This is a genomic window from Nocardioides sp. SR21 (genome assembly GCF_022761125.1).
In the GTDB taxonomy this organism is placed as follows: domain Bacteria; phylum Actinomycetota; class Actinomycetes; order Propionibacteriales; family Nocardioidaceae; genus Nocardioides.
On record NZ_JAKWJR010000011.1, the window covers coordinates 113,224 to 169,650 of the forward strand.

The window sequence follows — 56,427 nt, forward strand, 5'->3', positions numbered from 1 at the left end:
CGGCACGACGGTGCACAGCGGCGACGAGGTCTCGTTCGTCGTCTCGCAGGGACCCGAGCTGATCGAGGTGCCATCGGTGCGCGCGCAGGGCGTCGACGCCGCGACCGCGACCCTCCAGGCGCTCGGCTTCAAGGTCGTGACCGAGGAGGCGCCGGGCTACCTGGGCCTCGGCTTCGTGTTCTCCCAGGACCCGGGCGGCGGCGAGCGGGTGCCGAAGGGCTCCACGATCACCCTGAACCTCATCTAAGGTCGGCCGCTCGGTAGGTTGTCGCGGTGCGCAACCCGATCGGAACCCACGTCCTGGTCGGCAAGGGCCTCGTTGACGGCGCCGTCGCGAACGCCGACCTCGTCGGCTGCGAGACGTTCCAGATCTTCGTCGGCAACCCGCGCGGCTGGGCGCTGACCGAGGGCAGGCCCGCCGAGGACGCGCGGTTCCGCGACCTGATGGCCGAGCGTGGAACGCGGACCTTCATCCACGCGCCGTACCTCGTGAACCTCGGCTCCCCGACCGAGAAGACCTACGAGAACTCCGTCGCGTCCGTCGCGCACAACCTCAAGCGGGCCGCGCAGATCGGCGCCGAGGGCGTGGTGGTGCACACCGGGTCGTACGTCGTGCCCGGAAAGGGACCGGGCGACGACACGGCGGCGATGAAGCAGGTCCGCGAGGCACTCCTCCCCCTCCTGGACGCGATCGAGGACGACGCCGCGCCCTGGCTGCTGCTGGAGCCGACCGCTGGGCAGGGTCGGTCCCTGTGCGCCGGCGTCGAGGACCTGGCGCCGTACCTCGACGCCCTCGACAACCACCCCAAGGCCGGGATCTGCCTGGACACCTGCCACGTGTTCGCCGCCGGCGCGCCCCTCGACGAGCCCGGCGGCGCGACCGCCACCGTCGACCGGATCGTCGAGATCGGCGGCCCCGGCCGGCTGCGGCTGATCCACGCCAACGACTCGATGGACGTGCGCGGCGCGTTCAAGGACCGGCACCAGCGCATCGGCGAGGGACACATCGGCGAGGCGGCGTTCGCGGAGCTGTTCGCGCACCCGGCGACCGAGGGCGTGCCGTTCATCCTCGAGACGCCCGACTCGCGCGACGCCGACACCCGCGACATCCCGCTGTTGAAGAGGCTGCGCGATGGGTGAGCGCCGTACGTCCCTGGTCGCGACGCTCGTCCTCATCGGCATCACCGCCTGCTGGGGCTCGACGTTCTTCCTGATCCACGACCTGGTCGACCGGATCCCGGCCGTGGACTTCCTCGCGGTGCGCTTCTCGATCGCCGGCGTGCTGCTGCTGGTCGTCGCGCCGAAGGCCGTGCTGCGGCTCTCCGCCCGGGCGCGCCGCCAGGCGGTCGTCCTCGGTGGCCTGTACGGCGTCGCGCAGATCCTGCAGACCGCGGGACTCGCGCACACCCCGGCCAGCGTCTCGGGCTTCATCACCGGGATGTACGTCGTCGCGACTCCCCTGTTCGCCGCGGTGCTGCTGCACAACAGGATCACGCGGATGACCTGGCTCGCCGTGCTCCTGGCGTTCGCGGGGCTCGCCGTGCTCACCCTCGACGGGTTCTCGATCGGGTACGGCGAGGCGCTGACGTTCGTGGCCGCGATGCTCTACGCGCTGCACATCGTGGGGCTCGGCGCCTGGTCGAACGCGCGCGACGCCCTCGGGCTCGCGATCCTCCAGGTGGTGATGGTCGCGGTGATCTGCCTGGTCGCCAGCGCGCCCGGCGGCATCGTGCTGCCCGCCGACCGCCAGGACTGGCTGGCGGTCGTGTACATGGCGGTCTTCCCGGCCGCGCTCGCACTGCTCGGGCAGACCTGGGCGCAGGCGCACCTCTCCGCCACCCGCACCGCGATCGTGATGAGCATGGAGCCGGTGTTCGCGGCGTTCTTCGCGGTGCTGTTCGGCGGTGAGTCGTTCACGCTGCGCATGGCCACCGGCGGCGCGATGGTGCTCGCCGCCATGCTGCTGGTCGAGGTCGGACCGCGTCGCAAGATCGAGGGCGAGGTCCCCCACATCGCTGTCTGACGGGCCCCTGGTGGACCCCCGTGCCCATTGGTCCTAGTACCTCCCATTTCCGTCCGCGCGGGCGCCTCGTCGTCCTAGCGTGTCCACGATCGATCGCGACGGTCATGTCCCCCACGGCGTGAGCGATCAAGGGGGTTCGTTGCCCTCGTCCGCAGCGCAGCGGCGGACGATGGCAGCGGACGCCCTAGTCTTGGCTCCCGACGAGACGTCGTGAGGGAGGGCCATGAAGGACTGCACGAACTGCGGACACGAGCTCGGTGTCGGCCGGTTCTGCACGAACTGCGGCCACCCGATCGACTGGGGCACCACCGACACCGCCGAGCGGCCGACCGTGTCGTCGCCACCACCGGCGCGGTTCCCGCTGTACGCCGACGAGCCCGAGCCGACCACCCCGGACCGTCGTACCGGCGCTTGGGTCACCTGGCTCGCCGTCGCGGTGGCGCTCACGCTCGTGGCGGGGCTGGGCTTCTGGCTGCTGACCCGTGGCGACGGGGACGGCGACGCGACCGGCGCGCCCGCCACCTCGGAGTCCGCGGGGCCGAGCGAGGAGCCGACAGCGGAGTCCTCGCCGACCACGGATCCCGTCTCCGAGCCCGGCGAGCTGGCGTCGCGCTCCGAGGTCGAGGTGCCGGCGACCGACCCGCCCGGCCAGGACGTCTCGGGCAACCCGGTCAGCTTCGAGGGCGCGAACCTGCTCGACGGCGCGGCCGAGACCTGCTGGCGGATGCCCGGCGACGGCACCGGCGAGGAGATCGTCGTGACCCTGCCCGCCGAGACCCGGCTGCGCAGCGTCGGCATGATCAACGGCTACGCGAAGACCGCGCAGGACCCGCAGGGCCGCGAGCTCGACTGGTACCACGGCAACCGCCGGATCCTCAGCGCCGAGTGGGTCTTCGACGACGGCAGCACCCTCGTGCAGAACTTCGACGACGACCCGGCGATGCAGAGCGTCGACGTCGACGTCACGACCACGACGATCACGATCCGGCTGCTCGACGTCTCACCGCCCGGGAACGGACCGGCCGGCCGTAACTACACCGCGGTCAGCGAGCTCTCGTTCGTCGGGCGCTGATGCGAAGCGTCGCCCTCGCTCTCGCCGCCGGCCTGCTGGCGTTGGCGGGGTGCGGCGAGGACGAGCCCGAGCAGCCGCCGGTCCTGCTGCTGCCCGGGTACGGCGGCAGCACCGCCGACCTGATGGACCTCGCCGACGCCCTCGAGGCCGACGGCCGGACGGCGGTGCTCGTGCCGCTGGCCCCGGCCGGCACCGACGACCTGCGCGACCAGGTCGAGCTCGTCGAGGAGGCGGCCGATGGCGACACCGTCGACGTGGTCGGCTTCTCCGCGGGCGGCCTGGTGGCCAGGCTCTGGGTGGCCGACGGTGGCGACGCCCGCCGCGTCGTCACCCTCGCGACGCCCCACCACGGCACGGAGCTCGTCCTCGGCATCGACGACTGCCCACCGGCCTGCCAGCAGCTCGGCCCGGACAGCGACGTGATCGCCGAGCTCAACGCCGGGGACGAGACGCCGGCCGGCACCGAGTGGGTGACGATCTGGTCGGAGGTCGACGACGCCGTCCTGCCGCCGGACTCGGCGCACCTCGACGGCGCGCAGGACTTCACCATCCAGTCGGTGTGCCCGGGGCTGGACATCGCCCATGCCGACACCCCCGGCGACCCCGCGGTGATCGCGATGGTCCTCGACGTGCTCGCCGGCGACGAGCCCGAGGTCGATTGCTAGAGCCGGGCGAGGACCGCGGCGGCCTTGTCGGCGTCGTCGCGCGACACGTCGAGGTGGGTGACCATGCGGACCGCGGTCGGGCCGACGGTCGCGACCGCGACGCCCTCGGCTCGGGCCGCGGCCACGAAGTCGGCGGCGTCCGAGCGGTCCACGACCACAATGTTGGTGTCGACGCTCGCCGGGTCGACGCCGCAGGCCTCGGCCAGCAGCCGCGCGTGCGCGTGGTCGTCGGCCAGCCGCTCGACGTGGTGGTCGAGCGCGTGCAGCCCGGCGGCCGCGAGGATGCCGACCTGGCGCATGCCGCCGCCCATCCGCTTGCGCCACACGCGCGCCTCGGCGACGGCGGCACTGCTGCCCACCAGCACCGAGCCGACCGGAGCGCCGAGGCCCTTGGACAGGCACACGGACAGGACGTCGGCGATCGCGCCGTACTCCTCGAACGGCGTGCCGGTCGCGACGTGCGCGTTCCAGATCCGGGCACCGTCGAGGTGGATGCGGGCGCCGACACCGGTCGCGAACTCGCGCAGGTCGCGCAGGTCGCCGATCGGCAGCACCGCACCGCCCGCGAAGTTGTGGGTGTTCTCGACCGAGATCGCCGCGGTCGGGACGAAGAACGGCCCCATGTCCGGCGCGAACAGGCTCCGGATCGTGGGCAGGTCGACCTGGCCACGCGGGTCGATCCAGGTGCGCATGGTGATCCCGCTGTACGCGCCGTGCGCGCCGAGCTCCGCGCGCGCGATGTGCGCCCGCGACTCGCAGAGCACCTCCTGGCCGGGCGCGACCAGGGAGCGCACGGCGAGCACGTTGCCCATCGAGCCGGTCGGCACGAACAGCGCCGCCTCGTGGCCGAACATCGCCGCGACCCGCTCCTCGAGCCGCGCGACCGTCGGGTCCTCGCCGTACACGTCGTCGCCGACCTCGGCGTTCGCCATCGCGGCGCGCATCGCCTCGGTCGGACGGGTCAGGGTGTCACTGCGCAGGTCGATCACGCCGCCATCCTGTCAGGCACAATCGGGAGCATGCCCGGCACGGCCCAACTCATCATCACCGCCCTCGATCCGGTCCTCGCGGGCACGGTGTTCGACGGGCCGCAGGGCAGCGGCAGCGCTGGAGGGAGCTCGGTGATCTGGTGCGCCGCGAGTGCGGACTTCCGCCAGCGCCACCCCTCGCTGACGGACGCCTTCGACGACCTGCATCCCGACGGATGCACCGATCTCGGAATCTATGTCGACGGCGACGGCCGCCTGGATCGCGCGACCCTCGAGTCGATGGACATCGACGACGGCCTGGTCGGACGACCCATCGAGGACGCGCTGCCCGTGCTGGCCGAGCGCCTGCGGGACCTGCTCAGCGGTCCATGAGACCGGCGACGACCTCGGCGAGACGCTCGCCGGCGTCCTCCTGCAGGAAGTGCCCGGCGCCGGCGATCGTGACGTGGTCCTGGCCCCGCGCGCCCGGCACCCGCTCCTGGAAGATCGCGTCCCAGCCCCGGGTCGCCGGGTCGCCGTCGGAGTAGCAGGTCAGGAACGGCCGCTCGAACTGCTCGAGCGCCCGCATCGTCCGGCGGCCGATCCGGGCGCCGACGTCGTTGCGGGTCAACGGGAGCAGCGCGGTCATCTGGCGCAGACCGGCGGTGAGCCGCTCCTCCGGGAACGGCGCGTCGTACGCCGCCAGCACCTCGGGACCCAGCGGGGTGGCGGTTGCCGCGCCGACGAAGTCGCTGGCCCGGAGCTCCGGCGCCCGCTGCGTGTAGAGCAGGTAGTCGACCAGCCCCTGCTCGAGGACGACCCGCGAGTCACCCTCCCCGTGGACCGCCCACTCGAGGCGGCCGGCCAGCGCGGGGTCGGCCGTGTGCAGGATCGTGTTGGCCGCGACCACGCCGGTGAAGCGCTCCGGCTCGGCCGCGAGCACGCTGAACCCGATCGGCCCGCCCCAGTCCTGCGCGACCAGCGTGATGTCGCGCAGGTCCAGGCTGGTGACCAGGCTGCGCATCCACTCGACGTGCCGGGCGAACGTGTAACCCGTGGCGCGCACGGGCTTGTCGGAGCGGCCGAAGCCGATGTTGTCGGGCGCGACCACCCGGATCCCCCGGTCCACGAGGACCGGCACGACCTTCCGGTAGAGGTAGGACCACGTCGGCTGGCCGTGCAGCAGCAGCGCGACCGGCCCGTCCGGCGGCCCCTCGTCGAGGTGGTGCATGCGGAGCGGGTCGAGCCCGTCCGCCACGACGTCGGCGTAGTGGGGCGCGAACGGGTAGCCCGGCAGCCCGTCGAAGCACTCGTCAGGCGTCCGCGCGACCTCCATCACGCGGGTGACTCTAGGCCCAGCTGTCAGGCCTGGCGCAGCATCTCCGCGACGAGGAACGCCAGCTCGAGCGACTGGACGCGGTTGAGGCGCGGGTCGACGACGGACTCGTAGCGGTGCGCGAGACCTTCCTCGTCGATCTCCTCGCCGCCGCCGATGCACTCGGTGACGTCGTCGCCGGTCATCTCGACCAGCACGCCGCCGGGCCAGGTGCCGAGCGAGCGGTGTACGTCGAAGAAGCCCTGGACCTCGTCGATGACGTCGTCGAAGCGCCGCGTCTTGTAGCCGGTGCTCGACTCGAACGTGTTGCCGTGCATCGGGTCGCAGACCCACGCGACCTTCACGCCGGCGGCGGTGACCTTCTCGACCAGGTTCGGCAGCCCGTCACGGATCTTGCCGGCACCGAAGCGGGTGATGAAGGTGAGTCGCCCCTCCTCGTTCTCCGGGTTGAGCCGCTCGGCCAGCGCGATCGCGTCGTCGGCGGTGGCCGTCGGACCGAGCTTGCAGCCGATCGGGTTCGCGATGTTGCGGAAGTACTCCACGTGCGCGCCGTCGAGCTGACGGGTGCGCTCGCCGATCCACACGAAGTGGCCGGAGACGTTGTACGCCTTGTCGGTGCGCGAGTCGATGCGGGTCATCGCGTGCTCGTACTCGAGCAGCAGCGCCTCGTGGCTCGAGTGGAAGTCGACCCGCTTGAGCTCCTCGGCGTCGACGCCGATGGCGCCCATGAAGCCGAGCGCCTTGTCGATCTCCGCAGCCAGCGCCTCGTAGCGCTGACCGGCGACGGAGGTCTTCACGAAGTCGGTGTTCCAGGTGTGCACCTGGCGCAGGTCGGCGTACCCACCAGTGACGAAGGCGCGCACCAGGTTGAGCGTCGCCGCGGACGCGTTGTAGACGTCCAGCAGCCGCTTCGGGTCCGGGATCCGCGACTCGGGGGTGAACTCGAAGCCGTTCACGGCGTCGCCGCGGTACGCCGGCAGCGTCACGCCGTCGCGGGTCTCCATGTCGGAGGAGCGCGGCTTGGCGTACTGGCCGGCGAGGCGGCCGAGCTTCACGACCGGCACCGAGCTGGCGTAGGTCAGCACGACGGCCATCTGCAGCAGCACGCGCAGCTTGTTGCGCACGTTGTCGGCGGTGACCTCCTCGAACGTCTCCGCGCAGTCGCCGCCCTGGAGCAGGAACGACTCGCCGCGCGAGACGGCGGCCATCTTGGCCTTGAGGTCGTCGCACTCACCCGCAAAGACCAGCGGCGGCATCCGGCGCAGCCGCGCGACGTTGGCGGCCACGGCCTCCGGGTCGGGGTACGTCGGCTGCTGCGCGGCTCCGAGGGCGTGCAGTGCTGCCAGGTCAGGGATGGTGGTGCTCACCCCTCAAGGGTACGGCGGGCGCACCACCCGGCCCGATTCGGCGATCAGGCGCGAGACGCTCAGTCGACGCCGTCCTCCATGTGCTCGATGTCGCGGAACCCGGTCTTCTTCGCCCGGACGCCGCGGTTCGTCAGCCAGGTGATCAGCCACAGCACCACGCCGATCGCGAGCAGCCCGGCGGCGATCTCGTAGACGATGCGGTCGCGGTCCACCCACGGACCGGCGAGGTACGCCGTGAGCACGGCTGCGATCACCGGCGTGATGCCGGGCGACCGGAACTTGCTGGGCCGACCGTCGCGCCGCAGCACCAGGCAGGCGACGTTGACGATCGTGAACACGACGAGCAGCAGGAGCGCGGTCGTGCTCGCGAGGTTGAGCACGATGTCGCTGTCGGACCGGTTGGCGACGTACGCGATCAGGCCGAGGGCCAGCACCGTCGAGAAGATGACGCCGACGTACGGCGACCGGCGGTTCGGCGACACCTTGCCGAGGGTCCGCGGCAGCACGTCCTGGTTGGCGAGGCCGTACAGGAGCCGACTGGCCATCAGCATGTTGATCAGCGCGGTGTTCGCCACCGCGAAGCAGGTGAGGAACGGGAAGATCCGGTCCATCGGGAAGTCGGGGGCACCCACGCTCACCACGGCGAGCAGCGCCGGCGATCCCTCCTCGTTGAGCTCGGTGAGCTGGTCGGAGGTCAGCACCGACACGACCGAGATCGCGACCAGCATGTAGATGATGACCGCGATGCCGAGTCCGGTCAGCATCGTGCGCGGGAAGATCCGCTCGGGGTCCTTGGTCTCCTCGACCATGTTCACCGAGTCCTCGAAGCCGACCATCGCGAAGAACGCGACGGACGTCGCCGCCGTGACCGCGAGGAACATGCCCTTCTCCTCGGGAGACTGGAACACGGTGATCCGGCTGAGGTCGCCGTCGCCGGCCGTCAGCGCGTAGAACCCGACCCCGATGACGATCGTGAGCGCGGTGATCTCGACCAGCGTCAGCAGCACGTTGAACTTGACGCTCTCCCCCACCCCGCGCAGGTTGATCAGCGCCAGCAGGATCATGAAGCCCATCGCCACGGCCGTCGTGACGCCCAGGCCCGGCACCTCGTCGATCCAGCCGTTGACCTCCATGCCGGCGAGCAGGTTCGTCGCCAGCACGTTCGACGACGTCGAGGCGCTGGTGATGCCGGAGCAGATCACGGCGAAGGCGACCAGGAAGGTGACGAAGTGGATGCCGAACGCCTTGTGCGTGTACAGCGCGGCACCGGCCGCCTGCGGGTACTTCGTGACCAGCTCCAGGTACGACAGCGCGGTGAGGGCGGCGACCGCGAACGCCACCAGGAACGGCAGCCAGACGATGCCGCCCACGATGCCGGCCATCTGCCCGGTCACGGCGTACACGCCGGCGCCGAGGATGTCACCGACGATGAACAGCAGGAGCAGCTTCGGCCCCATCACCCGCTTGAGATCGGGTTCGGGTCCGTTGACGTCGGTGGCTTCAGCAGCGGAGGTCGTCATAGTCGCTACCTTCCCAGCGAACCGGCCCGGTAACCAGACCCGTTTGCCGGGTGTCGCCGGGTGCCTACGGCACGAGCCGCAGCTCGCGCTCGAGGAGGGCGCCGAGCCGGGTCGTCTCGTCGGCGAGCAGTCCGTCGGGTCGCGGTCCGTCGGCGAGCCAGGTGACGGTGAGGTCGTCGCCCTTGCGCGACCACGTTCCGCAGACCACGCCGCCGGACAGGACCAGGTTGGCCTTGCGGGTGACCACGTCGCGCCTCGAGGCAGGCGTGACGTGCTCCTCCTTGGTGCTCGGCCCCATGACCCACTGGTCGTGGCCGGGCAGGAACCGCACCGCGTCCGAGGGCGAGGCCGCCTCCAGCGAGTCGGCGTCCTCGGCGAGCACGTAGGCGGTGGTGCCCTCGACGTCCACCGCGGCCAGCCGGTCGGCAAGCCCGGCCCACCAGCCGACGAGGCGCTTCCGGCCGGCGCTGAGACCGCTCCCGAGCCAGTACTCGATGTGCTCGAACGTCGCCGGCCCGTAGGTGCGGAGGTACGCCGCGATCGCGCGCGGGCCGGCGTCGTCGAGGTCCGGGATGCCCTGCCAGCGCGGGTTCCCGTCGAGCCGCTGGAAGGTGGGCTGCTTGTCGCGCGACGGCGCGTAGCTCATGTCCCCCTGCCACATGAGCGCCTTGACCAGCGTCCACGGGTCGTCGTCGAACACCGGGCCGAGGTGGCGGTACGCGCGCTGGGCGGCGAGCGCCGCGCCGAGCTCGGCGAGCGTCGACGGTCCGTCCGACAGCGCCTCCCGCACCGCCGCCCGGAAGTCCACCCAGTCCGACGCCGTCAGGCGGTAGTGCTCCACCCAGCTCGGCAGCTCCCACTGGCGGCCGGCCGCGCGCAGCGCGAGATAGATCCCGCCGGTCTCGGGTGACAGGTAGTGCATGGACCCCCGGAACGCGAACGCCTTGATCACCGAGCCGTCCGCGAGAGCCGCGGCGAGCTCACCCGGCTGCGAGGACGCACGTCGGGTACGCACCGCCAGCTCGGCGAGATCGGGGTCCATCGCGAGCACTGCGCCGAGCCGATCGACGACCCCGGCCACCGACTCCGACCCGACCGGGTCGAGCAGGTGCCGGTCCAGCCGCCAGGCGAGCGCCTGGGCCCAGGTGATCTGCATGCGTCCACCGTAGGGTGCCGAGCGTGACCTCCGACGACCTCGCCACTCGGGTCCGTGCGGCCGGGCGCGCGTGCGCGACCGCGGTCTCCGGCCACCAGCACGCCTCCCCCACGCAGACCTTCAGCGACCTCGCCCGCGTGTGCGAGGAGCTCGGCATCGACGAGTGGGACACGTACGGCGAGGGCGGCGCGGTGACGCGGCTGGAGGACGACCTGGTCGAGCGCTTCGGGGTGGAGGCGGCGGCGTACTTCCCCAGCGGGGTGATGGCGCAGCAGGCCGCGCTGCGCATCCACTGCGACCGGGACGGCAGCAGGCGGGTCGCGATGCCCGATCTCAGCCATCTACTGGTGCACGAGGACGACGGACCGCGGATCCTGCAGGACCTCGAGATCGTCCACCTGACGACGGGCTTCGAGGCGCCGACGGCCGCGCACCTCGAGCCGGTCCCCGGGCGGCTCGGCGCGGTCCTCGCGGAGCTGCCGCTGCGCGACGCGGGCTGCCTGCTGCCGACCTGGGACGAGCTGGTGGAGCTGTCCGCCGCCTGCCGCGCCCGCGGCGTCGCGCTGCACCTCGACGGCGCCCGCATCTGGGAGGGGCAGCCCTGGTTCGACCGGCCCCTCGACGAGATCGCGGCACTGGCCGACTCGTTGTACGTCTCGTTCTACAAGGGCCTCGGCGGCCTGACCGGCGCCGCACTGCTCGGCCCCGAGGACTTCGTCACGGAGGCCCGCCTGTGGCGGCGCCGGCTCGGCGGTACGACGTACCGCGCGACCGCCGAGGTGGTCTCGGCGCTCGCCGGGCTGCGCGACCGGCTGCCGCTGATCCCCGAGACCGTCAGCTGGGCGCGCGAGCTCGCGGCGGCGCTGCCGGCCGGGCTCGCCGCGCAGCCGGCGGTGCCGCAGACCAACCAGTTCCTGCTGTACGCCGACGGCGACGCCGATGCCGTCAACGAGCGCGTGCTCGCTGCCGTCGAGGAGCACGGGATCGGGCTGCCGGTGTGGACGGCGACGCGTCAGCCCGGCCGCATCCAGTGCGAGGTCGTCGTCGGTCCGGCGGCACTCGGCCTCGACCCGGCCGCGATGGCGGAGCTGGTGGCTAGCGCCTGCGGCGGAACAGGGACCGCTTCGGCTTGATGTCGATCAGGTTCGACGTCTCGGGAGCCGGCAGCGCGGCCGCCTGCTCGGCGGAGAGGGTCGTGCGGACGTGGCTGGTCCAGATCGAGCCGATCTGGTCGGCGTCGACGAACCTGGCGCCGTCCGCCGTCTCGACGACGATCCCGTCGAACACCGCGACCTTCTCGTCCACGAGGACGGACCGGACCGTGGCGAACGGCTGCCCGTCCTGGGTGTGCACCGCCGTGCCCGGCTGGAGCGCCGTGTAGGCGATCGGGTGGTCGTCTGCGTCCGACATGCGGCCAGCCTACTGAGCGCCGCGGAACCCCAGCTGGCGCCAGGCCTCGTACGTCGCCACCGCGGCGGAGTTCGCCAGGTTCAGCGACCGCCGGCCGGGCACCATCGGGATCCGCAGCCGGTCCGTGACGCGAGGGTGGCCGAGCACCTCGGCCGGCAGCCCGGTCGGCTCAGGACCGAACAGCAGCGCGTCGCCCGGCTGGTACTCGACGTCGGTGAACCACCGGGTCGCGTGCGCGGTGAAGGCGAACACCCGCGAGCCCGCGAGCTCGTCGCTGGCAAGGGCGGTGTCGAGGTCGGGGTGGACCGCCACCGACGCGAGGTCGTGGTAGTCGAGGCCGGCGCGCTTCAGCTTCGCCTCCGACAGGTCGAACCCGAGGGGCTCGACGAGGTGGAGCCGGGTCCCCGTCACGGCCGACATGCGGATCGCGCTGCCGGTGTTGCCCGGGATCCGGGGCTCGAAGAAGATCACGTGGAGCACGCGTCAGTATCTCGCCCCGGCCCGGCTTCCTCAGTAGCGGTCCGTCCCACGCAGCTCCGACGGCCGGCCGTCGGGGTCGTGGATCAGGTCCAACGGCAGCGCGGCCAGCCGGCGCTGGCGCCGGTCGAGGTGCGGCATCGGGAGCCGCCGCAGCCGGCCCGGCGGCCGCTCCCCGACGCAGCCGCCGTCGTGCCACGCGTCGAGCCGCTCGGCGTACGCCGCATAGGTCGCGAACATGTCGGCGGGCTCGACGCAGTCGTCCATCGAGCCGCCGTCGAGGCGGTCGAGGTGCTCCGCGGCGAGCGCCAGCCGCAGGTCGCGCGCGTAGTCCTCGTCGAGCACGACCGCGGTGAGCTCGGAGTCGTGCGTCCACGACCGCCGGCTGAAGTTGTCCGACCCGGTGCTCGCCCACGTGTCGTCGATGATGCACACCTTGGCGTGCACATAGACCGGGGTGCCGGCGTGGTTCTCGATCCCGTACGCCGCCACCCGACCGGGCGCGACCTCCATCAGCTGGTCGAACGCACGCCGGCGCCCCAGCAGCTGCGCGGTCCGGTTGAGCCCGTTGAGGTCGGGCATCAGGGGCAGCACCACCAACAGCCGCAGGCCGGGCTCGTCGCGGAGCCGGTCGGCGAACAGGCGGGCGACGTCGTGACCCCAGAAGAACTGGTCCTCGACGTACACCAGGCGCTCGGCCCGGTCGACGGCCTTGGTGTAGCCGTTGGCGACGCTGCGCTCGCCGCCGTTGGCGAACGGGTAGTCCCGCCCGAGGGTCAGGTCGGGGTAGGTCCGGAGCAGCTGCACGGTGTGGTTGCCGGCCTCGGGCGGCGGGGGCAGCTGGTCGGGCAGCGGGTCCGGCGAGGTGTCCAGGCGCCGGATCAGGTCGGCGGCGCGGCGCCAGGGCGCCCGCGAGAGCGGCGCGGGGTCCTCCCAGCGCTCGCGGAACACGGTTTCGACGTCGTACACGGCCGGCCCGCGGATCTCGACCTGCACGTCGTGCCACGGCGGGCGCTCGCCGTACTCCTCGGTCAGCGGCTGCGGCTGCGGGTCGCCGTGGTGGTCGGCGTCGTCGCGGCGGCTGTGCGCGAGGTCGATGCCGCCGACGAACGCGACGTCGCGCGTCGGGTCGGCCGGGTGCCGGATCACCACGAACTTCTGGTGGTGCGATCCCCCGGCGCGCACCCGCATGTCGAGCAGCACCTCGGCGCCGCGCTCCTGCATCTGCTCACCGAGGTGCCGGTTCTCGGTGGCGAAGAAGCCGGTCTGGTCGAGGTGCGAGCGCCACACCAGCCCGTGCACCTCGGCGCCGCGCTCGTCCGCGCTGCACAGCACCTCGAGCACCTCGCTGCCCGGCTCGTCGGTGAGTCGCTCGTCGGCGTCGCCCTGCCAGTCGGTGAAGAGGATCAGGTCGCCCGGCCCGGTCGCCTCGATCACGTCGTACAGCGCACGGAAGTACGTCGCGCCGTGGATCAGCGGGCGCACGAGGTTGCCCTCCGACCAGGCCTGGTCCCCGCCGTGGCGGTCGTCGAGCCGGGTGTCCGGGTTCGCCCTCTCGGCGCGCGTCAACAACCACTCCCCTGGGTCCACCATGCCCGCAGCATGCCCAGGAGCCGGGCAGTCACGCCTCAGCCGAAGAAGACCTGCGCCTCGGCGTACTCCGACGGGCTGACCAGCTTGAGCTCGGCCGTCCCCTCGGACAACGGGACCCGGGCGATCGAGGTCCCGCGCAGCGCCATCATCGTCCCGAAGTCGCCGTCGGCGACCGCGTCGATCGCCTGGAGACCGAAGCGGGTGGCCAGCCAGCGGTCGAACGCCGTGGGGGTTCCGCCGCGCTGGATGTGGCCGAGCACGACCGCGCGCGCCTCGGCGCCGGTGCGCTGCTCGATCTCCTTGGCGATCCGGTCGCCGATGCCGCCGAGTCGCACGTGGCCGAACGCGTCGAGCTCGCCGGAGACGAGCGTCATGTCGCCGCCCTCCTTCGGGACCGCGCCCTCGGAGACCACCAGGATCGGCGCGTAGCGCGACTCGAAGCGCTTCTGCACCTGCACGCAGACCTCTTCGATGTCGAACGGCTGCTCGGGGATCAGCACCATGCTGGCGCCGCCGGCGATGCCCGCGTGCAGCGCGATCCAGCCGGCGTGCCGGCCCATCACCTCGACGACGAGCACGCGGTGGTGCGACTCGGCGGTGGTGTGCAGCCGGTCGATCGCCTCGGTCGCGATGTTCACCGCGGTGTCGAAGCCGAACGTGAAGTCGGTGCCCGACAGGTCGTTGTCGATCGTCTTGGGTACGCCGACCACGTGGACGCCGAGGTCGGCGAGCTTGGTCGCGACCCCGAGGGTGTCCTCACCGCCGATCGCGACCAGCGCGTCGACACCCTCCTTGGCGAGGTTGTCCTTGATCCGCTCCACGCCGTTCTCGATCTTGAACGGATTGGTGCGCGACGAGCCGAGGATGGTGCCGCCGCGTGGCAGGATCCCGCGGCACTGGTCGATGCCGAGCTCCATCGTGATGCCCTCGAGCGGGCCCTTCCACCCGTCTCGGAAGCCGATGAACTCGAAGCCGTGCTGCGTGACGCCCTTGCGTACGACGGCCCTGATGACTGCGTTGAGGCCGGGGCAGTCGCCGCCCCCGGTGAGTACTCCGACGCGCATGCGTCGACTCTAGGGTCAGTGGGTCGAGGGCACCAGGGTCCCGAGCGGCTGCCCGATCTCCTCGAGCACGTCGGTGAACCACGAGACCGTCGGGTCGAACGCCTTGCCGCCCTTGATCCGCGGGAACTCCACGACGCGCAGCACGTCGCCGGCCTCCTCGTCCTGGCCGACCACGCCGCTCTCGCCACGCAGGGCGGCGTCGACCGCGAGGTCGGAGCAGGAGCGGATCAGCGCCAGGTCGTCGTCGTTGGCGGCCGCGGAGCGAGCGAAGTAGCCGCTCTTCTGCACCATGGTCTTCTCGGCGCCGACCATGCCCGCGAACTGCTCGGCGAACCACGAGCCGGGGTTGATGGTGTCGATCTTGACGTGGCCGAACGCGTCGCGCTTCGGCTCCTCGCCGCGGGCCAGCATCTCCTCGACGATCGTCGAGACGCCGGCGCCCTCCGACAGGAACACGTTGACGCAGCCGGTCTCGTCCATGACCTTCTTGAGGCGCTCGGCCTCGGCCGCGATGTCGAAGTCGAGCTCCGGCACGTAGACGCCGTGCAGCTCCCAGGCCTCGCGGGTGTTGTCGCCGAAGCCCGAGAACTCCTGGGTGTCGAGCCACTCGCGGTACTTCACCGCGGTCGCGGCCGTCAGCCAGCCGCAGTGGCGGCCCATGACCTCGTGGACGATGAGCATCCGCGGGTTCGAGGAGTGCTCGGCGATGATGTTCTGCGCGAAGACCGCGCCCTGCTCGGCGGCCGTCCAGGCACCCAGCGACTGCTTGATCGGCACGACGTCGTTGTCGATCGTCTTCGGCAGGCCGACGACGGTGAGCTCGTAGCCGTTCTGGTGGAGGTACGCCGCGAGGTCGGCCGCGGTGGTGTTCGTGTCGTCGCCGCCGATCGTGTGCAGCACGTCGACACCGTCACGGGTCAGCTGCTCCGCGGCGACGTGCAGCGGGTCCTGCCCGGCCTGCACGAGCCCGCGCTTCACGCAGTCCTTGACGTTGGTGAGCTTCACGCGGCTGTTGCCGATCGGGCTGCCACCGAAGCCGTGCAGCAGGTGCGCGCGCTCGCGCATCTCCGGCGTGACCGTGATGTGCTCGCCGCCGAGGAGGCCGGCGTACCCGTTGCGGTAGGCGATGATCTCGACCTCCGGCGCGAGCGCGGTGTAACGCTCGATGAGGGCGCCCACGGCCGAGGACAGGCAGGGGGCGAGCCCTCCGGCGGTGAGCAGGGCGACGCGACGCACGGTCATGGTGATCTCTTCGGCTCTCGCTCGGGATCTCTAAGGTCTCTAAAAGACTAAAGTACGAGCCCTCAGACCGCGAGGTCCTCGGCTGCCTTGTTCGTCACTCTCTGGGCCGCGAGCGGCATCACCCGGCCGAGCCGGACGGCGAGGAGCACACCGGCCAGGTTGATCACCCCGAGCGCCACCCAGATCGACCACGAGTCGTGGGCGAGCATCCAGGCGAAGGCCACCGGCGCGATCGCGCCCGTGATGGTCCACGCCAGCTGCATCAGCGAGAGGTAGCGGCCACGCAGGTGGTCCGGCGCCGCCTCCGCCCCGAGCGCGCTGAGCACCGGCCCGCCGAGCATCTCGCCGACCGTGTAGACGACCGTGCCGACGAGCACCAGGACGGCGGCCAGCCCGACGGAGAACGCGCTCGCGCCGAGCAGCACGACGAACGAGGCGACGAAGACCACGTTGGCGAGGACCAGCACCCGCCAGCGCCGGTATCCGGTCAGGCCGCGGACGACCAGGCCCTGCCCGAGACCGCACATCACCGTGTTGAGCGTGAACGCCGCCCCCACGACCCAGCCGGGCAGGTCCAGCACGGTCACGGCGTAGACGGGGATCGCGATGTTGAGCACCATCATCGCGCTCGAGTACGCGAACTGGCCCAGCCAGAGCAGCCAGTACGGCCGGTCCCGCAGCACGATCCCCCATGCGCCGGCCTGCGAGCGGTGCTCGGTCGGCCGGGTCGCGGGCACCGCGAGCAGCAGGAGGAACGCGACGGCGTACGACGCGGCGTTCGCCCCCACCACCGAGTAGTACGCCGCGGGCGTGCCGATCGTGATCGCGAGACCGGACACCAGGCCGCCGACCGCGAACCCGACGTTGCGCATCGCGCCCAGGAAGCCGAACCACTTCTCCCGCTCCCCCGGCTGGGAGATGGCGGCGACGATGTTGCCGTACGACCCCCAGAAGGCGGTCCGGCCGACCGAGACGACGACGGTCCACAGGACCAGCCCCGCGAAGGAGTCGGTGACGAGGTAGGCGAGGAAGCCGGCGAACTGCATCAGGTTGCCCGCGAGCAGGATCTGCTTCGCACCGAGCCGGTCGACCAGGCCGCCGAGCATCGGCCCGGCCGGGATGGCGATCGCCGACGCGATCGAGATCGCCGCGCCGACCTGCACCAGCGTCAGGTCGGTGGTCGCCAGGAAGTAGAGCATCGAGACGGGCAGGAACACGCCGCTGCCGATGGCGTCGATCGCGATCGCGCCGACGAAACGTCGGTGCTGGTCGAGCGAGGGGAACCCGAGCTTCTCGGTGATGCGGTCGAACACCGGGACATCCTCCGACTTCAAGCCCTCTGGAAGCCAAATCGTTATCGGTAGGGTCCGGAGCATGACCTTCTCGATCGTGGCCCGCTCCGCCGACGGCGAGTCCTGGGGCGTCGCCGTCGCCTCCAAGTTCCTCGCGGTCGGCTCCGCCGTTCCCGCCGCCGTCGCCGGTGTCGGCGCCATCGCCACCCAGGCCGACGCGAACGTCGCCTACAAGGGCCAGGCGCTCGCGCACCTCGACGACGGCGCGACCGCGTCGGTCGCCCTGCAGCGGCTGCTCGAGGAGGACGAGGGGCGCGACCACCGTCAGGTCGGCATCGTCGACGTCGACGGCGGTGCCGCCAGCCACACCGGCCCGGCCTGCCTCGACTGGGCGGGCAGCAGGACGGGCGAGGGCTACGCGATCCAGGGCAACATCCTCACCGGCGAGGAGGTCGTCGAGGCGATGGAGGCCGCCTGGCTGGCCTCCCCCGCCGACGCCCCGCTGGCGCGACGGCTGCTCGACGCGCTCGCCGCCGGTGACGCCGCCGGTGGTGACTCCCGCGGCCGGCAGTCGGCGGCGCTGCTGGTGGTCGAGGAGGACGCCGGGTACGGCGGTCTCGACGACATCGCCGTCGACCTGCGCGTCGACGACCACGCCGAGCCCATCGGCGAGCTCGCCCGGCTGCTGGACCTCAACGACCTGTACCTCACCGCCTCGACCGAGGACGAGAAGGTGCCGGTGACCCCCGAGCTCGAGGCCGAGCTCGAGCGTCTCGCGCAGGCCGCCGGCGCCCGCGACTTCGCCGCCTGGGTCGGCACCGAGAACTACGAGATGCGGGTCGCGCCCGACGGCTCCTGGATCGACCAGAAGATCCTCGACATCATCCGCGGGTCGGGGTCGTGAGCGTCCTCGCGATCGACGCCGGCACGACCGGGGTCACCGCGCTCGTCGTCGAGCACGACGGCACCATCGCCGCGAAGGGCTACCAGGAGTTCGCCCAGCACTTCCCGCAGCCGGGCTGGGTCGAGCACGCGCCCGAGGAGATCTGGCAGGCCACCCTCGAGGCCACCCGCCAGGTCCTCGGGTCGTACGACGGCAAGCAGCTCACCGCGGTCGGCATCACCAACCAGCGCGAGACCGTCCTGCTCTGGGACCGCGAGACGCTGGGATCTCCCCGTCGCGCGATCGTGTGGCAGGACCGGCGTACCGCCGACCTCTGCGTGCGGCTGCGCGACCAGGGCCACGAGGACCGGGTGCGCGAGCTGACCGGGCTGCGGCTCGACCCGTACTTCTCCGGCACGAAGCTGCTGTGGCTCAAGGAGAACGAGCCGCACACCTGGGCGCTGGTCGAGTCCGGCCGCTACGCGATCGGGACCGTCGACTCGTACCTCATCGCCCGGATGACCCGCGGCACCTGGCACGCCACCGACGTCTCGAACGCCAGCCGCACCCTGCTGTTCGACCTCGAGGCCGGCGACTGGTCCGACGAGCTGTGCGACCTGTTCGGGGTGCCGCGCGACGCGCTGCCGGAGCTCGTGCCGAGCTGGGGCGAGATCGCGCGCACCGACGCGCGCTCGTTCCTCAACCTGTCGATCCCGATCGCCGGCATCGCCGGCGACCAGCAGTCGGCGCTGTTCGGCCAGACCTGCTTCGACGAGGGTGACTCGAAGTGCACCTACGGCACCGGGTCGTTCATCCTCACCAACACCGGTACGTCGATCCTGCGCTCCGACGAGCTGCTCGCGACCGCGGCCTGGCGCGCTCCGTCCGGCGAGATCACCTACGCCAGCGAGGGCTCGATCTTCGTCACCGGCGCCGCCGTGCAGTGGCTGCGCGACGGTCTGCAGATCGTCGGCTCCGCCGCGGAGACCGAGGCGATCGCGCGGACGATCGACGACACCGAGGGCGTCGTGTTCGTCCCGGCGCTCACCGGCCTCGGAGCCCCGCACTGGGACCCGCACGCCCGCGGCCTGATCATCGGGCTCACCCGCGGCACCACCCGCGGCCACCTCGTCCGCGCCACGCTCGAGGCGATCGCGTTCGAGGTGCGTGACGTGCTCGAGGTGATGCCCGACCTCTCGTCGCTGCGCGTCGACGGCGGCGCCGCCGCCAACGACCTGCTCTGCCAGATCCAGGCCGACCAGGTCGGCGTACCCGTCGAGCGACCGCGCGCCGTCGAGACCACCGGCCTCGGTGCGGCGTTCCTCGCCGGTCTCGGCACCGGCTTCTGGTCCTCGACCGACGACCTGCGCGACACCTGGACCCTCGACCGGAAGTTCGAGCCGACCGGCGACCGCGAGAAGGCCGACGCCGCTCACGCCCGCTGGCGCGATGCCGTCGAGCGCTCCAAGGGGTGGGCCCGGTAGGGACGGTCGAGGATCGCGCAGCTGCTCCGCGTGCTGAGGATCGAGCAGTTGCTCTGCCGGCTCAGGATCGAGCAGTTGCTCTGCGAGCCGAGCATCGACATCACCGACATCCAGGACCCGATCGACCCGATCGACAGCACCGCGCCGATCGAGCCGACCGAGAGGACCGAGCCGATGCTGCCGACGGACAGGATCGACCCGTCCGAGCAGACCGACAGGAACGAGTTGTTCGAGCGCCAGGACAGCATGGTCACCTCACCTCCGCGAGCATCCGGTGCACCGACGCGACTGCGCTGGCGCCTTCTCCCACCGCCGAGGCGACGCGCTTCATCGACCCCGCGCGGACGTCACCCGCGGCGAAGATCCGCGGTGAGCTCGTCTGGAACGGCAGCCGGTTGCACTCGGTACGGATGAACCCGTCCTCGTCGCGGTCGACGGCGAGCCAATCGGTGTCCGGCTCCGCCCCGATGAAGCAGAACAACGCCACGCTCTCCAACAGCTCGGAGCCGCCGTCGCGGGTGCGGACCAGGACGCCCGTCAGGGCCGGCGTACCGATCAGGTCGCAGACCTCGGCCCCGCACCAGACCCGCACCATCGGGTGCCGCTCCAGACGCTGGACCAGGTAGTCCGACATCGACGACAGGTCGCCGCCCCGCACGAGCAGGTCGACCCGCGACCCCCGTGACGCGAGGAAGAGGGCCGCCTGGCCCGCGGAGTTGGCACCACCGACGACCGTCACCGGCTGCGACTCGCAACCCCGGACGTCGAGCTCCGTGGCGGAGTACCGGACGTCGCCGCGGCGTTCGAGCTCCGCGAGGCGCGGTACGCCGAGGCGGCGGTACCGCGCTCCGGTCGCCACGATCACCGCCTGAGCCCGGAGCGTCGACCCGTCAGCCAGCCGGATGGTGAGCCCGCTGCCGGAGTCGTCGACGTCGACGACCGTGCAGGGCGTGTAGATCTGCGCCCCGAACCTCATCGCCTGCACCAGCGCCAGCCGGGCCAGCTCCGAACCGCTCACACCGCGCGGGAACCCGAGGTAGTTCTCGATCCGCGAGCTGGTCGCCGCCTGCCCGCCGGCCGCGATCGTGTCGAGCACGACGGTCACCAACCCCTCGGAGGCGGCGTAGACCGCGGACGCCAGCCCGGCGGGCCCGGCGCCGATCACCACCAGGTCGACGTCGTTCTCGGACGGCCGGAAGCTGAGGCCGATCGCCGCCGCCAGGTCCCCCGTGGTCGCCCGTCGCAGCACCCGGTCGGAGACCACCGCGGCGCACAGGTCCTGGGCCGTGAGCCCGTGGGCCGCCATCAGCGCCTGGCCCAGCACCGAGTCGGCGTCGAGGAAGGAGTGCGGCAGCTCGTGGCGAGCCGCGAACGTGCGCAGGGCCCTGGCCTCGGTGGACTCGGCCGGGCCGACGATCTCCAGCGCGCTCGACGCCACCGTCTGCAGCAGCTGCCGGCGTACGCGGAGCGCCTCGACCAGCACGTCCGCGAGGTCGACCTGCTCGCTGAGCACCCGCCGGAACCGGGCGGCACGGATGCGGACGATCTCGCCGCCGACCCGGACCCTCGTCGTCAGGTAGACGGCCTGGCCGGTGAGCAGGTTGAGCTCGCCGAGGAAGCCACCCGGGCCGCGCTGGTAGACGAGGTGCTCGGGGTCGGACGCGGTGCCGTCCCGGATGACGTCGACCTCGGCGGTCCGCAGCAGGAACAGGTCGTAGCCCGTGTCTCCGGTCGCGTAGAGGACGTCGCCCTCCGCGACCTGCTCGGCCACGCCGTACGTCGCGAGCCGGTCGAACTGCTCAGCGGTGAGGGTCGGCTCCCCCGGCAGCCCGACGACGCTCATGCCACCACCAGCACCCGGTCGACGGCGCGGCGCGGGACCGTCGCCACGAACAGGACGAGGCCGGCCCCGGTGAGCCCCAGGCCTGCCCACGCCGTCGACAGCGTCCCGCCGCCGGCGGAGATCACGGCAGCGCCGCCGATCGCGCCGAGGGCGTTCGCGACGTTGAGGGCCGCGAGGTTCAGTGCGCCCATCAGCGTGGGCGCCTCGGGCGCGAACCGGGTGAGCAGCACCTGGATGGTCGGGATCGCCATCATCATCGTGGCGCCGACGCCGAAGAGCGCGGGGAACAGCAGCACCAGCCGCTCCCCGCCGAGGCCGATGACGACCAGGAACACCATCACCGACGCGTACCCGAGCACCAGCCCGCGGTAGTCGTACTGGTCCGCGAGCCGGCCGCCGATCCAGTTGCCGACAGCCATGCCCACCCCGAAGACCGCGAGCGCGACCGGGATCAGTGCCTGGTCGGCACCGGCGGCATCGGTGATGTAAGGCCCGATGAACGTGTACACCGCGAAGATGCTCGAGATCCCGAGCCCGGCGACGGCGACCATGACCCACACCATCGGGCGCCGCAGGGCGCCGAGCTCCTGCCGGACCGAACCGCCGTCGAGCGCGGTGGTCCGCGGCACCCAGAACCAGATGGCGAGGCCGGTGCCCAGGCCGAGGCCGGCGACCGTGACGTACAGCGCCTGCCACCCGGCCCGCTGGCCGATGAACGTGCCGAGCGGGGAGCCGATGATCGTCGCGACCGTGAGCCCCGCCATGACGGTCGCGAACGCCTTGCCGCCCCGGCCCGGGCCGTAGGCGTAGCCCGCGACCACCGCGCCCGCGCCGAAGTAGGCGCCTTGCACCGTGCCGGTGACGAACCGGGCGGCCGCGAGCATGCCGAGGTCCGTCGCGGCCGCGGAGAGCAGGTTGCCGACGATGAACAGTGCCACCAGCCCCAGCAGCAGGGTGCGCCGGTTGAGACGGGCCGCCGCGATCGTGAGGATCGGTGACCCGACGACGACACCGAGGGCGTAGGCCGTCACGGCGTTGGTCGCCATCGGCACCGAGACGTCGAGGTCGTCGGCGAACAGCTGGATGATCCCGTTGCTCCCGAACTCCCCCGAGCCGATCGCGAACGTGCCCAGGGCGAGCGCGAGCAGGATCAGCGTCGTACGCCGGTCGACCTCGGGGCGGTGGCGCCTCTCCGCCGACCGGCACTGTCCTTCGTAGGCGTGGTCGTGCATGTCAGTCGACGGCGTGGACCGCGGCGAGGATCAGCTTGGTCGTGGCCCCGGGGCGCGACTGCATCGCGACGTGCGAGGCCTTGACCCGGACGACGGTCGAGCCGGCCCGCTCGGCCATGTAGGCCTGGGTCTTCGGCGGGATCGTGTGGTCCTGGGTGGCGATCAGGTACCACGACGGGATCGTGGGCCACGCGACAGCGCCGGCCGGCTCGCCGAACGCCGCAGCTGCGAGCGGCCGCTGGGTGGCCCACATCAGCCGGGTCGTCCGCTTCGGCAGGTCCTGCGCGAACGCTTCGCGGAAGATCCCGGGACGCAGGTACAGGTCGACGCCGGTGCCGCCGTCAGGCAGCGGGTACGGGCGGGCCTGCAGCGCGTCCTCGGTCACCAGGCTTCCGGGGTTCAGCTGGGTCAGGAGACCGACCGGCTCGCCCTCGTCGGGCACGAACGCGGCGACGTAGACGAGCGCCTCGACGTTGGGCAGCCCGGTCGCCGCTGCGCTGATGACGGCGCCGCCGTACGAGTGGGCGACCAGGACGATCGGACCCTCGATCGTCTCCAGGACGCTGCGGACGTAGGCGGCGTCCGACGTGAGGCCGCGCAGCGGGTTCGCCACCGCGATCGCGTCGTACCCCTCTTCCCGCATCGACTGCAGCTCGGCGCTCCAGCCGGACGAGTCGGCCCAGGCCCCGTGCACGAACACGATCGTGGGTCGGGGCTCGGGCGCCCCGGCGTGGGCGGGACTGGTCAGCAGCGCTCCGAGCAGCGCGATCACGAGGATCAGCTTCGACATGGCAGGGCTCCTCAGGCGCTCACGGCCAGGACGGCCTTCTTGACCAGCTCGAAGACCACCTCGGGCTGCGAGAGCATCACGAGGTGGGACGACTCGACCTCGAGGGAGGCGACGTTCGCGCGCTGGTAGGCGAAGCGCTGGACCTCGGGGTTGATGGTGTGATCGGCGCCGGCGACGATCCCCCAGGCCGGCTTGGTGTGCCAGGCGGCGGCCCCTGCCTTCTCCTCGAACGCGGCGGCGGAGAGCGGGCGCTGCGTGACGGCCAACGTGCGCGTGACCGCGGGGTCCACGTCCGCGGCGAAGACATCGTGGAAGCGGTCGACCGCGACGGTGAGGTCGGCGCCCCCGGGCACGACGGTGGGACGCAGCGCACCGGCGAGGTCGGAGTCGGCGTAGCGCCCGGCCAGCTCCCCGAGGCTCTCCCCCTGGTCCGGGACGAAGCCGGCGAGGTAGACCAGGCTCGTCACGTTGTCGCCGGTGCCGGCCACGGTCGCGACCGCGCAGCCGTAGGAGTGGCCGACGAGCACGACCGGGCCGGGCACGGACGCGATGACGGCGGCGACGTACGCCGCGTCACCGTTCAGCGAGCGGTTCGGGGCGGCGGGCGCGAGGACCGGGATCTCCGCGTCGAGAAGCATCGGGACGACGTCGCCGAAGCTGGACGCGTCCGCGAACGCCCCGTGGACGAGGACGACGGTGGGGTGGGACATGTCGGTGCCTTTCGCTGGGAGGTGGACCCAGCCCAGCAGCGGCCACTGAACAACTTGTGGATCGAAGAGGATGGGTGCGTTCACTTCGCGCCCACTACGCTCAGCGACTGTGCAGGTCACCATCCAGGTGCTCGGCCCGCTGCGCGTGTGGCGCGACGGGGTCGAGATCGACCTCGGTCCGCGCCAGCGGACCTACTTGCTGGCGCTGCTGCTGTTCCGCGCCGGCCGGCCGGTCAGCACCTCGGAGCTCATCGACCTGATCTGGGACGACGAGATGCCGACCTCGGCTCTCAACATCCTGCAGAAGTACGTCGGTGCGCTGCGGCGCCTGCTGGAGCCGGAGCTGCCCGCGCGTGCCTCCGGCTCCTTCCTGCACCGCCGCGGCAGTGGCTACCTGTTCGAGCCGACCGGGGTCGAGCTCGACCTGGCCGAGTTCCGCACGCTGCGGGACCGGGCGCGGGAGGAGCTCGCAGCCGACCGGGTCGAGGACGCACTGGCGTCGTACGAGCGGGCGCTCGCCGCCTGGCACGGCCCTGCCGGGGACGGTCTGGCGCTGACCGCTCGCGCGCTCCCGCTCGTCGCCTCGATCAACGAGGAGCTGCTGGACGCCTGCGTCGAGGCTGCCCGGCTGGCTGTTCCCCACGGTCACGCCAAGCGCGTCCACCAGCCCCTGCGGCTGGCCGGGTGGATGGCGCCGTACGACGAGACCGTGCAGGCGACGCTGATGACGGCGTTGGCGGCGTCTGGACAGCAGGTGGAGGCGCTGTCGGTCTTCGAGACCGTGCGCCTCCGGCTCGCCGAGGACCTGGGCATCGACCCCGGCCCGGCGCTCCGGGAGGCGCACGAGCAGGTCCTGCGCCAGGTCGGGCCGACCTCCACGCCGCGCCCGGCCGGCGTCCATCCGCTCGTCGGTCGCCGCGAGGAGCTCGCGCTGGTCCGCAACGCCGTCGACTCGGCCGCCTTCGCGGGTTCGCAGCTCGTCGTCGTCGAGGGTCCGCCCGGCGTCGGCAAGACCCGGCTGCTGGTCGAGGTGAGCGCGGAGGCTCTCCGGCAGGGCGCGCTCCCCGCCTGGGGTGGGTGCCAGCACGGCGACGGCGCGCCCGCGATGTGGCCGTGGATCCAGGTGGTCGGCAGTCTCCTCGCGTCCCTGCCCGCCGAGCGGCGCTCGTCCTGGTCGGCCGGGGTGCTCGGCGACCTGACCGATCGGCCGGACCTCACGGGGCCGGCACCCGCGCGGCTGGACGTCGGAGCGCGGTTCCAGCTGTTCGAGCAGGTGACCGCCCTGCTCGCCGAGGTCGCGACCGACCGACCGGTCCTGGTGGTCGTCGACGACCTGCACTGGGCCGACCTGGCCTCGCTCCAGCTGTTCACCCATCTCGCCGGAGCGCTCCCCGCCGGGTGCGTCCTGATGGGCACCGTGCGCGACCACGCGCCGGCGCCGAGCGACGAGGTGCGGTCGATGCTGGCCGCGCTCGCGCGCCTGGACCGGCACCGCAGGATCTCGCTTGGCCCACTGGACCCGGCCGAGGTCGCCGAGCTGATCCGGCGCGACACCGGCCAGGTCCCCAGCCCGGGCGTCGCCCTCAGCATCCAGGCCCGGGCCGAGGGCAACCCGCTGTTCGTGCGGGAGCTCGCGCGGTACCTCGCCGACATCGGCGGGCTCGACGACCAGGCGGCCGCGCGGGCCGGCGTACCGTCCACGGTGCGCGACATCGTGGAGGACCGCACCCATCGCCTCGACGACGACCTCCGCCGCCTGATCGGGATCGCGGCGCTGATGGGCAGGGACATCGACGTCCGGCTGCTCGCCCACGCCGCCGAGATCGAGGCGGCCGCCTGCCTGGAGAGTCTCGGCGCCCTCGAGGCGCTGGGGCTGGTCGAGGTCGCGCCGGGCTCCTACTCCGAGTGGCGCTTCACGCACGACCTGGTCCGCGAGGCGGTGGCCCGCTCGACCCCGCAGGCGGAGGCTGCGCACCTGCACCTGCGGGTCGCCGACGCGCTGGAACGGGCGGCGGGCTCCGCCGACCGGCACGCCGAGGCGCTCGGTCACCACCTGGTCCTCGCCGGCCCGCTCGCCGAGCCTGCGCGGGTCGCGGAGGCGCTGCTCATCGGTGGCCGGGTCGCGACGCGACGCTGCGCGTACGACCTCGCCGAGAAGTACCTCGACGCGTGCACGCGCGCGGCGCGGGACGCCGGGCTCCCCGAGCTCGAGCTGACCGCGTTGACCGAGCGGCTCGCCGTCACCGGCATCCACGCGGGCTTCGTGGCCACGACGCCGGCGGACCTGGATCGGGCCGAGGAGCTCGCTCGCTCCCTCGGCCGGGAGCGCGAGGCGACGGAGTTCCTCGTCTCCCGGTTCCTCGCCCACGCCCAGGCGATCCAGATCAGCGAGGGCGGGCGGATCGCCCGGCGGCTCCTGCGGCACGGCGAGCGGTCCACCGACCCCGTCGTACGGGCGGCCGGACACCACGCGTGGGGTGTGCACCAGTGGAGCTCGGGGCACGTCGGGGAGGCCTGCCGCCACCTCGGTCTCGCGAGCCGGATCATCGCGGGCGACCACGAGCGGGACCCGATGATGCAGCGACTCCAGCTGCTGACCCCGGTGATGCTGGCGCTGAACACGGCGCTGCACGGCGACCTCGACGCGGCCCACGCCCTGTTCGACGCGGTTGAGGCGGACGCCGGCGACGATCCCTACCGGATGAGCATCTGGGGCTCCTTCAGCGTCACCGCCGCGGTCGCTGCCGGGGACCCGCGGTGGGCGCTCAGGGTCGCTGAGGCCACGATCGCCACCGACCCCGACTTCGCCTTCTCGTTCTCCGGCGCCTACACGCGCCTGGCACGGCACTGGGCGCGCGCCATGACCGGCGGCAACGCGGCTGCCGAGGCCGACCAGGTCGAGACGATCATCGCCGCCACCCTCGTCGACCCGCCCCGCTCCAACCTGGCCACCTGGTACGCCCTGCTCGCCGAGATGCACCTCGTCGCCGGCGACGCCCCTGCCGCGATGGCAGCGCTCGACCGGGCCGAGGCAGCCATCGCCGTCCACGGCGAGCGGTACGCCGAGGGCCTGGTCCTCCTCATGCGCGCCCGCACGCTCCGCGACTCCGCTGCCTCGCCCGCCGAGGTCCGGGCCGCCGCGCGGCACGCCGTCACGATCTCGCGCTCCCGCGAGGCGCACCTGTTCGCCACCCGCGCCACCGACCTGCTCGGTGAGCTGGCGCTCCGCTAGCGGCACCGATTGCAGGCTCGGCGCTGGACCAGGTCGACCTCGGCCGTCAGGTGTCGGCCTCGTCGAGGGCAGACCGCAGGAGGCCGGACCACTCGGCACTCACCACCCGATCGGCCTGCTTGCGATGTGGCGACGAGGGTCGCCAGTCCGGGGCCAGCGCGACCTCCACAGACCGGCGATCCCCTTGACGGCCATCTCGCTGCGCCCGACGGCCTGCGCGGACTACGGAGGCTTGGCGGCTTGCGGGTGCGTGGGTGGTGCTGGTTCCTTGCTTGCGGTTCCGCTCGGGTCACCGTTGGAAGAACACGACGAATGCCCCGCCGGCCGTGGTCGGCGGGGTGGGGGTCAGCGGATATGTCGGTCCGCTCGTACGTGGTAGCTGCAGCCGGTCGGGCTGGTCCAGGTGAACGTCCTGGGGCCGGTACGCCGGTAGGTCCAGGCGGTGAAGGTCTTCACCCGGTGGTGGTGGCGACACAGCGGCGCGAGGTTCCGGGTGGACGTCCGGCCGAGGGGGAACTCGGTGATGTGGTCGTTGTCTGCGGAGCGTGACCGGCGGCTGCAGCCGGGGAACACGCACCGCGGGAAGGTCAGGACGACCTGTTCCTGCTGCCGGTCGGTGGGGGTGTAGGAGTCGGTGGTGAGGTTCTCGTTCAGGTCCAGCACCGGACGCACCGTCACCTTCGTGCCCGCGGTCTGGCACCACTGCTGGACCTGTTCGGGGGTGACGACGGTGCGGGTGTTCTCCACCTCGACCATCCGGGTGTCGGCCTGGGCGTGGGTGTAGATCACGACCTCCCGCTCACCCGCGCCGCCGAGCATCCCCGCGGCGATCGAGCGGCGGACATCGATCGGGAGGGCAGGGTCGAGGGTGGCGGCCTTCGCCTTCAGGTTCTCGTCCAACGCGACGGCGTCGGCCAGGTCCATGACCCCGGCGACGGGGACCTGACCGGTCGAGGTGACCTGGCGCCAGTAGAACGTGAGGTGCCGGTGCTCGGAGTCGGCCAAGCGGCGTTGTTCGGCAGCTTGGGGGTCGAACTCGGCACGGGCTGCTTCGACGGTGCGCTCGATCTGGGCGAACGTGCACGTGTGCAGGACCGGCGCGAGCGCGCGGTCCACGAACGCCGCCGCATCGACCGGCAGCGCCTTGGTCTGCTGGGCGACCTTGCGGGCCTTCCACGACGGAACCTCTGCGTCGAGGACCCGTGCCCAGGTGCGCGGGAGCCGGTGCGCCAGCTCGACGGCATCGCCGATGAACACCCGGCCGGCGTCGGTGTTCATCCCGACCGCGAGCGCGAACTCCGCGATCGAGAACTCCGCGACCGTCGGCGCCCCGTCCCCGGCGACCTCGAGCTCCCGCTCCTCCCAAGGCCGCGTCTGGTCCACGACGTCGCCGGGGTTCAGTGCCGCCCACTCGACCGCGAGGTGGAGCTTGTCGATCTCGGCTTTCACGGCGGCGGCTTGGCGTTGACGGGCGACCTTCAGCACCTGCTCACGAGTGAGGGTGCTGGTCGTCGTCATGGTTCAACCCAAGCAGGGACCACCGACAACGGAGCCTCGGAATCCCTTGTTTTGACCGGGATGTGGACACTCTCGCGAAATAGTCCGGACGCGGGATCCGGTGGTTTCGAGACAGGCGCGAGCGCGCCTTCCTCAACCACCGAAGGGTGCGAAGCCCACCACCGGAAAGCCGGGAAGCAGCGCCAGCCCGAACCCGCCCTACCCGCGTAAAAGCCCTATCGGTCGCAACCACCAGCAACCCGCAGCCCAACGTCAGTAGCAGCGTCAGCTCAGTCGTCGGTGAGCTTGTCGAGCGCGGCCTGGGCCGCGTCGCGCGCCTCGCGTGCCTCACCGACGGCCGACTCGGCCTCGGTGCGGGCGTCCTCGGCGTCGGAGAGCTCGTCGTCGACCTCCTCGGCGGTGGCCTCGAGCTCGGCGATCTTGCCGCGGAGCTCGTCGATCTCGGCCTGGATCTGGAGGCTGCGGGCCTCGAGGTCGTCGTACGACGCGCGCACCTCGTCGTACGCCGAGGTCGCCTCGTCCAGGACGGCCACGGCGTACCCCAGCGCGGTCTCGGCGGCCTCGATGGCCTTGCGGTCGGCCTCCGGGTCGGGGACGACGTGGAGGTCGGGTCGCGACGGCGGCTCGGCGGACCGGGCCGGTGCACTGAACCCCAGCGCATCCGGTACGGCGACCGCGGCCGCGACGTCGGCGGGGTCGAGGCCCGTGGTGGTCAGCGCCGCCACCAGCAGACCGCTGCGCACGGCGAGGCCGCACTGCTCGTCGACCATCGCGGCGGTGAGCGTGGCCTCGACCTGGTCGGCCACGGCCTCGGTGACCTTCGCGCCGGCGTCCTTGGCCACCCGCCGCGCCTGCGTGGTGACCGCCGCGGTGAGCTGGCGGCGCTGCCGCGTCAGCGCGCGCAGCTCGTCGCCCGACATGTTCGCCTGTGCCTCGCGCAGCGCGGCGCCGACCGACAGCACCTGCTCGACCTGCTCGGTCTCGCGGCGCACCAGCAGGTTCACGACCCACGCCGCGGTCGACGGCTTCTTCAGCGCCTTGACCTGCTTCGCGAGATCAGAGCCCTTGAGCTCCTTCGCCTTCGCGTCCCGCGCCGGCGTGAACTCGGGCAGCGGCAACCCGTACAGCGCGTCCGCGATGCTCAGCAGGTCGCCGGACAGCTCAGACACGGGTCTCAGCCTTCCACGCCAGGTGCGCCTCCCACATCCGCGCGTACAGCTCCCGCAGCTCTGCCTCGTCGACGTCGCCGAGCGGCAGGTGCAGGTCGCCGAGCGCCGCGCGCCAGGTCTCCCAGGTGTCGAGGTCGGTCTGCGTCCTCCCGCCCGCGTCGACCTGGGTCAGCACGCAGCCGCGCAGCGTCGTGCACCCACTCGCGTGCCGGCGCTGCACCACCAGGACCTTCGCGAAGACCCCGGTCCCCGGCGCCGACAGCTCCGCGTGCGACGCGAGTACGTCGGCGGGCTCGGTCGGCAGCGTCGACACCGCGACTCCGGTGAAGCTGCCGGACACGTCGTGGCGGAACGACCAGCCGTCCTCGCGCACCTCGTCGACGACGTACGTGAACGGACCCTGCCGGTACTCCCCCACCACCACCGGCACCGGGTCGCGGAAGGCGTCGCCGAGGCCGACGTCGACCCACCACTCGCCACCGGGGTTCTCAGGCGACGGCAGCCCGGCGACGTGCAGCACCAGGTGGTTGAGGAAGGTGCCGGCGCGATCCCACTCCTCGGTCCACACGTGCCCGTGCCGCCGGGTGACGTCGAACCCGAGGTCGCGCAGCACGAGCTCGAGCGAGCCGTTCTGGTGGAAGCAGTAGCCGGCCCGGCCGACCTCCTCGATCCGCAGCAGCGAGGCCTCCGGGTCGACCGACGGCGGCCGGCCCAGCATGATCGCGAGGTTCTCGTACGGCACCCGCTCCAGGTGCCGCTGGTGGATCAGGAACAGGGCGTCGAGCGTCGGCGGCGGAGGTACGTCGATGCCGAGGCGGCTCAGGTAGGCGGCGCTCACGGCTTCACGTACCGCCCGCGCCGGTGGACCAGCGGCTCCTCGTCGTCACCGACCACGACCTCCTCGACCGCGAGCGTGAGCAGCCGCGACCAGCCGACGTCGACCGCCGACTCGAGACGTACGCCGGCCCAGCTGCGCGCATCCGCCAGCCGGGGGCCCCACGCGGTGTCCTCGAACGCGCCCATCCGGAACGGCCCGCCCGGGGCCGGTGCCGTGCCGGCGAACGCCTCGGCCAGGTCGCGGTGCGACCACGACAGCAGCTGCACGACCGCGCGCTCGGAGCGAGCGACCGCCTCCGCCAGGTCGCTGTCCGGGTCGACGAGGACCAGCACCCGAGCCGGGTCGCCGGTCGCGACCATCAGCGAGCTCACGGTGAGCCCGGAACGATCCGAGGTCACCAGCGCGACCGACCCGGTGAGCCGACCGCGGAACCGGCGTACCGGGTCGGGCTCGGGATCCGCGAACGGGTGGGTCGAGTGGATCGTCAAGACGCGAGCTTCTCGGGGCCTTCGCTCTCGGCGTCCTTCTCGGTCTTCGAGAGCTCCTTGGCCTTGGTGGCGTACATGTCGACGTACTCCTGGCCGGACAGCCGCATGATCTCGTACATGATCTCGTCGGTGATCGAGCGGAGGATGTAGCGGTCGTTCTCCATGCCCTCGTAGCGCGAGAAGTCCAGCGGCTTGCCGAACCGGACCACGGGGCGGGTGAACTTCCCGAACGTCTTGCCCGGCGGCGCCACGACGTCGGTGCCCACCACGGCGACCGGGATCACCGGGGCCTTCGTCTCGAGCGCGAGCCGGGCGACGCCGACCTTCCCGCGGTAGAGCTTGCCGTCGTGCGAGCGGGTGCCCTCGGGGTAGATGCCGAACAGCTCGCCCTCGGCGAGCAGCCGCTTGGCGGAGATGATCGCGCCCTCGGCGGCGTTGCCGCCCGAGCGGTCGATCGGCACCTGGCCGGAGCCCGCGAAGAACGTCTTCTGCAGCCAGCCCTTGATGCCCTTGCCCGTGAAGTACTCGGCCTTCGCGACGAAGGTGACGCGGCGCGGCAACGTGAGCGGCATGAACAGCCAGTCGGCGTACGACAGGTGGTTGCTGGCGAGGATCGCCGGCCCCTCGTCGGGGACGTTCTCGGCGCCGGAGACGCGCGGGCGGAACACCATGCGCAGCCAGGGACCGAGGGCGATCCACTTCAGGAACCAATAGAACACGGACGCAGCCTAGACCGGTGGTGCAGAATCCGCCCATGACGATCCACCCGCTGGCCGAGCCGCTGTCCGCACCCGCCCGCCCGGAGCTCACCGGCGGCCGCCGGATCGGCGTCCTGCTCAGCCACGGGTTCACCGGCCAGCCGGCGTCCATGAAGCCGTGGGGCGAGGCGCTCGCAGCCAAGGGGTACGCCGTCGAGCTGCCCCGTCTGCCCGGCCACGGCACCACCTGGCAGGAGATGAACACGACCACCTGGTCCGACTGGTACGCCGAGATCTCGCGCTCCTTCGAGAAGCTCTGCGCCGAGAACGACGCGATCGTCGTCGGCGGGCTGTCGATGGGCGGCGCGCTGGTGCTGCGGATCGCCGAGGACCACGCGCACCGGATCGCCGGCGTGATGGTGGTGAACCCCGCGATCGCGACCAAGCGCCTCGACGTGAAGCTGCTCCCGATCCTCAAGCACCTGGTGCCGTCGTTCCCCGGCATCGCCAACGACATCAAGAAGGCCGGTGTCGAGGAGCACGGCTACACCAAGACCCCGCTCAAGGCCGCCCACTCGATGATGCAGGCCTGGCCGACGGTCGCCGCCGACCTGCCGAAGATCACCGCGCCGATGATCTACTTCCGCTCCACCGAGGACCACGTGGTCGACGAGAAGACCCAGCCGATCATCACCGGGCGGATCTCGTCGAAGGACGTCACCGTCGTACCCCTCGAGAACAGCTACCACGTCGCGACCCTCGACAACGACGCGGAGAGGATCTTCGAGGAGAGCGCGGCGTTCATCGCCCGGGTCACCCAGACTGGTTGATACCACCTTGCGCTCCACCGCCTAGGCTGGAGAGGTGCAGTCGAACCCGGACGGTCCTCGCGACCCCGACGAGACGCCTCCCAGCGACCCCTCCGGGGCGGCCCAGGAAGAGGCCTGGCAGGCGATCATCGAGAACTACGGCGAGCGCGCGGACCTGAACGACGAGCCGGAGCCCCCGTCGGCAGCCCCGGCTCCGGCCACGCCTGTCTCCACCGCGCCGTTCGGCGGCCGGTTCGGCAACCTCACCGAGGGCTTCGGCGACAACGACGACGTGTTCACGGCCGAGGAGGAGTCCTACGAGCCGCCGCCCCCGCCGCCGGTCCCCCGCGCGACCCCGGACCGGATGGCCGCCTGGATCGGCGTCTTCGGCTCCCCCGCGGTCCTGCTGACCGCGGTGATCCTCGGCATCACGCTGCCGACGCTGATCGGCTACGCGCTGGTCGCGGCGTTCGTGGGCGGCTTCCTCTACCTCGTCTTCCGGATGCCACGCGGCCCGCGCGACCCCTGGGACGACGGCGCGCAGGTCTGAGCGGGGACGCGCCAGCGGATCCGCTGTTGGTGGTCGAGCGAGCCGCGCGACCGAGGCACCGTTATGGTGCGCGTGTGAGCGCCAACGAGACCGTCGAGATCACCGGCCACCTGATGGACCACGGGATCCTGTCCCGGGTCCTGGACGACATCCGCGAGTACGGCGGCGACTACAGCATCGACCGATTCGACGTGGGCCGCGAGACCGACGACCCGTCGCACGCGGTGATCACCGTGACCGCCGAGGACGCGGAGTCGCTGCAGCGGCTGCTGATGCGCCTGCAGACCCGTGGCGTGAACCAGGTCGACCCGGGCGAGGCGGAGTACGCCGAGGCCGACCGCGACGGCGTCTTCCCGGACCAGTTCTACTCGACCACGAACCTCGAGACCCGGGTCCGCGTCGACGGCGCCTGGCTCACCGTCGGCAACCCCGAGATGGACTGCGGCCTGATCCTCGAGAAGGCCGCCGACGGCACCCCGGCGCGCGTCTACACGCTGCCGATGTCCGACGTACGCGCCGGGATGCTCGTCATCACCGGGGCGTCCGGCGTCAAGGTCACCGTGCCGGCGCCGGACCGCGAGGCCGAGGCGTTCGGCTTCATGGAGTCCGAGGTCTCGTCGGAGAAGCCGCAGGCGGTGCTGGTGCGCCAGGTCGCCGACGGCATGCGCGAGGCCAAGTCCTCGGGCAAGAAGGTGCTCTGGGTCGGCGGCCCGGGCGTCGTGCACACCGGCGCGGCGCCGGCGATGGTCGCGATGGTGAACGCCGGCTTCGTCGACGTGCTGTTCGCCGGCAACGCGCTGGCCACCCACGACATCGAGTCCGCGCTGTACGGCACCAGCCTCGGCGTCGACCTGGCGATGGGCCGCGGCGTCGAGCACGGCCACGAGCACCACATCCGCGCGATCAACGCGATCCGCAAGGAGGGCTCGATCGCGGCCGCCGTCGAGAGCGGCGTCCTGACCGGCGGCATCATGCACGCCCTGGTGAAGCACCAGAAGGACTTCGTGCTGGTCGGCTCGGTCCGCGACGACGGCCCGCTGCCGGACGTCTACACCGACGTGATCGACGGCCAGCGCGCGATGCGCGCGGAGCTGGAGAACGTCGGGTTCTGCCTGATGGTCGCGACCATGCTGCACTCGGTCGCGACCGGCAACATCCTGCCGGCCTCGATCCCGCTGGTCTGCGTCGACATCAACCCGGCGACGGTCACCAAGCTCGCCGACCGCGGCTCCTCGCAGGCCCGCGGCATCGTCACGGACGTGGGGCTGTTCCTCGAGCAGCTTGCCGTCGAGCTCGTGCCCGAGTACCGGCGCTCCTGAACCGCTCCCTCGCGAGGTACGCCGCTCCGATCGCCCCGGCCTCCGGCCCGAGGCTCGCCCGCACCAGCGGCGGCACCGCGCGGTGGTCCGCGCCCACCAGCGACTCGCGCAGAGCCACTCGCGCCGGCGCGAGCAGCAGGTCGTCGGCCGCGGACACACCGCCGCCGATCACGACGATCTCGGGGTCGAACGCCTCGACGAGGTTCGACACCCCGATGCCGAGCCACTCCCCGACGTCCGCGAACGCCGCGAGCGCGACCGGGTCGCCGGCCCGCGCGGCCTCGGTGATCTCGGGGCCGGTGATGTCCTGGCGGCCGCCCTGCGCCTGCACGAACCGCACCAGCGCGTTGCCGGAGCAGTAGCGCTCCCAGCAGCCGATGCCGCCGCACTCGCAGGCCTGCCCGTTCGGCACCACCTGCATGTGGCCGAACTCCCCCGCCATCCCGTTGTAGCCGCGGTGCACGGTGCCGTCGAGCACGACCGCGCCACCGATCCCGGTGCCCAGGGTCACGACCAGTGCGTACTGCGAGTGCCCGACCGCGCCGTACGCGATCTCCGCGCGGGCCGCGCAGTTCGCGTCATTGTCGAGCACGACCGGCGCGTTCCACCGCTCCGCGAGCCGGGCGCGCACGCCCTCGTCGCGCCAGGGCAGGTGCGGCGCGAACCGCACCCGCTCGCCCTGCACGTCGACGAAGCCGGCGGCCGCGATCCCGATCGCGGACGGCCGCCGGGTGGTCGAGAGCTCCTCGACCGCCTCGGTCAGCGCGTCCTCGATCAGGCTGGCCTCGACGCGGCGCCCCGGGGTCGTGCGGTGGGCCGTGCGCAGCACGCGCCCGGTCGTCGACACCGCGGCCGCGAGGACCTTGGTGCCGCCGATGTCGACCCCGATGAACAGCGCCACGCTACCGCCGCGACAGGTCTGCCGCGCCGATCAGCCCGGCGCGGTTGCCGAGCCGGGCCTTGCGGATCTCCGGGATCGGGCGGAACCCGCGGCCCACGAGCTGGCCCGCGAACGCCGAGCGGGTCGGCTCGAGCAGCAGCTCGTCGGCCTCGCTGACGCCTCCGCCGATCACGACCACGCCGGGATCGAGGATCTCGGTCAGGGACGCGATCCCCTCGCCGAGCCAGCGGCCGAGCTCGGCGAGCTGCTGGCGTGCGCCCTCGTCGCCGTGCTGCGCCGCGTCGGTGATCAGCGGGCCGGTGATCCGCTGCAGGTCGCCGCCCGCCCGCTGCAGCATGCCCTGGGCGATCTGCGCGCCGCTCATCGCGAGCGAGCGCGCCTCACGTACCAGGGCGGAGCCGCTGGCGTACTGCTCGAAGCACCCGTGCTTGCCGCAGCCGCACAGGATGCCGTTCGGGACGACGCGCATGTGGCCGATCTCGGCGCCGACGCCGTTCGCGCCGCGGTAGACCTCGCCGTCGAGCACCAGCCCGCCACCGACGCCGGTGCCGACGGTGACCAGCAGCAGGTCGTCGGCGTCATGGCCGGCGCCGTACACGAACTCGCCCCACGCCGCGGCGTTGGCGTCGTTCTCGATCACGACCGGGAGCTCGATCCGCTTCTCGAGCTCGCCCTTGAGGTCCTCGTTGCGCCAGGCGACGTTCGGAGCGAACAGCACTACCGCGCGCTCCTTGTTCACGTAGCCCGCCGCACCCACGCCGACGGTCTCGATGGCGTGCCGCGAGCGCAGCTCGGTCACCAGGCCGGCGATCGCCTCCTCGATGGCCTCGGCGTCGGTCGCGGGCGACTCGACGCGCAGCTCCTCGAGGATCGTGCCGTTCTCGTCGACCACGCCGCCGGCGATCTTGGTGCCGCCGACGTCGATGCCACACGCCAGGCTCATCGGTCTCCCTCCCCGGAGTCCTCGGTGTCCTCGGTGTCAGTGTCCTCGGGCCAGTCTGCCGAGTCGTCGTCGAGGTCGATGTTCTGGACCCCGGAGGTGCGCTCGCCGGGCACCGGCGTCGCCATCAGACCGGCGAAGGCCTGCAGCAGCGCCGCGCCCGCGGTGGCGAGATGGGTGCGCACCTCGGGGCTCGCCTGCCGCAGCACGTGCACGGTCTTGCAGATCGGGCAGTAGGTGCACTCGGGGGCGCCGGTGTCGATGTGGCCGTCCCCTCCGTGGTCCTTCGCCCACCCCGACAGCGCGCCGAGCAGCTTCGCCGCCTCTTCTCCGACCGTGCCTACGTCGTCCGAGGATTCCCGTTCGTCCTGGCTCATTTCACCTTCCAGCCTCGTCGTCGGGGTCCTCGATGAACCGCACGCGCAGTTCCCCCTGCGCCACCTTGGCGCCGGCGATGCGATGTCTCGCCAGCCCCGATGGGAGCGTGAGCAGCCGACGATACGATCCCACGGTCACGACCAGATCGTCGCCATTGCGCGCCAGGTTGACCTCGGCGCGTGAGACGAGCGGCAGCGAGAGGCGCAGGACGGCGCCGCCCTCGGTCCGCGAGATGCGGAACGGCCCCTTCCCCGGCGTGGTCGCCAGCGGGTCGTGCTCGCCGTACACCTCGCGGGCCAGGCCGGCCAGCGCGTCGACGCCGACCGGCTCGCGCGGGCGGTACTCCGAGCGCCAGATCGGCAGCCCCGCGAACGACGCCTCGACCAGATCCAGCACCTCGTCCTGCGCGAGCACCCAACCGGCGCGCCAGTCGTCGGCGCCCTCGGCCGGGAAGATCCGGTTCGCGACGACGCCGTCGACGCGGTAGCCGAACAGCGACAGCGACGTGTACGAGCGACGCGCCTCCGCGAGCACGACGTTCTCGGGGGTCAGGACGAGCCGCACGCTCGCGTCGGGGCCGCTGAGCAGCTCGCGGACCTCCTCGAGCTCGGCGTGCAGCCGCTCGACCGCGTCGAAGACCGAGTCGCCCGGCATCGGTACGCCGGCGGCCCGGCTCAGCACGGGTCGCAGCGCCTTCACGACGCGGCGCTCCATCGGGAACACCCGGTGCATGTACCAGCCGAGCGCCTCCGGGAGCGCCAGGAGCCGCAGCGTCTCCGCGGTCGGAGCGCAGTCGACGACGATCACGTCCCACCCGCCGGTGAGCGCCTGGATGCGGAGCTCGAGGAGCGCCAGGACCTCCTCGGCGCCCGGGATCACGGTCAGCTCCTCGGCGGCGACCGGGTCGACGCCGGCCACGTCGAGCACCGAGAGCAGGTAGCGCTGGATGTCGGCCCACGACTGCTCGAAGCGCAGCTGGGCGTCGACCTGCTGGACGAAGAGCCGGTCCGCGACCTCGGTCGGCTCGGCGCCGATGGTCCCGGGCGGGCACCCGTACGCGTCGGCCAGCGAGTGGGCGGCGTCGGTCGAGAGCACCAGGGTGCGTCGCCCCTCCGCGGCGGCCAGCGCCGCCGTGCCGGCCGCGATCGTGGACTTGCCGACCCCTCCCTTGCCGGTGAAGAGGAGGATTCTCAGAGCGACTCGACCCGCTTCTTCAGGCCCTTGAGGGCGGTGTCGATGAGGATCTTCTCGCCCTTGCGCTTGAGCATGCCGATCAGCGGGATCGACACGTCGAGCGCGAGTCGGTAGGTCACCTCGGTCGAGCCGTTGCCGAGGTCCTTGAGCACGTACGCGCCGTCCAGCGCGCGCAGCATCTTGCCCTCGACGAGGGTCCAGGTGACCTCGTCGTACCCGTCCCACTCGTAGGCGAGCGTGTACTCGTCCTTGATCGGGCTCACGTCGAGCGCGAAGAAGACCTGCTCGGCCCAGCCGCCGTCGCCGTCCTTGACGACCTCGGCGGTGATGACGCCCTTGGCCCACTCGGGGTACGCCGGGAAGTCGCCGATCACGCCCATGATGTCCGCCGGAGCGGCGTCGATGACGATCGAGGAAGTGGTCTGCTCGGCCATCGGGTCCCCTTGAAGGTGGCTCGTCGAAGCGTGGGTCGATTCGGGCTGCGAGCGTACCGGATCGGCCGGGCCCGGAGGCCACGCCCTGTAACCACGCGGTAACGTCTGCGCGTGCGTGAGTTCTCGACCCCGATGACGACCGAGATCCCCTCCACCGGCAACCTCACCGATGACGTGGTGAGGAACGCCCGGGAGCGAGCGACCTCGGTGCAGTTCAGCCGGCGTTCCGCCACGGGCGCGTGGGAGGACGTCACCATGGCGGGCTTCCTCGCCGAGGTGAGCGCCGTGGCCAAGGGCCTGATCGCGGCCGGCATCGAGCCGGGCGACCGGATCGCCCTGATCTCGAAGACCCGGTACGAGTGGACGCTGCTCGACTACGCGATCTGGTTCGCCGGCGCGGTCACCGTGCCGATCTACGAGACCTCGTCGGCCGAGCAGGTCCGCTGGATCCTCTCCGACTCCGGCGCCCGCGCGGTGGTCGCCGAGACCGGCGCGCACCTGGCGCGGCTCAACGAGGTCCGCGGCGGGCTCGACGACCTCAACCACGTGTGGTCGATCACCGACAACGCGGTCGGCACGCTGACCCGGCTCGGTGGCGACATCACCGACGAGCAGCTCGAGGCGCGCCGTACGACGGCGCAGCCCGCGGACGTCGCGACGCTGATCTACACGTCCGGGACCACCGGCCAGCCCAAGGGCTGCGTACTCACCCACGGCAACTTCATGTTCGAGCTGGGCGTCGCCGTCGACGAGCTCGAGCGGCTCTTCCACGACGACGACGGCTCGACGCTGCTGTTCCTGCCGCTCGCCCACGTGTTCGCGCGGATCATCCAGGTGGGCTGCGTGAAGTCGCGCACCCGGATGGGCCACACCGCCGACATCAAGCAGCTGCTCCCCGACCTCGCCGAGTTCCAGCCCACGTTCATCCTCGCGGTCCCCCGCGTCTTCGAGAAGGTGTTCAACACCGCCTCGCAGCGCGCCGCCGCCGACGGCCGCGGCAAGATCTTCGACGCCGCCGCGGACACCGCGATCGCGTACTCCCGCGGCCTCGAGAGGGGCAAGGTCCCGCTCGCCGTCCGCGCCAAGCACGCGGTCTTCGACAAGCTCGTCTACGGCAAGCTGCGCTCCGCGCTCGGTGGCAGCTGCCAGTACGCCGTCTCCGGCGGCGCCCCGCTCGGCGAGCGGCTCGGCCACTTCTACCGCGGCATCGGCCTGGTCGTGCTCGAGGGCTACGGCCTCACCGAGACCACCGCGGCGCTGTCGGCGAACCTCCCCGACGCCACCAAGATCGGCACCGTCGGCCGGCCGCTGCCCGGCACCGCCGTCCGCGTCGCCGACGACGGCGAGCTGCTGTTCAAGGGCGGGCAGGTGATGACCGGCTACTGGCGCAACGAGCAGGCCACCGCGGAGGTGCTCGAGGACGGCTGGTTCCACACCGGCGACATCGGCGAGGTCGACGACGAGGGCTTCATCCGGATCACCGGGCGCAAGAAGGAGATCATCGTGACCGCGGGCGGCAAGAACGTCGCCCCGGCGGTGCTCGAGGACCGGCTGCGCGCGCACCTGCTCGTCGACCAGTGCGTGGTCGTCGGTGACGGCCAGCCGTTCATCGGCGCGCTGATCACGCTCGACCGCGAGTCGGTCCCGACCTGGGCGGAGTCGCACGGGAAGTCGAAGAACGTCCGCGACCTCGTCGACGACCCCGACCTCCGCGCCGAGATCGAGGCGGCCGTCGACGAGGCCAACAAGGCGGTCTCGCGGGCCGAGTCGATCCGGAAGTTCACGATCCTCGCCGACGAGTGGACCGAGGAGGGCGGGCAGCTGACGCCGAGCCTCAAGCTCAAGCGGAACGTCGTCCTGCGCGAGTTCAAGGACGACGTCGCGGCGCTGTACTACTCCTGACCCAGCTGCTCGGCGAGCTGGCGGGCGATCGCGATCCGCTGCATGCCGGTGGGGTGCGAGCCGAACCAGAACTGCGACCACGCGGGCGGGGTCGGGTCGGCCAGCGAGCGCACCATCAGCTGGCGCTGCACGGCCATGAACGCGTCCGGGTCCTCGGTCACCTGGAGGGCGTCCACGTCGGCGCGGGTCTCGATCTGACGGCTGATGCCGTTCTGGATCGGGCTCGACAGCAGCGTCCCGAGGGCGATCAGCGCCAGGGCCAGCGGCACCACGGCCGGGTCCCGCATCGACAGCCCGCGGCGCGGGCCGAGCGCGCCGACGATCAGCCCGAGCAGGCCGACCCCGAACACCGCGCCGGCGACCCCCAGCAGCGACCCGGTCAGCACGTCGTCGTGCTTGGCGTGCGCGAGCTCGTGGGCGACCACCGACAGCACCTGGTCCTGCGGCACGTCCTCGACGAGGTTGTCGTAGAGGACCACCCGGCGGGTGCTGCCGAAGCCCGAGACGTAGGCGTTCAGCGTCGTCGTACGCCGTGACGCGTCCGCGACCAGCACGTCGTCGACCGGCACGCCCTCGCGCTCGGCGAGGTCGAACACCTGGCTGCGCAGGTCACCGTCCTCGAGGGAGCTGAACGAGTTGAACAGCGGCTCCACCACCACCGGGTAGACGAACGACCCGGCGAGCACCAGCGCGCCCAGGAGGCCGGCCGCGACCGCCGGCCAGGCGCGCGCCCAACGACGGGCGCACCCGATGATCACGATCAGCGTCAGCGAGACCGCGACGATGTTCACGCCCTGGTTGAGCGCCAGGTCGCGCACGAAGCCCGACCAGGGCTGGTTGCTCAGGCCGTAGTCGATCGCGCGGCGGCGGAACAGCACCGCGAACGGCAGCGTGACCAGTCGCCCGATCACCTCGACCAGCGCGACCGCGAGCAGCACGCGGACCCACCACCAGCCGGGCAGCCGCCCGACCAGCCGGCGGCCCCAGGACGTGAAGCCGAGCAGGCAGGCGACGAGCAGCGACACGAACGTCGAGCTCCAGCTCAGGATCCGCGCCCAGCGGGCGTACTCCTCGCCGCGCGCGATCTCCTCCGGCGTCAGCACCGAGGCCGGGTCGGCCGGTGACGGCAGGCCACCCGGGACCGGACTCCACGGCACCAGCAGGGCGGCGATGACCACGAAGGCGGCCCCGCCGATCAGGGTCACGACGAGGGCGACGCGACGGTCGGGCGGGGTCACGCTCGCGCCTTCATGCGGCCAAGTCTTGCAGGAGGGTCCGCCACTGCTGGGTCAGCTCCGCCTCGGTCAGGCCGACCTCCTGCCGCAACGCCTGCTCGACCGGGGTTCCCGCGTCGACGGCGCGGTAGAAGCGCACCAGCGCGTTCTCGCCGCCGCTCTCGGCCAGCAGGCGGCAGGCCAGCCAGGCGCTCTCGTACGTCGCGCCCAGGCCGTTCGCGCGGGTGCCGAACTCCGCGGCGCCCGGGAGTGCCTCCGGCGGCCCGTCCTTCCGCACCTCGGCGATGATCTGCGCAGCCGACCGGGACAGCGGCAGGTCGACGTCGCGGAGCGCGACGTAGTCGGCGAAGCCCTCGAGCAGCCACAGCGGCATCGTGCTCGCCCAGGCGTCCGCGGCCACGTGTGTCGCCTCGTGGCTCATCACGACCTGGGCGCCGGTGGGCTTGAGGCGGCCGTAGAGGTCCGGGTTCACGAACACGTGCACCGGCGCGCCCGGGGCCAGCGAGCCGTCGTCGGAGGTCGTCACGGCCGCGATCTGGTCGTAGGTGCCGGGGCCGGAGCTGAGCACGGCGTCGAGGTCCTCGACCGAGGCCGGCACCTCGACGACCAGCCCCTGCCGCCAGCTCGGCAGCACCTTCCGGACCACCGGCACGGCCGCCTCGGCGTACGCCGCGATCTCGTCGGCCTCGGCGCCCGAGCCGTCGACGAGGACCAGCGTGTCGTCGGTGCGGCGGACCTCCAGCGGGCCGGACAGCCAGAGCGGCGAGATCCGGTCGTCGCCGCCGAAGCCGGTGATCGCGACCCGGTCGCCGTCTGGCTGGACGCCGATGCGGATCTCGGCGTGCGCGGAGCCCTCGTCGAAGCCGGCGAAGCGCCAGGTGGCGTCGGCGTACGCCGCGTCACCCGCGGCATCGGACGCGGTGTCGACGAAGCGCAGCGTGAAGTCGCGGACGCCGGCCGCCTCGGCGTTCGCGACGATCCCGGCGAGCCGGTCGGCCGCCTCGTCGTCCCCGGCCGGTGCCAGCGCGCGAGCGGCCTCCTCGTCGCGCTTCTCGACCGCCCCCTCGAAGGCCTCGATCGCGGCGGTCGCGTCCGCCGACGACGTCGAGCCCGACGAGGCCGGCGGCCGGGTCGGCGCGACGTACGGGTCGTCGTCGACCAGCGACCAGGCCAGCAGCCCGGAGGCGACGAGCAGGACGAGCGAAAGGCCGGCCACCCACCAGCGTGGGCGACCGGCCTTCGGCTCAGGCGTCTGCGTCAATCAGGTGTCGATCAGCCGGGACGGACCGCGCCGACGTACGGCATGGAGTACAGGCCGGAGACGACGACCCCGGTGCCGGGGTTGGCGGCGTGCACGATCAGGCCGTTGCCGATGTACATGCCGACGTGGCTGATCGGGCTGTAGTAGAAGACCAGGTCGCCGGGCTGCAGGTCGCTCGCGGCGACGTGCGGGCCGGAGCTGTACTGGGCGCTCGAGGAGTGCGGCAGGCTGACGCCGGCGGCGCCCCAGGCCATCATCGTGAGGCCGGAGCAGTCGAAGGCGGACGGGCCGGCGGCACCGTAGACGTAGGCGTCGCCGACCTGGGCCATCGCGTAGGAGACCGCGGCGGCGGCGCGGCCGGAGGCGGGCACGTCGGACGGCATCCGGACGGTGGTGCCGCGCGACAGGATCTCCTCGCGCTCCTCGGCCTTGAGGTCCTCCAGCAGGTCCTCGGCCTCGGCGAGCTTCTCGTCAGCGGTCTTCTTCTCCGCGGCGAGCTTCTTCTCGAGGGCGGCGATCTCGCCGGCGCGCTTCTCGGTCGCGTCCGCGCGGATGTCGAGCGACTTCAGCTCGGTGGCGTACTCGTCGAACAGCTGCGACTGCATGTCGTTGAACGCCGACATGGTGGAGAGCTGGGCGAGGAAGTCCTGGGAGTCGTCGGAGACGACGACCTGGCCGACGGCGGCGAGGCTCTGGCCTTCGTACTGCCGCACGATCGAGTCCTGGACCTGGCCGCGCACCACGCCGAGGCGGGCGTCCTGGCGGTCCTGGTCGGCCTGGAGGGCGTCCAGGTCGGCCTGGAGGTCCTTCAGCTCCAGGCGGGCGTCGTTGTACCGCTCCGAGGCCTGCTCGGCCTCGTGGTACAGCCGATCGACCTTGGCTTGTACGTCGTCGATGTCGGGCTTCGCCTGCGCCGAACCGGAGGGCACGAGGCCCAAGGCGGCGATCAAGGCGGCACCGGACAGGAGGGTGATCAGTCGCTTCCGGCCGTTCTGCACGAGCGGGCGCTCTCCTTGTACGTCGGACGCCTACCGGGTGAGCTGACGGATTCGGACGCGACGCTTGTCCTACCTCCGCTACTGCGGAGGATTCACCCCACGTGGCCTGACCTCGACCACTTTTGGTTCCCCGGCTCCCGGACCGGTCGAGACCGGTCCGAGACTCAGCGCGGTGACCGCGCGGATCCGAGTGATCCACTGCCACGGCCACCTGAGCGACACACACTAGATGCGTTGTCCGAGGCTGACCAAACTTTCAACCGGTGTCGAGGCGACTTTCTCCGCCGCTTGTCCGAAATTTTAGAGAGCGAAGTCACAACAGTCACACGAGTCCCAGCCGTCACGTCAGGCGGACTCCATGTGCGGCCCCTCGTGTGGTCCGTCGACGGGTTGGACGAGCCGCAGCGACGGCACCAGGCCGCTCTGGGCGAGGACGTCGAGCGCGCGGCGCTCGTCGTCGTCGAAGGTGAGCTCGGGCGGCGGCCCGAGGAGCACGGTCACCACGCAGTCGTGGCAGTGCAGACCCCGCACGGTGCAGGTGTCACAGTCGATTCGCGTGTTCATGTCAGGAACGGTCGCAGGGACCACCGACAACGGCCCCGGGGACAGCGGGACGACGGCGTGTCTACGAACGGGCGAGCAGGTCGAGGAGCGCCTCGGGAGGTACGACGCGGGCGCCGTCGCGGACCACGTCGCGGGCGACCGCCTGGTCGGCGGTGACCACGACGACGACGCGCCCCTCGGGCTCGGCGGCGACCAGGTCGCGGATCACGTCGTCGGCGATCACCCCGCGCGGGCTGAACAGCACGCGGACGCCGCGCGGCGCGTTCACCGGCGGCCGGTGGTCGGTCTCGGCGGCGTCGAAGACGACCGTCGTCTCGGCGCCGGTGCGGGCGACCAGCGGTGCCAGCGCCTGCATCAGCCGGATCCGCTGGGCCTCCAGCGAGGAGCTCGGCCACGAGGTCTTGCTGACGTTGTAGCCGTCCACGACCAGCCGGGCGCGCGGCATCGCGAGGTACTGCTCCAGCGCCGCCTGGCTCGGCACCCGCTGGCCCGCCTCGGCCACGTCCGCCTGCACCCGGTCGCCCGGCGACCCGCTGACCTGCGGCAGCGCCAGCTCACGCTGCAGCCCACTCGCGGCCTCGATCACGGTCTCCAGCAGCAGCCGCGCCCGCAGCGTCGTCTCGTCCCGCTCGGAGCGGGCGTCGCGGCGTCCCTGGGCGATCTCGGACTCGACCCGCTCGAGCTGCCCCCGCAGCCGCCGGTTCTCCTTCTCCAGCGCGGAGCAGCGCTCCTCCGCGTCCGCCTCGGCCTTCGCCTGCGCGGCGGCCGCCTCCTCGGCGGCGGCGCGCGCCTCGCGCTCGGACACGCGGGTGTCGCCGAGCTTGCGGCGCAGCGAGGTGTTCTCGCCCTTGATCTCGTCGAGCTGCGCCTTGTGGGCCGCCTTGAGCTCGCGCACGGACTGCTCGGCGTCGGCGAGCCGCTGCCGCAGCCGCTCGGTCTCGCGCTCGGCGCGGTCGTCGGCCGGGCCCGGCCGCGCCGCGATCCGGTCGACGGCCTCGTGGACGGCGTCCTCCCACCCGTCGGGCCGGGTCAGCCAGGCCCGCGCCGCCTCGTTCGCCGGGTCGGTCGCGGTCGTCGGCCGGGCCGCGACCTGGGTGCCGACCTGGGCGCGGAAGTCGTCGTCGGCGAGCGCGTCGGCGATCGCCGTACCTCCCAGCTTGGCGCGGCGCGCGGGCGCGAACGTCGCGACCCGGCGTACCGGCGCAGGGAGCTTGGGTACGTCGGGCAGCACATCGGCGGTGAGGGCGACGAGGCGTGCGCGGACCTGCTCGGGCAGGTCCGCGAAGGTCAGGTCGCTCATGGCGCCGGCTGGTGACGTGGGACGAGCTCGATGGCGTCGGAGCGCCCGCACCACCGGCAGGTGACGGACTCCAGCGCCTCGGCGCGCAGCTCGGTGTCCTCGACGCGGTGGTCACCGCCGAGGTCGAAGTGCCAGAACTCCGTCGTGCGCCGGGTCCGGGTCACGTCGAAGCGAGTGAGGTTGCCGCAGCCCGAGCAGCGCCAGCGCTGGCCGTCGGGGATGGATCCGGTCATCGGCGCCTCCTCTCTCGTGCTGCGCCTCCCTGCTGGGCACCCACAGCCTACGGGTGGCCCGCGCGTTCTCCCGGGGAATGTCGGTGCCCCTATCTAGCGTCCTTTTCATGAGCAGTGCGGCCCAGGGTGCGACCTCCAGGTGGGAGTCGCAACGCAGTTTCGACGAGCTGGGCCGCCCGCTGCGCGACATCACGTTCTGCGTCGTCGACCTCGAGACCACCGGCGGCTCGGCCGAGGGCGGCTCGATGATCACCGAGATCGGCGCCGTGAAGGTGCGTGGCGGCGAGGTGCTCGGCGAGTTCCAGACGCTGGTCAACCCGCGCACCGAGATCCCGGCGTTCATCGCCGTGCTCACCGGCATCACCAACTCGATGGTCTCCGACGCGCCGCCCATCGAGTCCGCGCTGCCGTCGTTCCTCGAGTTCGCCGCCGGCTGCGTGCTGGTGGCCCACAACGCGCCGTTCGACGTCGGCTTCCTCAAGTACTTCGCCGAGCAGCAGGGCCGGCCGTGGCCGACGTTCGAGGTCCTCGACACCGCCCGGCTCGCGCGGCGGGTGATCACCCGCGACGACGCGCCGAACTGCAAGCTGTCCTCGCTGGCGAAGGCGTTCGGCTCCCCCGTGACGCCCAACCACCGCGCGCTGGAGGACGCCCGCGCCACCGTGCACGTGCTGCACGGGATGATGGAGCGGCTCGGCGGCCTCGGGGTCCAGACCCTCGAGGAGCTGCAGACGTTCTCCTCACGGGTGACCACCGCGCAGCGCAAGAAGCGGCACCTCGCCGAGTCGCTCCCCCACGCGCCGGGCGTCTACCTGTTCCGCGACGACCGCGCCCGGGTGCTGTACGTCGGCACCTCCCGCGACCTGCGCAGCCGGGTCCGCTCCTACTTCACGGCCTCCGAGACCCGCTCCCGGATGGGCGAGATGGTCGGCATCGCCAGCCGCGTCGACGGCATCGAGTGCGCGACCGCGCTCGAGGCGGAGGTGCGCGAGCTGCGGCTGATCGCCGAGCACAAGCCGCGCTACAACCGGCGCTCCCGATTCCCCGAGAAGGTCCACTTCATCAAGCTCACCCGCGAGCCCTGGCCGCGGCTGTCGCTGGTGCGCCGGGTGCTCGACGACGACGCCGACTACCTCGGCCCGTTCTCGTCGCGCAAGACCGCCGAGAAGTGCCTGGCCGCGCTGCACGACACGTTCCCGGTGCGGCAGTGCTCCGAGCGGCTCTCGAGGACCGTGACCCGCTCGCCCTGCGTGCTCGCCGAGATGGACCGCTGCCTGTCCCCCTGCGACGGCAGCGTGGACGAGGCGACGTACGCCGCGGTCGTGCGCCAGCTCCGCGACTCCCTGCTGCGCCGCCCCGACGAGGTGGTCGACGCGATCAACGCGCGGATGGAGGCGCTGGCCGCCGACGAGCGCTTCGAGGAGGCCGGCGTGCACCGCGACCGGCTCGCCGCGTTCGTGCGCGCCGCGGCCCGCACCCAGCGGCTCTCCGCGCTCACCCGCTGCCCCGAGGTCGTGGCCGCGCGCCGCGAGGACGGTCCGAACGGCGGGAGCCGCTGGGCCGTGCACGTGGTCCGCTACGGGCGCCTCGCCGCGGCCGGCGTGATCCCGTCCGGCGCCGACGCGATCGCGTACGTCGCCACCCTCCGCCTCTCGGCCGAGACCGTGGCCTCGGCGCCCGGCCCGATCCCGGCGGCGACCGCCGAGGAGACCGAGAAGGTGCTGCGCTGGCTGGAGTCCCCCGGCATCCGCCTGGTCGACGTCGACGGCGAGTGGACCTGCCCGGTCGCGGGCGCCACCCGGCACCTCGCGGTGCACGACGCGGTCAACCAGTCCCGGCTCTCGCTGGTGCCGTTCGCGGACCGCCGCGGGCTCACGACGGTGTCCCAACCGGTCCGTTAGTGTCCGTCGCATGATCACCGCCATCGTGTTCGTGAAGGCCGACGTCGCCCGGATCCCCGAGGTCGCCGAGGCGATCGCCGCCCTCGACGGCGTCAGCGAGGTCTACTCCGTGACCGGCCAGATCGACCTGATCGCGCTGGTCCGGGTGAAGGCCCACGAGGACATCGCGACCGTGGTCGCCGACAAGCTCAACAAGGTGCCGGGCGTCAACGCCACCGAGACGCACATCGCGTTCCGCACCTACTCCAAGCACGACCTCGAGACGGCGTTCTCGCTCGGCCTCGACTGAGGTCACCGTCGTGCCCTGGCTCGACGTCATCGGCTGGTGCGGCAGCGCGCTGCTGATCTTCTCGTTGCTGCAGACCCGGGTGCTGCGCTTCCGCGCGCTCAACCTGGTCGCGTGCTGCGTGCTCTGCTTCTTCAACGCGGCGATCGGCGTCTGGCCGATGGCGGCGCAGAACGTCGTGCTCGCGGGCATCAACGTCTACTTCCTCAGCCGGCTGCTGCGCGAGCGGCACGACGAGGCGGCCTTCGAGGTGCTGGAGGTCGACCCGTACGACGAGTACCTGCGGCACGTGCTGCGGGTGCACGGCGACGACATCCTGAAGTACCAGCCCGACTTCCTCTGGGACCCCGACCAGGACACCGACCACGCGTTCCTCGTGATCAAGGGCGACGAGACCGTCGGCGTCGTGATCGTGACCTGCGAGGGCGAGGTCGCCCGGATCCGACTCGACTACGTCACCCCGCGGTTCCGCGACTTCAGCCCCGGGGAGTTCGTGTGGCGGCGCAGTGGCATCTTCACCGACCTCGGCGTCCGGCGCGTGGTCACGCCGCCGACCATGGTCAACGCCTACTACGACCGCGTCGGCTTCCGCAGCACCGGCGACTCCTACGTGCTCGACCTAGGCTGAGCTCGCCGCCACCCAGCGCTCCAGCGTGGACTTCGCCGCGCCGGAGTCGATCGCCTCACGGGCCGCGGTGATCCCGGCCGCCAGCGCGTCGGCAGGCGGCGTTCCAGGAGCGCCGTACACCGCGAGGGCGGCGCCGGCGTTCAGCACCACCGCGTCGCGCACCGCGCCGGTCTCGCCGTCCAGCATCCGGCGTACGACGTCGGCGTTGTGGGCGGCGTCGCCGCCGCGCAGTGCCTCGGTGGTGCCGCGCTCGATGCCGAAGTCGCCCGGGTCGATGGTGCTCTCGCGCACCTCGCCCTCGTGCACCCACCAGACCTTCGACGACGTGGTGGTCGTGAGCTCGTCGAGCCCGTCGTCGCCGCGGAAGACCCAGGCGTCGGCGCCGCGCCGGGCGAACACGCCGGCCATCACCGGCGCGAGGCGCGGGTCGGCGCAGCCGATCGCCTGGGCGCCGGCGCGGGCGGGGTTCGTCAGCGGGCCGAGCAGGTTGAACGTGGTGCCGATGCCGAGCTCGCGCCGGGCGACGGCGGCGTGCCGCATCGCCGGGTGGAAGGTCGCGGCGAAGCAGAACGTGATGCCGGCCTCCTCCGCGACCGCGGCGACCCGGTCGGGCGCGAGGTCCAGGCGGATGCCGAGCTGCTCGAGCACGTCGGCGGAGCCGGACTGCGAGGACGCCGACCGGTTGCCGTGCTTGACGACCCGGGCGCCCGCGCCGGCCGCGACGATCGCGGACATCGTGGAGATGTTGACCGACATCGAGCGGTCGCCGCCGGTGCCGACGACGTCGAGCAGCCGCCCCGGGACGCTCAGCGGCGTCGCGGCGGCGTACATCGACTCGACGAGGCCGAGGACCTCCTCGATGGTCTCGCCCTTCGAGCGCAGCGCGACCGCGAAGCCGGCGATCTGCACGGGCGTGGCCTCACCGGAGAGGATCTCGCCCATGGCCCAGGCGGACTGCTCCGCACGGAGGTCCGTGCCGGCGACGAGCGCGCCGAGGACCTCGGGCCAGGTGTGGGTCACGTGCCCGCGGGCACGTGGGAGCGGAGCAGGGAGATCACGGTCTCGGCCAGCTGGATCGGGTCCAGCGGGTGCGGCACCGCGGCCTCCGCGCGCGACCAGGTCGCCAGCCAGGCGTCCTGGGGCCGGCCGGTCAGCACGATGACCGGCGGGCACTGGTAGATCTCGTCCTTGAGCTGCTTGGCGATGCCCATGCCACCGGCCGGGACGGCCTCGCCGTCCAGGATCACCAGGTCGATCAGTCCGGAGTCCATGTTCTGGATCACGACCGGCTCGGTCGCGACCTCGACGTACTCGAGCTCGGGCAGGTCCGGGTGCGGTCGGCGCCCCAGGGCCAAGATGACCTGCTGGCGGGTGTTCACGTCGTCGCTGTAGACCAGCACCTTCAGGGGCGCGGTCCGGGTGGTCGAGTCGCTCACGGCGGCGATGCTACTAGTCGCCGTCCGCGTCGGCGCCGCTGACCGCTCGTTCTCGGTCAGCACGCTCCCGGGCCTCGATCAGGTCCAGGCGCCGGTCCTCGCGGGCGGCCTCCTTGATCGAGGCGCGCACCCACTGGGTGAACAGCACACCGAACAGCACCAGCGCGACGAGATCGCCCGATCCCCACAGCAGGCCGCCGGCGACGTGCTGGTCGTCGTACGGGTCGGGCAGCCAGGCGCCCATCGGGCCGTCGTGCAGGCGCGGGTACCAGTCGCCGCCGAGCAGCGTGTCCTGGCCCATGATCGTGACGCCGAGGAAGGCGTGGAACGGCAGCGTGAGCACCACCAGCAGCATCCGGAACGGGTAGCTCACCCGGCCCGGGACCGGGTCGACGCCGATGATCGGCCAGAAGAACAGCGACCCGACCAGCACGAGGTGCACGTGCATCATCTCGTGGAGGTACGTCGAGTTGAGGGTGGCCTCGTACCAGCCGGAGAAGTAGAGCGCCCACGGCGAGATCACGTACAGCAGGAACGTCAGCGGCGGGAACGACAGCACCTTGGCGACCCGGGAGTGCAGCACGGTGAGCAGCCCGCGCCGCAGGCCCGGCGGGAGCGTGCGCAGCGCGAGGGTCACGGGGGCGCCCAGCGCGAGCGCCATCGGCACCAGCATCGAGAGCACCATGTGCTGGACCATGTGGACGCTCACGAGGGTGGTGTCGTACGCCGCCAGCCCCGAGGACGTCGCGAACAGGAACAGTCCCATCCCGATCACCACGAACGACAGGGTCCGGCCCCACGGCCAGCGGTCCCCGCGACGCCGCAGCGTGCGCACCCCGAGCAGGTAGAAGCCCACCGCCCAGACCGTGATCACGAACGGGACCGGGGCGAGCTCCCACTGTCCGAAAATCGAACCGGCCGAGAACCTCGGCAGGTTCGTCACGAGGGCAGTCAGGGTCACGATCGGCACTCTGTGAACTTTAAGACCCCGAAACACGGCACCCCGGGGTGCCCTCGTCCTCAGGTCACGACATAATGACGCCCGTGGCGACTGCAACAGCGATTCCGGCCTCCCGACTGCACGGGCACCACGACCGACCGAGCATGGTCAGCGTCGGGACGATCATCTGGCTCTCCAGCGAGCTGATGTTCTTCGCGGCACTGTTCGCGTCGTACTTCACGATCCGTGCGGTCAGCCCCGAGCTCTGGGCCGAGAACACCGAGCTCCTCAACATCCCGTTCGCCACGGCGAACACCACGATCCTGGTGCTCTCCTCGGTCACCTGCCAGCTCGGCGTGTTCGCCGCCGAGCGCGGCCAGGTCGGCCGCACCGGCTCGGTCCTGAACGTCAAGGGCTGGGGCCTGCGTGAGTGGTTCATCCTCACGTACGTCATGGGCGCGGTCTTCATCGCCGGCCAGGCCACCGAGTACGCCGCTCTCGTCGCCGAGGGCATGACCATCCAGGACTCGGCGTACGGCACGATGTTCTACCTCACCACCGGCTTCCACGGCCTCCACGTGACCGGCGGCCTCATCGCCTTCCTCTTCGTGCTCGGGCGCACCTACGTCGCGCGCAAGTTCACCCACGAGCAGGCGGTCAGCGCGATCGTCGTGTCGTACTACTGGCACTTCGTCGACGTGGTGTGGATCGGCCTTTTCGCGACCATCTATCTCGTCAAGTAGCCCCAGCAGCCCGATCTACCGCAAGGACACAACGTGCGTCTCCTGAACCGTTCCGCCGGCCGGCTCTCCCGGCACCGTCGCGGTCCGCTCGCCGGCCTGGCCGTCGTGCTGCTCGGCCTGCTGCTCACCGGTGGCCTCTACACCGCGTTCTCGCCTGCCCAGGCCGGCTCCACGAAGAGCTCTGCCGACCAGATCGAGCAGGGTCGCCAGCTGTTCATCGTGGGCTGCTCCTTCTGCCACGGTCAGAACGGCGAGGGCGTCCTCTCCGAGGACGGCGAGAGCCAGCTCGGCCCGTCGCTGGTCGGCGTCGGCGCCGCCGCGGTCGACTTCCAGGTCGGCACCGGCCGGATGCCGATGGCGCAGCCCGGCGCCCAGGTGCCGGAGAAGCAGGAGACCTACGACGAGGAGGAGATCGCGGCGCTCGCGGCCTTCGTCGCCTCCCTCGGCCCCGGCCCGGCGATCCCGGACGAGAGCGACTACACGCTCGAGGGTCTGTCCGAGGAGGAGCGCCAGCAGGCGATCGTCAACGGTGGACAGATCTTCCTCACCAACTGCACGGCGTGCCACAACTTCGAGGGCTCCGGCGGCGCGATGCCGCGCGGCGGCTACGCCCCGCGGATCCGCGGCGTCGAGCCCCGCTACGTCTACGAGGCGCTGCTGACCGGCCCGCAGAACATGCCGAACTTCAGCAACGGCAACCTGCCGCCCGAGAGCAAGCGGAACGTCATCGCCTACCTCAACTCGCTCGAGGAGCAGCCGAACTACGGTGGCTTCGGCCTCGGTGGCTTCGGTCCGGTTCCGGAGGGCTTGGCGGCCTGGCTCCTGGGCATCGGCGCCTGCGTCGGCGCGGCGGTCTGGATCGCCGCCCACACCACCCGTTCGAACAAGAAGAAGGCGGACGCGTGAGCGACCACGACAAGGACGAGCACGGCCACGAGCTGTCCAACGTGCCGGATGAGGCCGTGACCGACGACCTCTATCCCAACCCGGGGCTGCCCGAGCACCACTGGCGCCCGACCGACGTCGACCCGAAGGCCGAGCGGCGCGCCGAACGCCAGGTCGCGACCCTGTTCCTGCTGTCGGTCGTCTGCACCGTGCTGTTCGTGGTCTCGTACTTCACGTTCCAGGTCGGCGACGACTGGGACACGATCGGCGGCTTCGGCGCGTCGAACCTCACCCTCGGCCTGTCGCTGTCCGGCGCGCTGCTGTTCATCGGCATCGGCATCATCCAGCTGGCCCGCAAGCTCATGGCCGACAAGGAGATCGTCGAGTACCGCCACCCCTCCGCCTCCTCCGAGGCGGACCGCGCGGAGGCGCTCACGGCGCTCAACACCGGCATCGACGAGTCCGGCATCGGCCGGCGCCCGCTGGTGCGCAACACGATGCTCGGTGCGGTGGGCCTGGTCGGCGTCACCGCGATCATCCCGCTGTGGGACCTCGGCCCCAAGCCGAACCAGGTCGGTCCGGGCAAGAAGTACGACTACCCCGGCGCCGGCATCGAGAACACCATCTGGACCGCGGGGATGCGCGTCGTGCGCGACGTCACCGGCACCCCGATCCGCCCCGCCGACATGGAGATCGGCGACCTGATCAACGGCGAGCCCGCGGGCATCTTCAACGGTGGCCCGGACGGCGAGCCGCTCGAGGGCGTGGTGCTCCAGATCAACAAGTCGAAGGGCGCCGTGGTGGTCGTCCGGATGGAGCCGGACGAGATCATCCCCGCCGAGGGCCGGGAGAACTGGGCCGTCGACGGCATCATCTGCTACTCCAAGATCTGCACCCACGTCGGTTGCCCGATCTCGCTGTACGAGCGGACGACCCACCACCTGCTGTGCCCGTGCCACCAGTCGACGTTCGACCTGTCCGACTCGGCCCGGGTCGTCTTCGGCCCCGCAGCCCGCGCGCTGCCCCAGCTGCCGCTGGGTGTCGACGAGGAGGGCTACCTCATCGCGACCGCGCCGTTTGACGAACCTGTCGGCCCTAGCTATTGGGAGCGTGGCTGAACATGGACACCACCAAGGTTGCCACCAGCAACACCACCACGGCCGCCACGACTAAGAAGAAGAACCGCGTCGGCGCCGTCGCCGGTTGGGCTGACGACCGCCTCGGTCTCGCCGCGCTGGGCAAGAAGCAGCTGCGCAAGGTCTTCCCGGACCACTGGTCCTTCATGCTCGGCGAGATCGCGCTGTGGAGCTTCGTCGTCCTGCTCCTGACCGGTGTCTTCCTCACGCTCTGGTTCAACCCGAGCATGGGCGAGGTCGCCTACGACGGCTCGTACGACCAGCTCCGCGGCATCGAGATGTCCGAGGCGTACGCCTCGAGCCTGCACATCTCGTTCGACGTCCGCGGCGGTCTGCTGATGCGCCAGATGCACCACTGGGCCGCGATGCTCTTCGTCGCGTCGATGATGGTGCACCTGCTCCGCGTGTTCTTCACCGGCGCGTTCCGCAAGCCGCGCGAGCTCAACTGGGTCATCGGCTGCCTGCTGCTGATCCTCGGGACGCTCGAGGGCTTCACCGGCTACTCGCTGCCCGACGACCTGCTGTCCGGCACCGGCGTCCGCGCCGCGGACGGCTTCATCAAGGCCTCCCCGGTCGTCGGCACGTACATGTCGTTCCTGCTGTTCGGTGGCGAGTTCCCGGGCGAGGCGATCATCCCGCGCCTGTTCACCGTCCACGTGCTGCTGATCCCGGGCCTGCTGCTGGCCCTGATCGCCGCCCACATGCTGCTGCTCGTCTACCACAAGCACACGCAGTGGCCCGGACCCGGCCGCACCGAGCAGAACGTCGTCGGCTACCCGATGCTGCCCGTGTACGCCGCCAAGGCCGGTGGGTTCTTCTTCATCGTCTTCGGCATCACCGCGATGATGGGCGCGCTGCTCACCATCAACCCGGTGTGGAAGTACGGACCGTACGACCCGTCCAAGGTCACCGCGGGCTCGCAGCCCGACTGGTACATGGGCTGGCCCGACGGGGCGCTGCGCATCATGCCCGGCCTCGAGTCGGAGATCTTCGGCTACACGATCAGCTGGAACGTGATGCTGCCGATCCTGATCCTGCCGATCGTCATGTTCATCATCCTGCTGCTGCTGCCGTTCCTCGACGCGTGGATCACCGGCGACAAGCGGGACCACCACCTGCTCGAGCGGCCGCGCAACGCGCCGACCCGCACCGCGCTGATGGTGGCGCTGATGACGATGTACGGCCTCTTCTGGGCGGCCGGCGGCAACGACATCATCGCGATCACGCTGCACGCCTCGATCAACCAGATCACGTACTTCATGCGTGCCGCCGTGATCATCGGCCCGATCATCGCCTTCTTCATCACCCGGCGCTGGTGCATCTCGCTCCAGCGCAAGGACAACGAGACGGTGCTGCACGGGTACGAGACCGGCATCATCATGCGCTCCCCCGAGGGCGGCTACTCCGAGAAGCACCTCCCGCTGCCCGAGTCGAAGGCGTACGCGCTCACGGCTCGCGACCGCGACCCGGTGCCGAACGGCCTGCCGTCCGGTGGCACTGACGCCAACGGCGTCCCCGCCCCCGAGGGCGGCCGCCTCGCCGGCCTCCGGCACCGCCTCCGCACCCTGTACTACGCGGACAACGCCCAGAAGCCGACCCCGGAGGAGCTCGCCGAGGGCCACCACCACGCCGAGCACGAGCACGAGCTCCAGACCGGCATGGACGGCCATGCGGCCGACGGCCACCAGTTCGACGGCCACCACCTGGTCGAGGACGAGCACCTGCGCGACCCGCACCACTGATCGAGACCCAGCAGGACAAGAAGCAGCCCCCACCACGGTCATCACGACCGGGTGGGGGCTGCTCTGCTTCTCGCTGGGTCTCGATACAGCGCCGTCACGACCTCGCAAGCTCGGTCGTGGGCGCTACTCGACCACCGACGTCCTGAGCGCCTGCGCGCGAACGCGCGCGATCCTCGGTGGTCGAGTAGCGTCCGCCGCTGAGCCTGCGAAGCGGCGGGCGCGTATCGAGACCCGGCAAGACAACAAGCAGCCGCCGCTTTGCTTCTCGCTGGGTCTCGATACAGCGCCGTCACGACCCCGCAAGCTCGGTCGTGGGCGCTACTCGACCTGGCTGCTGGTTCCCGGCCCTCGCAAGCTCAGGCCGGGGCAGCTCAGTCTCGATACGCCGGTCGCCAGCTCGTGCCTCGCGCGCGCGGCTACTCGACCTGGCTGCTGGTTCCCGGCCCTCGCAAGCTCGGGCCGGGGCAGCTCACAGCGCGGAGCCTTGGGCGTACTTCGCGTACGACTCGTTCCAGTCGCCGTAGCCGTTGTCGAGAGTCATCGGCTTGTCGCTGCCGGTGTACTCGACGACGTCGCCGCGACGCGACATGGCGTAGAGCCACCCGGCGTTCTCGGTGCTCATGCCGGTGCAGCCGTGGGAGA

General features: G+C 71.8%; 57 protein-coding genes and 1 riboswitch (2 of these 58 cut by a window edge). Of the genes, 21 read left to right on the top strand and 36 right to left on the bottom strand.

Features of this window, described 5'->3' with window-relative positions:
- The 5 genes from pknB to MJ604_RS19710 form a co-directional block, all read left to right on the top strand.
- Positions 1-247: the end of a Stk1 family PASTA domain-containing Ser/Thr kinase gene (pknB, locus tag MJ604_RS19690; protein WP_243060297.1), read on the top strand. The gene continues 1,742 nt to the left of window position 1, outside the view; only the last 247 of its 1,989 coding nucleotides appear in the window; its start codon lies off the left edge, out of view; the stop codon is at positions 245-247.
- Between the two features lie 26 nt (positions 248-273).
- The gene (locus MJ604_RS19695; protein WP_243060298.1) at positions 274-1,140 is read left to right on the top strand and encodes a deoxyribonuclease IV; all 867 of its coding nucleotides are present in this window, start codon (positions 274-276) and stop codon (positions 1,138-1,140) included.
- Complete coding sequence (locus MJ604_RS19700; RefSeq protein ID WP_243060299.1) at positions 1,133-2,023, top strand: DMT family transporter; 891 nt, start codon at positions 1,133-1,135, stop codon at positions 2,021-2,023. The genes MJ604_RS19695 and MJ604_RS19700 overlap by 8 nt, the downstream gene beginning before the upstream one ends.
- Before the next feature lie 223 nt (positions 2,024-2,246).
- Positions 2,247-3,095: a zinc ribbon domain-containing protein gene (locus tag MJ604_RS19705; protein WP_243060300.1), complete on the top strand. Its 849-nt coding sequence runs from the start codon at positions 2,247-2,249 to the stop codon at positions 3,093-3,095.
- Positions 3,095-3,760 (top strand): triacylglycerol lipase, encoded by a 666-nt coding sequence (locus MJ604_RS19710; RefSeq protein WP_243060301.1) that lies wholly within the window; start codon positions 3,095-3,097, stop codon positions 3,758-3,760. The genes MJ604_RS19705 and MJ604_RS19710 overlap by 1 nt, the downstream gene beginning before the upstream one ends.
- Here MJ604_RS19710 and MJ604_RS19715 read toward each other — a convergent pair.
- On the bottom strand, positions 3,757-4,749 hold the full coding sequence (locus MJ604_RS19715; RefSeq protein WP_243060302.1) for a low specificity L-threonine aldolase: 993 nt from the start codon (positions 4,747-4,749) through the stop codon (positions 3,757-3,759). The two genes, MJ604_RS19710 and MJ604_RS19715, sit on opposite strands and share 4 nt — an antisense overlap.
- Positions 4,750-4,779: 30 nt before the next feature.
- Here MJ604_RS19715 and MJ604_RS19720 point away from each other — a divergent pair, with 30 nt between their 5' ends.
- On the top strand, positions 4,780-5,121 hold the full coding sequence (locus MJ604_RS19720) for a hypothetical protein (RefSeq protein ID WP_243060303.1): 342 nt from the start codon (positions 4,780-4,782) through the stop codon (positions 5,119-5,121).
- Here the strand turns inward: MJ604_RS19720 and MJ604_RS19725 are convergent.
- From MJ604_RS19725 to MJ604_RS19740, 4 genes are all read right to left on the bottom strand, one after another.
- Entirely contained in the window at positions 5,108-6,064 is a 957-nt protein-coding gene (locus MJ604_RS19725; protein WP_243060401.1) for a haloalkane dehalogenase, read from the bottom strand. The two genes, MJ604_RS19720 and MJ604_RS19725, sit on opposite strands and share 14 nt — an antisense overlap.
- A 26-nt stretch (positions 6,065-6,090) precedes the next feature.
- Entirely contained in the window at positions 6,091-7,431 is a 1,341-nt protein-coding gene (locus MJ604_RS19730) for a class II 3-deoxy-7-phosphoheptulonate synthase (protein ID WP_243060304.1), read from the bottom strand.
- A 59-nt stretch (positions 7,432-7,490) separates the two neighbouring features.
- Positions 7,491-8,951, bottom strand: a complete 1,461-nt coding sequence (locus MJ604_RS19735; RefSeq protein WP_243060305.1) for an APC family permease — start codon at positions 8,949-8,951, stop codon at positions 7,491-7,493.
- A gap of 64 nt (positions 8,952-9,015) precedes the next feature.
- A complete protein-coding gene (locus MJ604_RS19740; RefSeq protein ID WP_243060306.1) occupies positions 9,016-10,107 on the bottom strand; it encodes a DNA glycosylase AlkZ-like family protein in 1,092 nt (363 codons plus the stop codon).
- A gap of 23 nt (positions 10,108-10,130) precedes the next feature.
- Here MJ604_RS19740 and MJ604_RS19745 point away from each other — a divergent pair, with 23 nt between their 5' ends.
- The gene (locus tag MJ604_RS19745; protein ID WP_243060307.1) at positions 10,131-11,240 is read left to right on the top strand and encodes a low specificity L-threonine aldolase; all 1,110 of its coding nucleotides are present in this window, start codon (positions 10,131-10,133) and stop codon (positions 11,238-11,240) included.
- Here MJ604_RS19745 and MJ604_RS19750 read toward each other — a convergent pair.
- From MJ604_RS19750 to MJ604_RS19775, 6 genes are all read right to left on the bottom strand, one after another.
- Positions 11,203-11,517: a hypothetical protein gene (locus tag MJ604_RS19750; protein ID WP_243060308.1), complete on the bottom strand. Its 315-nt coding sequence runs from the start codon at positions 11,515-11,517 to the stop codon at positions 11,203-11,205. The genes MJ604_RS19745 and MJ604_RS19750 overlap by 38 nt on opposite strands.
- 9 nt (positions 11,518-11,526) lie before the next feature.
- Positions 11,527-11,997: a tRNA (cytidine(34)-2'-O)-methyltransferase gene (locus MJ604_RS19755; protein WP_243060309.1), complete on the bottom strand. Its 471-nt coding sequence runs from the start codon at positions 11,995-11,997 to the stop codon at positions 11,527-11,529.
- Positions 11,998-12,027: 30 nt separating this feature from the next.
- Entirely contained in the window at positions 12,028-13,587 is a 1,560-nt protein-coding gene (locus tag MJ604_RS19760; RefSeq protein WP_243060310.1) for a phosphatidylserine/phosphatidylglycerophosphate/cardiolipin synthase family protein, read from the bottom strand.
- A 35-nt stretch (positions 13,588-13,622) separates the two neighbouring features.
- Complete coding sequence (locus MJ604_RS19765; RefSeq protein WP_243060311.1) at positions 13,623-14,651, bottom strand: 6-phosphofructokinase; 1,029 nt, start codon at positions 14,649-14,651, stop codon at positions 13,623-13,625.
- 15 nt (positions 14,652-14,666) lie between these two features.
- Positions 14,667-15,893 carry a pyrophosphate--fructose-6-phosphate 1-phosphotransferase gene (locus MJ604_RS19770; RefSeq protein ID WP_243060312.1) on the bottom strand — a complete coding sequence of 409 codons (1,227 nt, stop codon included), beginning with the start codon at positions 15,891-15,893 and terminating at the stop codon, positions 14,667-14,669.
- Between the two features lie 62 nt (positions 15,894-15,955).
- Entirely contained in the window at positions 15,956-17,206 is a 1,251-nt protein-coding gene (locus MJ604_RS19775; protein ID WP_243060313.1) for an MFS transporter, read from the bottom strand.
- A gap of 61 nt (positions 17,207-17,267) precedes the next feature.
- Here MJ604_RS19775 and MJ604_RS19780 point away from each other — a divergent pair, with 61 nt between their 5' ends.
- Positions 17,268-18,089, top strand: coding sequence for a DUF1028 domain-containing protein (locus tag MJ604_RS19780; protein ID WP_243060314.1), 822 nt, complete (start codon positions 17,268-17,270; stop codon positions 18,087-18,089).
- Positions 18,086-19,552 carry a glycerol kinase GlpK gene (gene glpK / locus MJ604_RS19785; protein WP_243060315.1) on the top strand — a complete coding sequence of 489 codons (1,467 nt, stop codon included), beginning with the start codon at positions 18,086-18,088 and terminating at the stop codon, positions 19,550-19,552. The genes MJ604_RS19780 and glpK overlap by 4 nt, the downstream gene beginning before the upstream one ends.
- Here the strand turns inward: glpK and MJ604_RS19790 are convergent.
- The 5 genes from MJ604_RS19790 to MJ604_RS19810 are packed head-to-tail and all read right to left on the bottom strand — an operon-like array spanning position 19,501 to position 24,127.
- The gene (locus MJ604_RS19790) at positions 19,501-19,800 is read right to left on the bottom strand and encodes a hypothetical protein (protein ID WP_243060316.1); all 300 of its coding nucleotides are present in this window, start codon (positions 19,798-19,800) and stop codon (positions 19,501-19,503) included. The two genes, glpK and MJ604_RS19790, sit on opposite strands and share 52 nt — an antisense overlap.
- A 2-nt stretch (positions 19,801-19,802) precedes the next feature.
- Positions 19,803-21,395, bottom strand: a complete 1,593-nt coding sequence (locus MJ604_RS19795; RefSeq protein ID WP_243060317.1) for a cyclic nucleotide-binding domain-containing thioredoxin-disulfide reductase — start codon at positions 21,393-21,395, stop codon at positions 19,803-19,805.
- Positions 21,392-22,627 (bottom strand): MFS transporter, encoded by a 1,236-nt coding sequence (locus tag MJ604_RS19800; protein ID WP_243060318.1) that lies wholly within the window; start codon positions 22,625-22,627, stop codon positions 21,392-21,394. The genes MJ604_RS19795 and MJ604_RS19800 overlap by 4 nt, the downstream gene beginning before the upstream one ends.
- Position 22,628: 1 nt before the next feature.
- Complete coding sequence (locus tag MJ604_RS19805; RefSeq protein WP_243060319.1) at positions 22,629-23,417, bottom strand: alpha/beta fold hydrolase; 789 nt, start codon at positions 23,415-23,417, stop codon at positions 22,629-22,631.
- An 11-nt stretch (positions 23,418-23,428) separates the two neighbouring features.
- Positions 23,429-24,127 (bottom strand): alpha/beta fold hydrolase, encoded by a 699-nt coding sequence (locus MJ604_RS19810; RefSeq protein ID WP_243060320.1) that lies wholly within the window; start codon positions 24,125-24,127, stop codon positions 23,429-23,431.
- A 109-nt stretch (positions 24,128-24,236) separates the two neighbouring features.
- Between MJ604_RS19810 and MJ604_RS19815 the strand changes: the two genes are divergently transcribed.
- Positions 24,237-27,359, top strand: a complete 3,123-nt coding sequence (locus MJ604_RS19815; RefSeq protein ID WP_243060321.1) for a BTAD domain-containing putative transcriptional regulator — start codon at positions 24,237-24,239, stop codon at positions 27,357-27,359.
- Between the two features lie 345 nt (positions 27,360-27,704).
- On the opposite strand, the gene MJ604_RS19820 is transcribed toward MJ604_RS19815, so the two are convergent.
- The 5 genes from MJ604_RS19820 to MJ604_RS19840 form a co-directional block, all read right to left on the bottom strand.
- Entirely contained in the window at positions 27,705-28,877 is a 1,173-nt protein-coding gene (locus tag MJ604_RS19820) for an HNH endonuclease signature motif containing protein (RefSeq protein WP_243060322.1), read from the bottom strand.
- A gap of 269 nt (positions 28,878-29,146) precedes the next feature.
- Complete coding sequence (locus MJ604_RS19825; RefSeq protein ID WP_243060323.1) at positions 29,147-30,046, bottom strand: hypothetical protein; 900 nt, start codon at positions 30,044-30,046, stop codon at positions 29,147-29,149.
- The gene (locus tag MJ604_RS19830) at positions 30,039-30,884 is read right to left on the bottom strand and encodes an arylamine N-acetyltransferase (RefSeq protein ID WP_243060324.1); all 846 of its coding nucleotides are present in this window, start codon (positions 30,882-30,884) and stop codon (positions 30,039-30,041) included. Before MJ604_RS19830 ends, MJ604_RS19825 begins: the two co-directional genes overlap by 8 nt.
- Positions 30,881-31,372 carry a flavin reductase family protein gene (locus MJ604_RS19835; RefSeq protein ID WP_243060325.1) on the bottom strand — a complete coding sequence of 164 codons (492 nt, stop codon included), beginning with the start codon at positions 31,370-31,372 and terminating at the stop codon, positions 30,881-30,883. The genes MJ604_RS19830 and MJ604_RS19835 overlap by 4 nt, the downstream gene beginning before the upstream one ends.
- On the bottom strand, positions 31,369-32,091 hold the full coding sequence (locus MJ604_RS19840) for a 1-acyl-sn-glycerol-3-phosphate acyltransferase (RefSeq protein ID WP_243060326.1): 723 nt from the start codon (positions 32,089-32,091) through the stop codon (positions 31,369-31,371). Before MJ604_RS19840 ends, MJ604_RS19835 begins: the two co-directional genes overlap by 4 nt.
- 35 nt (positions 32,092-32,126) lie before the next feature.
- Between MJ604_RS19840 and MJ604_RS19845 the strand changes: the two genes are divergently transcribed.
- From MJ604_RS19845 to MJ604_RS19855, 3 genes are all read left to right on the top strand, one after another.
- Complete coding sequence (locus MJ604_RS19845) at positions 32,127-32,900, top strand: carboxylesterase (protein ID WP_243060327.1); 774 nt, start codon at positions 32,127-32,129, stop codon at positions 32,898-32,900.
- Between the two features lie 34 nt (positions 32,901-32,934).
- Complete coding sequence (locus MJ604_RS19850) at positions 32,935-33,429, top strand: hypothetical protein (protein WP_243060328.1); 495 nt, start codon at positions 32,935-32,937, stop codon at positions 33,427-33,429.
- A 74-nt stretch (positions 33,430-33,503) separates the two neighbouring features.
- Positions 33,504-34,748, top strand: a complete 1,245-nt coding sequence (locus tag MJ604_RS19855) for a TIGR00300 family protein (RefSeq protein ID WP_243060329.1) — start codon at positions 33,504-33,506, stop codon at positions 34,746-34,748.
- Here the strand turns inward: MJ604_RS19855 and MJ604_RS19860 are convergent.
- Genes MJ604_RS19860 through MJ604_RS19880 form a run of 5 tightly spaced genes read right to left on the bottom strand, consistent with a single transcriptional unit; the run spans position 34,681 to position 38,595 of the window.
- Positions 34,681-35,649 carry an ROK family protein gene (locus MJ604_RS19860; RefSeq protein ID WP_243060330.1) on the bottom strand — a complete coding sequence of 323 codons (969 nt, stop codon included), beginning with the start codon at positions 35,647-35,649 and terminating at the stop codon, positions 34,681-34,683. The genes MJ604_RS19855 and MJ604_RS19860 overlap by 68 nt on opposite strands.
- A gap of 1 nt (position 35,650) precedes the next feature.
- Positions 35,651-36,592, bottom strand: coding sequence for an ROK family glucokinase (locus tag MJ604_RS19865; RefSeq protein WP_243060331.1), 942 nt, complete (start codon positions 36,590-36,592; stop codon positions 35,651-35,653).
- The gene (locus MJ604_RS19870) at positions 36,589-36,966 is read right to left on the bottom strand and encodes a hypothetical protein (RefSeq protein ID WP_243060332.1); all 378 of its coding nucleotides are present in this window, start codon (positions 36,964-36,966) and stop codon (positions 36,589-36,591) included. The genes MJ604_RS19865 and MJ604_RS19870 overlap by 4 nt, the downstream gene beginning before the upstream one ends.
- A 1-nt stretch (position 36,967) precedes the next feature.
- Positions 36,968-38,161: an ArsA family ATPase gene (locus MJ604_RS19875; protein WP_243060402.1), complete on the bottom strand. Its 1,194-nt coding sequence runs from the start codon at positions 38,159-38,161 to the stop codon at positions 36,968-36,970.
- Positions 38,158-38,595, bottom strand: a complete 438-nt coding sequence (locus MJ604_RS19880; protein WP_243060333.1) for an SRPBCC family protein — start codon at positions 38,593-38,595, stop codon at positions 38,158-38,160. The genes MJ604_RS19875 and MJ604_RS19880 overlap by 4 nt, the downstream gene beginning before the upstream one ends.
- A 111-nt stretch (positions 38,596-38,706) precedes the next feature.
- On the opposite strand from MJ604_RS19880, the gene MJ604_RS19885 reads away from it, so the two are divergent.
- Complete coding sequence (locus MJ604_RS19885) at positions 38,707-40,497, top strand: long-chain fatty acid--CoA ligase (protein WP_243060334.1); 1,791 nt, start codon at positions 38,707-38,709, stop codon at positions 40,495-40,497.
- Here MJ604_RS19885 and MJ604_RS19890 read toward each other — a convergent pair.
- The 6 genes from MJ604_RS19890 to MJ604_RS19915 all read right to left on the bottom strand — a co-directional run bounded on the left by MJ604_RS19890 (position 40,488) and on the right by MJ604_RS19915 (position 46,088).
- Positions 40,488-41,735 carry a M48 family metallopeptidase gene (locus MJ604_RS19890; protein ID WP_243060335.1) on the bottom strand — a complete coding sequence of 416 codons (1,248 nt, stop codon included), beginning with the start codon at positions 41,733-41,735 and terminating at the stop codon, positions 40,488-40,490. The genes MJ604_RS19885 and MJ604_RS19890 overlap by 10 nt on opposite strands.
- A gap of 10 nt (positions 41,736-41,745) precedes the next feature.
- Entirely contained in the window at positions 41,746-42,948 is a 1,203-nt protein-coding gene (locus MJ604_RS19895) for a hypothetical protein (RefSeq protein WP_243060337.1), read from the bottom strand.
- A gap of 56 nt (positions 42,949-43,004) precedes the next feature.
- Complete coding sequence (locus MJ604_RS19900; RefSeq protein ID WP_243060339.1) at positions 43,005-43,991, bottom strand: NlpC/P60 family protein; 987 nt, start codon at positions 43,989-43,991, stop codon at positions 43,005-43,007.
- Between the two features lie 12 nt (positions 43,992-44,003).
- Positions 44,004-44,171, bottom strand: a riboswitch (cyclic di-AMP (ydaO/yuaA leader).
- Between the two features lie 165 nt (positions 44,172-44,336).
- Positions 44,337-44,555, bottom strand: a complete 219-nt coding sequence (locus MJ604_RS19905; RefSeq protein WP_243060341.1) for a hypothetical protein — start codon at positions 44,553-44,555, stop codon at positions 44,337-44,339.
- 61 nt (positions 44,556-44,616) lie between these two features.
- Positions 44,617-45,855, bottom strand: a complete 1,239-nt coding sequence (locus MJ604_RS19910; RefSeq protein WP_243060343.1) for an NYN domain-containing protein — start codon at positions 45,853-45,855, stop codon at positions 44,617-44,619.
- Positions 45,852-46,088, bottom strand: a complete 237-nt coding sequence (locus tag MJ604_RS19915) for a hypothetical protein (RefSeq protein WP_243060344.1) — start codon at positions 46,086-46,088, stop codon at positions 45,852-45,854. Before MJ604_RS19915 ends, MJ604_RS19910 begins: the two co-directional genes overlap by 4 nt.
- Positions 46,089-46,195: 107 nt before the next feature.
- Here MJ604_RS19915 and MJ604_RS19920 point away from each other — a divergent pair, with 107 nt between their 5' ends.
- From MJ604_RS19920 to MJ604_RS19930, 3 genes are read left to right on the top strand one after another with little or no spacing between them, the layout of a single operon-like run.
- Complete coding sequence (locus MJ604_RS19920) at positions 46,196-47,989, top strand: DEDD exonuclease domain-containing protein (protein WP_243060346.1); 1,794 nt, start codon at positions 46,196-46,198, stop codon at positions 47,987-47,989.
- Positions 47,990-47,999: 10 nt separating this feature from the next.
- Positions 48,000-48,278 carry an Lrp/AsnC family transcriptional regulator gene (locus MJ604_RS19925; protein WP_243060348.1) on the top strand — a complete coding sequence of 93 codons (279 nt, stop codon included), beginning with the start codon at positions 48,000-48,002 and terminating at the stop codon, positions 48,276-48,278.
- 10 nt (positions 48,279-48,288) lie between these two features.
- The gene (locus tag MJ604_RS19930; RefSeq protein WP_243060350.1) at positions 48,289-48,903 is read left to right on the top strand and encodes a hypothetical protein; all 615 of its coding nucleotides are present in this window, start codon (positions 48,289-48,291) and stop codon (positions 48,901-48,903) included.
- On the opposite strand, the gene trpD is transcribed toward MJ604_RS19930, so the two are convergent.
- From trpD to MJ604_RS19945, 3 genes are read right to left on the bottom strand one after another with little or no spacing between them, the layout of a single operon-like run.
- Entirely contained in the window at positions 48,895-49,923 is a 1,029-nt protein-coding gene (gene trpD, locus MJ604_RS19935) for an anthranilate phosphoribosyltransferase (RefSeq protein WP_243060352.1), read from the bottom strand. The two genes, MJ604_RS19930 and trpD, sit on opposite strands and share 9 nt — an antisense overlap.
- Positions 49,920-50,339: a hypothetical protein gene (locus tag MJ604_RS19940; RefSeq protein WP_243060354.1), complete on the bottom strand. Its 420-nt coding sequence runs from the start codon at positions 50,337-50,339 to the stop codon at positions 49,920-49,922. The genes trpD and MJ604_RS19940 overlap by 4 nt, the downstream gene beginning before the upstream one ends.
- A gap of 13 nt (positions 50,340-50,352) precedes the next feature.
- Complete coding sequence (locus tag MJ604_RS19945) at positions 50,353-51,300, bottom strand: cytochrome c oxidase assembly protein (RefSeq protein ID WP_243060356.1); 948 nt, start codon at positions 51,298-51,300, stop codon at positions 50,353-50,355.
- Between the two features lie 74 nt (positions 51,301-51,374).
- Between MJ604_RS19945 and MJ604_RS19950 the strand changes: the two genes are divergently transcribed.
- The 4 genes from MJ604_RS19950 to MJ604_RS19965 are packed head-to-tail and all read left to right on the top strand — an operon-like array spanning position 51,375 to position 55,785.
- Positions 51,375-52,022 carry a heme-copper oxidase subunit III gene (locus MJ604_RS19950; RefSeq protein ID WP_279236339.1) on the top strand — a complete coding sequence of 216 codons (648 nt, stop codon included), beginning with the start codon at positions 51,375-51,377 and terminating at the stop codon, positions 52,020-52,022.
- A gap of 33 nt (positions 52,023-52,055) precedes the next feature.
- Positions 52,056-52,928, top strand: coding sequence for a cytochrome c (locus MJ604_RS19955; RefSeq protein WP_308194162.1), 873 nt, complete (start codon positions 52,056-52,058; stop codon positions 52,926-52,928).
- Positions 52,929-52,969: 41 nt separating this feature from the next.
- Positions 52,970-54,025, top strand: coding sequence for a Rieske 2Fe-2S domain-containing protein (locus MJ604_RS19960; protein WP_243060405.1), 1,056 nt, complete (start codon positions 52,970-52,972; stop codon positions 54,023-54,025).
- 2 nt (positions 54,026-54,027) lie between these two features.
- Positions 54,028-55,785, top strand: coding sequence for a ubiquinol-cytochrome c reductase cytochrome b subunit (locus MJ604_RS19965; RefSeq protein WP_243060358.1), 1,758 nt, complete (start codon positions 54,028-54,030; stop codon positions 55,783-55,785).
- Positions 55,786-56,254: 469 nt separating this feature from the next.
- On the opposite strand, the gene MJ604_RS19970 is transcribed toward MJ604_RS19965, so the two are convergent.
- Positions 56,255-56,427, bottom strand: partial view of an Ig-like domain-containing protein gene (locus MJ604_RS19970; protein WP_243060359.1) — the 3' portion only. The gene runs 1,024 nt beyond the window's last position; the window shows 173 of its 1,197 coding nt (coding positions 1,025-1,197); the start codon falls outside the window, past its right edge; it ends in the stop codon at positions 56,255-56,257.

Coding starts and splice junctions, on each gene's coding strand:
- MJ604_RS19950 (WP_279236339.1), top strand. CDS start 51,375: ATGACGCCCGTGGCGACTGCAACAGCGATTCCGGCCTCCCGACTGCAC.
- MJ604_RS19705 (WP_243060300.1), top strand. CDS start 2,247: ATGAAGGACTGCACGAACTGCGGACACGAGCTCGGTGTCGGCCGGTTC.
- MJ604_RS19760 (WP_243060310.1), bottom strand. CDS start 13,587: ATGGTGGACCCAGGGGAGTGGTTGTTGACGCGCGCCGAGAGGGCGAAC.
- MJ604_RS19910 (WP_243060343.1), bottom strand. CDS start 45,855: ATGAGCGACCTGACCTTCGCGGACCTGCCCGAGCAGGTCCGCGCACGC.
- MJ604_RS19795 (WP_243060317.1), bottom strand. CDS start 21,395: ATGAGCGTCGTCGGGCTGCCGGGGGAGCCGACCCTCACCGCTGAGCAG.
- MJ604_RS19740 (WP_243060306.1), bottom strand. CDS start 10,107: ATGCAGATCACCTGGGCCCAGGCGCTCGCCTGGCGGCTGGACCGGCAC.
- MJ604_RS19710 (WP_243060301.1), top strand. CDS start 3,095: ATGCGAAGCGTCGCCCTCGCTCTCGCCGCCGGCCTGCTGGCGTTGGCG.
- MJ604_RS19790 (WP_243060316.1), bottom strand. CDS start 19,800: ATGCTGTCCTGGCGCTCGAACAACTCGTTCCTGTCGGTCTGCTCGGAC.
- MJ604_RS19720 (WP_243060303.1), top strand. CDS start 4,780: ATGCCCGGCACGGCCCAACTCATCATCACCGCCCTCGATCCGGTCCTC.
- MJ604_RS19770 (WP_243060312.1), bottom strand. CDS start 15,893: ATGACCGTGCGTCGCGTCGCCCTGCTCACCGCCGGAGGGCTCGCCCCC.
- MJ604_RS19920 (WP_243060346.1), top strand. CDS start 46,196: ATGAGCAGTGCGGCCCAGGGTGCGACCTCCAGGTGGGAGTCGCAACGC.
- MJ604_RS19780 (WP_243060314.1), top strand. CDS start 17,268: ATGACCTTCTCGATCGTGGCCCGCTCCGCCGACGGCGAGTCCTGGGGC.
- MJ604_RS19805 (WP_243060319.1), bottom strand. CDS start 23,417: ATGTCGAAGCTGATCCTCGTGATCGCGCTGCTCGGAGCGCTGCTGACC.
- MJ604_RS19925 (WP_243060348.1), top strand. CDS start 48,000: ATGATCACCGCCATCGTGTTCGTGAAGGCCGACGTCGCCCGGATCCCC.
- MJ604_RS19820 (WP_243060322.1), bottom strand. CDS start 28,877: ATGACGACGACCAGCACCCTCACTCGTGAGCAGGTGCTGAAGGTCGCC.
- MJ604_RS19905 (WP_243060341.1), bottom strand. CDS start 44,555: ATGAACACGCGAATCGACTGTGACACCTGCACCGTGCGGGGTCTGCAC.
- MJ604_RS19750 (WP_243060308.1), bottom strand. CDS start 11,517: ATGTCGGACGCAGACGACCACCCGATCGCCTACACGGCGCTCCAGCCG.
- MJ604_RS19870 (WP_243060332.1), bottom strand. CDS start 36,966: ATGAGCCAGGACGAACGGGAATCCTCGGACGACGTAGGCACGGTCGGA.
- MJ604_RS19700 (WP_243060299.1), top strand. CDS start 1,133: ATGGGTGAGCGCCGTACGTCCCTGGTCGCGACGCTCGTCCTCATCGGC.
- MJ604_RS19845 (WP_243060327.1), top strand. CDS start 32,127: ATGACGATCCACCCGCTGGCCGAGCCGCTGTCCGCACCCGCCCGCCCG.
- MJ604_RS19880 (WP_243060333.1), bottom strand. CDS start 38,595: ATGGCCGAGCAGACCACTTCCTCGATCGTCATCGACGCCGCTCCGGCG.
- MJ604_RS19735 (WP_243060305.1), bottom strand. CDS start 8,951: ATGACGACCTCCGCTGCTGAAGCCACCGACGTCAACGGACCCGAACCC.
- MJ604_RS19725 (WP_243060401.1), bottom strand. CDS start 6,064: ATGGAGGTCGCGCGGACGCCTGACGAGTGCTTCGACGGGCTGCCGGGC.
- MJ604_RS19800 (WP_243060318.1), bottom strand. CDS start 22,627: ATGCACGACCACGCCTACGAAGGACAGTGCCGGTCGGCGGAGAGGCGC.
- MJ604_RS19865 (WP_243060331.1), bottom strand. CDS start 36,592: ATGAGCCTGGCGTGTGGCATCGACGTCGGCGGCACCAAGATCGCCGGC.
- MJ604_RS19965 (WP_243060358.1), top strand. CDS start 54,028: ATGGACACCACCAAGGTTGCCACCAGCAACACCACCACGGCCGCCACG.
- MJ604_RS19810 (WP_243060320.1), bottom strand. CDS start 24,127: ATGTCCCACCCCACCGTCGTCCTCGTCCACGGGGCGTTCGCGGACGCG.
- MJ604_RS19915 (WP_243060344.1), bottom strand. CDS start 46,088: ATGACCGGATCCATCCCCGACGGCCAGCGCTGGCGCTGCTCGGGCTGC.
- MJ604_RS19765 (WP_243060311.1), bottom strand. CDS start 14,651: ATGCGCGTCGGAGTACTCACCGGGGGCGGCGACTGCCCCGGCCTCAAC.